Consider the following 56,238-nt stretch of genomic DNA (forward strand, 5'->3'; position numbering starts at 1 on the left):
GGACGGACGATCTGCTGTCCGCCCCGGCGAACCGCGCCGAGACCCGGCGCGGCGTGGCCGGGCTGTTCTTCGCCTACAAGACTGCCGGGGCGGCCGCCGAGCGGGGGGATGACCTCGACACCGTCACCGAGATCGCCCGCCGCACCTGTGAGCGCACCCGCACGATGGGCGTGGGCCTGTCGCCGACGATCCTGCCCGCCGCCGGAGAGCCCACCTTCACCCTCGACGAGGGCGAGATGGAGATCGGCATCGGGATCCACGGCGAGCCCGGACAGCACCGCGGACCGCTGGAGACCGCCGACCAGATCACCGACAGGTTCCTCGCCGAACTGCTCACCGAGCTCCCCGTCACCACCGGCGACAGCGTCGCCGTGCTGGTCAACGGCCTGGGAGCGACACCGCTCGAGGAGCTGTACGTCATCTACCGGCGGATCCACCAGGTGCTCACCGAGCGTGGCGCGGAGATCGCCCACGTGTACATTGGCGAGTACGCCACCAGTCTGGAGATGGCCGGGGCCAGTGTGTCCCTGTGCCACCTGGACGATGAGCTCTCGGAGCTGCTGGCCGCCCCGGCCGACTCACCGTTCTTCGAGCAGGCCGCCGGGGCGCGAGGACCGCGTCCGGAGGTCGGCACCGAAGCAGCCGGCACCGAGCAGGCGGCGACGGATGAACCCGAGCGCGTCGTCCGCACCGTCCAGGACCCCGGCAACCTCCGCTCGATGCTGCTCGCGATCACCGAGAAGCTCCCCGACCACTCCGAGGAGCTGCGTGCGCTGGACGCCGCCCTCGGTGACGGTGACCTCGGGATCACGGTCGGATCCGGCGCCAAGGCCGTCCACCGGGAACTGAAGGAAATGCCGGAGGACGCCGCTGCTGAGGAACTGCTGCGCGCCGCCGGGACCGCCTTCGCCGCCGCCAACCCCTCCACCTTCGCCGCCCTCATCGGGGGAGCGGCGCTCGCGGCGGCCGAGGCCGCCGGTGACCGCGTGGACCGCGATCGACTCGAAGCGCTCCTGGAGGCGTTCACCGGTCGCATCGCCGAACGGGGCGGCGCCCAGAGAGGCGACAAGACCGTGCTTGACGTACTCCACGCCATCGGCGAGTCGCTGGCCCTCGAGGGCGATCCGGGCCATCCCGCCGACCGGGCCCGGATCGCAGTGGAGCAGACCATCGACGCCTTCGCGGCGAAGCCCTCCCGGCGCGGTCGCGCCGCCTGGGTGGGAGAGCGGTCGATCGGCCACCGAGACCCCGGACAGGTCGCCGTGTTGCGCTTCCTGGACGAGTTGTGCGCAGTACTCGATCGGGACGCATGAGCGCCCCGGCCACCACCCCCGATTCGAAGGAGAATCCCATGTCCCACACCACCGCATCCCGTCCCCCTCGCCGCACCGTCCTGTTCAGCGGACTGGGTATCCTCGCCGTCGGCGGGGCCCTCGCAGCCTGCGGCACCACGGAGTCCGGCACGCCCGCTGGAGAGGGCGCAGAAGGCGGCGCCGGTGACGGCGACGCCCAGGGCGCCATGGTCACCGTCCCGAAGCTGACCGGCATCGCCTGGTTCAACCGGATGGAGGAGGGCGTGAAAGAGTACGCCGAGGCCACCGGGGAGAACGCCTACTACCAGGGCTCCTCCGAGGCCGACGCCGCCGCCCAGGTCCGCGTCCTGGAGGACCTGATCGCCTCGAATGTCGCAGCACTGTGCGTGACCCCCTTCCAGCCCGACGCCGTCGAGCAGACCCTCAAGAAGGCGATGGACGCCGGGATCAAGGTCATCACCCACGAGGCCCCCGGGATCCAGAACGCCGACTTCGACATCGAGGCGTTCAAGAACGCCGACTACGGCATCAACCTCATGGACGAGCTGGCCAAGGCCATGGGGGAGAAGGGCGAGTACGCGCTGATGGTGGGCTCGCTGTCCTCCACCACCCACATGGAGTGGGTTGACGCCGCGAAGAAGCACCAGGAGGAGAACTACCCGGAGATGACGCAGGTCGGTGACATCGTCGAGACCAGCGACGACTCCCAGAAGGCCTACGAGGCGATGCAGGAACTGCTCTCGGCCCACCCGGACCTTGCCGGTGTCCAGGGATCAGCCTCCACCGACGTCGTCGGCGTGGGCCAGGCCGTCGAGGAGGCGGGCCTGCAGGACCGTATCGCGGTGGTCGGCACCTCCACCCCCGCCGACACCGCCGACCTGCTCGAGTCCGGTGCCATCGACGTCATCCAGTTCTGGGACCCGGGCTATGCCGCCTACGCCCAGAACGTGGTAGCGAAGCTACTGCTGGATGGGGAGACCGTAGAGGCCGGGGCCGATCTCGGCATCGAGGGCTACTCGAACATCAGCATCGAGGACAAGGTCATCTACGGCGACAAGGCGTGGATCAACGTCACCAAGGACAACGCGGGCGACTATGACTACTGAGCACCCCGACGTCCTCGACCCGGACGGCGAGGTCGTCGTCCGGGTCGAGAACGTCTCCAAGACATTCGGGACGGTGAAGGCCCTGGACGACGTCTCGCTCGTCGTCCGGCGCGGCACCGTCCACGCCCTGGTCGGCGAGAACGGCTCCGGCAAGTCGACTCTGACAAAGGTGATCGCCGGGGCCCACCCTCCGGACTCGGGCCAGGTGCACCTCGAGGGCGAGCTGATGGAGGACCTCACCCCCCGGGCCGCACTGGACCACGGGGTCCGGGTCATCTACCAGGACTTCGCCTTGTTCCCGCACATGACCGTGGCCGACAACATCGGCTTCGACGGTAGCAGCAGCCCCTGGGGTGCTGTTCCCGTCGCCGCCACCCGCGAGCGGGCGAGGAAGGCCCTGGAGTCCCTCGGCCTGTCCATCTCCCCCTCCACGGTGTTGGGGGACCTCTCCACCGCCGAGCGGCAGTTGGTGGCGATCGCGCGCGCGGTCTCGGCAGACGGGCGCATCATCCTGATGGACGAGCCCACCGCCGCTCTCACCCAGGACGAGATCGACAAGTTCTTGGTGACCGTGCGTCACCTTGCCCAGCAGGGCATGAGCTTCGTGTTCATCTCGCACAAGCTGCGCGAGGTGGTGGAGATCGCCGATGACGTGACCGTCATTCGCGACGGGGCCGTCGTCGCCACAGGGCCCGCCGCCGAGTACGACCAGCAGCGCATCTCCGAGTTCATGACCGGAGGCGCCGTGACCAACGTGCGCCGTGAGACCGCATGGGAGCAGACCGAGGAGCCGGTGCTCAGCCTGCGCGGACTGAGCCTGGGCTCGGTGTTCCGCGATGTCGACCTGGACCTCCACGCAGGACGGGTGCTCGGCCTGTCCGGGCTCGTGGGCTGCGGGAAGATCGCGATCGGTCTGGCGCTGGCGGGTCTGGTCGAGCGCGACCGCGGCGACATCCGCTTCGACGGCCAGCGACTGCGGGACCCCCGCACGCGCCCCGAGATCCAGTACGTGCCCGATGACCGCCTCACCGAGGGACTGTTCCTTGAATGGTCCATCGCCGACAACATGGTCGTCAACGCACTGCCACTGGCCCAGGGGAAGGGCGGTCTGCTGTCGAATTCCCGCATCGGATCCCTGGCCGACACCTGGCGCGAACGGCTGCGGATCAAGGCCCCGGACGTCGCAGCACCTGCGGCGACCCTGTCCGGGGGCAACCAGCAGCGGGTTCTGCTGGCCCGCGCCCTCGCCTCCGACCCGCGAGTGGTAGTGCTGAACAACCCGACCGTCGGCGTCGACGTAGGCTCACGAGCCGACATCCACGACCTGGTGCGGCACATCGCCGACGACGGCACCGCCGTGCTGGTCGTCTCTGACGAACCGGCCGAGCTCATGAGTGTCTGCGACGACGTCGCCTTCGTCGTCGAGGGACGCGTCGTGGAGATCCGCCCGGCCGACGAGCTCAGCGAGGAGCAGATCATCGACATCAACGGACAGGGGAGAGCGGCATGAGTACAGCAACAGCAAGCGTAGCCCTGCAGAGCCGACCGTTGCCGTCACGTCTCGCCGACCTCTTCCGCGGTCGACGCGAACTGCTGCTGGCGATCGTGGTTCTGCTCGCCTGCCTGGTGCTGGCGATCGCCAACCCGACGTTTCTTTCGGCAGCGCACCTGTTCGGCCTGGGGCGCTCCTCCGCGGTCATCGGCATCATGGCCCTCGGCGTGCTCCTGGTGCTGCTCACCGGAGGCATCGACGTCTCGGTCTCAGCGATCGCCGTCAGCGCCATGTACCTGACGGTCGTGACGCTCAGGGCCCTCGACTTCCAGGGGACGTTCCTGGTGGCCGTCGGCTTGTCGGTGATGATCGGGGCGCTGCTCGGGCTGGTCAACGGGGTGCTGGTGGCCTGGCTGAAGCTTCCCTCGATGATTGTCACCATCGGCACCCTGACCCTGTACCGCGGTGCCCTGCTGGCATTCGTCGGCACCGAGCGGATCCGGCAGTTGCCGTCCCAGATCGGGGACTTCTCGACCTCGAGCGTCTTCACGACGCAGTCGGCAGGCCGCACGGTGTCCCTGCACACCGCCGTCCTGGTCCTGGTGGCCCTCGCGATCATCCTGGCGCTGATCCTGAGGCGGGTGTGGTGGGGACGGTTCGTCTACGCCATCGGCGACGACGAGGAGGCCGCGTCCCGGATGGGTGTCCCCGTGCACACCATCCGCACCGGCGCCTTCGTCGCCTCCGGGGCGCTGGCCGGCCTGGCCGGGATCCTCTACGCGGGCATGAACCGGGCAGCGGATCCGTCCACGTTTAGCGGAGTCGAGCTCACGGTGCTGGCCGCCGTGGTGCTCGGGGGCGCCGCGGTGGCAGGGGGCCGGGGCTCCGTCCTCGGCACCATGCTTGGCGTCGTGCTGATCACCGTGGTGGGCTCCAGCCTGGTGCTGATCGGCATCCCCGCTGCGTGGCAGAGCCTGTTCATCGGCCTGTTCGTCCTGCTGGGGGTGTGCGCACCCGCGATCCGTGAAAGGCGCGTCGAGCGTCGTCGAGGAATGGTGGTGTCGGAATGAACGAGGCGCGACTCGGGCCCCGGGCCCAGGTGATCCTGATGGTCGCCCTGGTGGTGGTGCTGGCCGTCAGCCTGAGCCTGATGGCGCCGGACACCTTCCCCACCCTCCGCAATGCCCAGTCGATGATGGGACAGATCGCCCCTTTGGGGATCCTGGCCCTGTGCATCGGCCTGACCTTCCTGATCGGTGGCATCGACCTGTCGGTGGTCGCCGTCGCCAACACCGCCGCCATCACCGCCGCCCTGGTGGGAACCGCCCTGGAGCCCTCCCTCGGAGGAGCCGGTGCCTCGGCGGTCGGCGTCCTGGCCGCACTCGTGATCGGTCTGATCGCCGGATCGCTCAACGGGTACCTGGTTTCCACACTGCGGGTACACCCGATCCCGATCACGCTCGGTACCATGAGCGTGTACATGGGGATCAGTACCGGCCTCACCCAGGGAGCGACCGTGTACGGCACCGGTGACCTCGGCGCCCTGTCCGTGATGGCGGTCGCGATGATGCCGCTGTCGTTCGTGATCTTCCTGCTGCTGGTGGTAGTGTTCGCGGTGATCACGATGAAGACCCGCCTGGGCTTCCAGATGTACTCGGTGGGGGAGTCGGCCAAGGTGGCGCGGTTCGCCAGGCTGCCCGTGGACCGGATTACGATGCTGGTCTACTGTTGCTCGGGCACCCTCGCCGCCGTGGCCGGCCTGCTGATGTTCTCCTCCACCAACGCCGCCAACGTGTCCTTCGCCGGCTCGTACCTGATGCAGGCCATCCTCATCGCGGTCGTCGCCGGAATCGACCCGTACGGCGGCGCCGGACGGATGTGGATGATCATCATCGGCGCCCTGGCCATGCAGGAGCTCCAAACCGGCATCAACCTGGCGCTCGGCACCTGGTCCGGCTCCTCCTTCGCCGCGAACTTCGTGTGGGGGGTGCTGCTGATCGCCGTGCTGGGCCTGTCCAAGTGGATGTCCACCCGCAAACGCCGGGTGCGCAAAGAGACGGTCGAGGCAGAGCTCGCTCCTGCCTAGCCGAAGCGACGGCCGGCCGTTCCCCGTCCACGGGCAGCGTCGGCCGTCGACCATCCCCGTGCCCAGGCCCGGGACCCGCCATGGCAACCCGTCGCCCGTGCTTGTGGCCGCCCGATCCCCGTCGCACACTGGTGGAATGAGCCAGACGTCGACGCCGCCGCAGATGCCCTCCATCCAGCCCATCCCCGAGGGCCTCGCCGAGCGCGCCGCGCTGCTGGGCGGCCCCGAGGGCGTGCTCACCGAGCAGCAGATCCGCGAGTTCGTTGCCCAGCAGCTAGCCGGCCAGGACCTCGACGGCAAGAGCGTGTGCCTGATCATCCCCGACGGCACCCGCTCCGTGCCCCTGCCGCGGGTGCTGAAGCCGATCCACGCTGCGCTCGCCGGCCGCGCCGCCTCCGTGACCGTGCTGATCGCCCTGGGCACCCACGCCGCGATGTCCGAGCCCGCGCTGGAGAAGCTGATGGGCGCCGAGGGCCAGGGTCTGGCCGCCGCGTACCCCGGCTGGGAGGTCGTCAACCACGCCTGGGACGATCCGGACCAGATCGCCGACCTCGGTGAGATCCCCGCTGAGCGCATCAGCGAGCTCACCGGCGGCCTGCTCGCCGACACCCCCATGCGCGTGCAGATCAACAGGCTGTGCGTCGAGTCCGACGTGAACCTGATCGTGGGCCCCGTGTTCCCCCACGAGGTGGTGGGCTTCTCCGGCGGCAACAAGTACTTCTTCCCCGGCTGCTCCGTGCACGACGTCATCGACATCTCCCACTGGGTGGGCGCCCTGATCACCGCCAGCCGTATCATCGGCACCCTCGGCATCACCCCCGTGCGGCAGCTGATCGACGCCGCCAGCGAACTGGTGGACACCGCCAAGTACTGCTTCACCATGGACGTGGTCTCCGGCGGGCAGCAGCTGAACGCCATCGCCTTCGGCGACCCCCAGGCGGCGTGGGCCGCGATCGCCAAGATCTCCGCGCTCACCCACATCACCTACGTCGATAAGCCCTTCCAGCGCATCGTCGCCCTGGTGCCGGAGATGTACGACGATATCTGGACCGGCGCCAAGGGCTTCTACAAGTCCGAGCCGGTGTGCGCCGACGGCGGCGAGGTGATCATCTACGCCCCCCACATCACCGAGGTGGCCGCGATGCATCCCGGCCTGCGCGACATCGGCTACCACAACATCGAGTACTTCACGAAGCAGTGGGACCGGTTCAAGGACCACCCCTGGGGCGAGCTCGCCCACTCCACCCACGTCACGGGCCTGGGCACCTACGACCCCGAGACCGGTGTCGAGGAGCAGCGGGTGCGCCGCTCCTTCGCCACCTCCATCCCGAAGGACGTGTGCGAGGCGTACAACGTCACCTACGTGGACCCGGAGAGCCTGGACATCGACGCCCTGCGCGAGGACCCCGACACCCTGGTGATCGACCACGCGGGCGAGGTGCTGTTCCGTCTGGCATCGGAGCGCGACGGGGTCTGAGGTCGGCGGGGCAGGTCAGCGCGGGCAGCGCGGATCAGGTTGCTGTCGGATCCAGCAGTGGGTTGTCCCGGTCCAGCTCCGCACCGGGACGGCGGGGGAAGCCACGCTTCCCGTCGTAGACGGCCTTGAGGATCTGCAGTGCCGGCGAAGCCTCGGCAGGGGAGATCCAGAACGGCTGCCCGCTGCCGTGCCCGGCGTAGAAGTCGGCGATCAGAGCGGCGTGGGAGGCCCCCCAGTAGGAGCGGGCCGACGGCGGGGCGGCCCGCTCGGTCACCACGCGCTGCTCCCCGCCGGCAGGCAGCACCGTGAGCTCCTGTGCGATGCGCAGCGTGCCGTGTTCGCACTGGATGTCGATCTGCACCGGCAGGTTCGTCGGCGCCCCGTTGGTGGCCAGCAGCACGCTGCGGATCCCCGAGGGGTGGGTAAGGGTGACGGTGGCGGTGTCCTCCACCTCGATCACCTCGCCCAGGGAGTCGGTGGAGGCGGTGCCGGTGACTGCCGTGACCCCGCCCAGCAGCCACTGCAGCAGGTCCAGGGTGTGGATCGCCTGGTTGATCAGCAGCCCACCGCCGCTGCCCGCCCAGGTGCCGCGCCACGGCCTGGCCAGGTAGTACTCGGGGGTGCGGTGCCAGGCCACCGTCGCGACGGCACCAGTGGGTGCGCCCAGCTCCCCGTGCTCCAGCACCCGGTGCGCCTCCTGCACGGTGGCGTTGTACCGGTTCTGGAAGCACACCCCGATCCGCGGGGCACCGGACGCGGCGGCGGCCTCGACCATCCGCCGGGCATCGTCGAGGGTGGAGGCCAGCGGCTTCTCGGTGAGCACCTCGACCCCTGCGGCGAGCGCCTCGACGGCCAGATCGGCGTGCTGGTCGTGCGGTGTGCACAGATGCACCACGTCAGGGGAGTACCGCTCGAGGGTCTCGGTGAGGGAGGCGGTGCCTGGCACTCCTGCCTCCGCCGCGGTGCGCTCACGCCGCTCGGCATCCACATCGCACACGGCTACCAGCTCCACGCCCGGCAGCTGAGCGATCGCATCGAGATGGAGCACGGAGATGTCCCCGCAGCCGATCACGGCCGTCCGGATGGTCCGCATCGGGTCTCCTCGCAGAGCGGGTCGGGAGCTGTCGGGCGTCTGCCCGCAGCAGGGTTCCAGGCTACCGATCGGTGCGAGGTTCCGCCGGGCCCCGACCAGAAGCAGGCCGCGGTGAATATTCGCCTCGCTGGGGTCCGCTGATCGAGGGTTCGGGTGCCACGTCGCTGCCGTAGCGGTGGCGTCGTTCGGGACCACCAGTGGTGTCGTTGGGGCCGCTCTGTCTACGCTCCTTCCGCCGTGTGTATAGGGCACGCGGCGGAAGGAGCAATCTGGAATGGTACGGAAGATCAGGGCGAAGCTGGTGCTCCAGCTGCGCGCAGAAGGTCTGTCGGGGCGAGCGATTTCGTCCTCGCAGGGCATGTCCCGCAAGTCCGTGAGGGCGGTGTTCGAGGCCGCTGACGCTGCAGGGATCGGGTGGGGCGATATCGCGGACGTCGCCGATGAGCAGGTGTATGCCCGGTTGTTCCCGGGCCGGGGCGAGCACGAGAGCGTGTTCGCACAGCCGGACTGGGAACAGGTCCATCGAGAGATGGCCAGGGTCGGCGTGACGCTGAAGCTGTTGCACGGCGAGTACTTCGACGCGACCACGGCGGCTGGGGATCCGGCGATGGGGTATGACCGGTTTTGCCGCACCTACCAGCACCACGTCATGGTCACCGGTGCCGCTTCGAGAGTCGGTCACAAGGCCGGCCAGAGCGTGGAGGTCGACTGGTCCGGCCCCACGATGGAGCTGGCCGATCCGGTCACCGGCGAGGTCTCGAAGGTGTTCTTGTTCGTTGCCTGCCTGCCTTTTTCTCGTTACGCGTTCTGCTTCCCGGCGCTGGATATGCGCCAGGAGTCCTGGCTGCGAGCGCACGTAGCGATGTTCGAGGCGCTGGGCGGGACGGTCCCGAGGATCGTTCCGGACAACCTCAAGACCGGTGTGGTGAAGCACCCCCGCGAGGGCGAGATCGTCCTGAACGATGCGTATCGCGAGATGGCAGCGCATTACTCGGCGGCGGTGCTCCCGGGGAGGGTGCGGAAACCGAAAGACAAGGCGAGCGTGGAGAACACCGTCGCGCACGTCGCGACCTGGGTCATCGCCGGGCTGCGGGATCAGCGATTCACGTCCCTGCCCGAACTTGCAGCCGCCATCGGGCAGCGGATGGAGGCCTATAACGCGGAGCCGTTCCAGAAGCGGCCCGGATCCCGCGCCAGCGTGTTCGACGCGGAGGAGCGGCCGCTGCTGACGCCGCTGCCGGCGGTGCCCTACGAGATCTCGACATGGCACTACGGACGACGAGTGGGCAGGAACGGGCACGTCACGTTCGCGCGGAACTTCTACTCCGCGCCGTTCGCGCACATCGGCGCGAAGGTCGATCTGCGCATCACGGCCCGGACGCTGGAGATCTATCAGGGCAGCCAGCGACTGACCAGTCACCTGCTGCTCCCGGAGACCGCGAGCAATGAGTACCGCACCAACGACGCGGACCTACCTGCGGGCGAGCGTTTCCAGGCCTGGGACGCGCAGAGGGTGCGGGCGTGGGCAGATCGGGTCGGGCCGGCCACGGTGATCGTGATCCAGCGGATCTTCGAGTCCGTGCCGATCGTGGAACAGGGCCTGGATCCCGCGTTGGCGGTGCTACGGCTCTCTCGCCGCTTCTCCGTAGATCGGGTCGAGGCGGCCTGCGCACTCGCGCTGACGGGACGGGTCCGTTCACCGCGCTATGCGCATCTGCACCCGATCTTGGCCACCGGGCAGGACAAGGTCGCCGCCCTGCGTCCACCCCGCGAGGAACCCGCGGAAGACGGCGGATACGTCCGTGGCGCCGACTACTACGCCGGAGGTGTCCGGTGAGCGTGATCGATAACGACACGAAGCGGAAGCTGCGCGAGATGGGCGCGACCGCGCTGCTGGACGCGATCGATGCCCAGGATGAGGCTCACGTGCTGGGGATGTCGTTCCAGGAACGGCTCCAGCTGATCGTGGACGAGGCGCATTCCATCTTCAATCATGGAAAGGTCGAGGGTCTGATCCGCCGGGCGGGGCTGCGTTATCCCGGAGCGGACCTGCGGCGGCTGGATCTGGTCGAGGAACGGGGACTGAACCGGAACGTGATCGCGCAACTGGCAACCTGCTCCTTCATCCAGCGGCAACAGAACGTGGTCTTCCAGGGCTTCACCGGCTCAGGGAAGTCCTACCTCGGCTGCGCGCTGGCGAAGCAGGCCTGCCAGCACCGGCTCCGAGCCCACTACATCCGAATGCCCGACCTCGAAGAGGCCTGGGCCCTGGCAAAGGACAAGCCGCAGGGCCAGACGAAGTTCCTGCGGAAGTACTCCACGTTCTCGCTGCTGGTGATCGACGAGTGGCTGCTGGACCATCCTGACGAGGGAATGCGTTCGATGCTGCTGGAACTGCTCGAGCGCCGCTATGACACCGGCTCGACCGTGTTCTGCACCCAGTACCCGAAGAAGGACTGGCACGCCCGGCTCGGTGGAGCAGTCCACGCCGATGCGATCATGGACCGCATCGTGCACAACACAATCTGGATCGACACCGGCGACAGGAACATGCGAGAACACACCGCACTGCCCCAGTGACCCGATGCCGGCGGGAGCCAGTGGTCCCCACCGCGGCGGCTACTGGCCCCCGTCGGCACGATCGGCGGTCCCCAAGAGCAAGATTCGGTGGCTCCCACGACTACGAATACTCACGCGGCAACCGGTGGCCGCCGCAGGGCTCGCCGTGGCCCACCTGAGTAGGCTGAACGACGCCCGCCCGTGCGGGAACCGAGCGAAGGAGGCCCATGACCGCGTCGATGACCGTCGCCGAGCTGACCGGCGAGGACCTGGCCGCCGCCGACCTCGTCGCCGACCTGGTGCACGACAGTGCACCGCTGGGGGTCGCCTACTCCGGCGGCGTCGACTCCGCGACCCTGCTGGCGCTGGCCGTGCGCGCCCTGGGCCCCGAGAACGTGGTCGCTCTGCTGGGCATCTCGCCGTCGCTGGCCGCCGCTGAACGGCGCACCGCCCACGAGACCGCCGCCGTCATCGGCGCTCGGGTGGTCGAGATCGAGACCCACGAGGGGGAGAGGGCCGGCTACATCGCCAACGACGTGGATCGCTGCTACTTCTGCAAGGACGAGCTGTTCTCCCGCATCGACGACGCCCTGGTCGCCGAGCTGGGCCTGAGCGCCGTTGCCTACGGGGAGAACGCCGACGACGCGAAGCGGCCCGACCGCCCCGGCGCCCGCGCCGCCACCGAGCACCGCGTGCTGCGCCCCCTGGCCGAGGCCGGACTGGACAAGGCCCGCGTGCGGTCCGTGGCCCGCGCCCTCGCCCTGCCGGTCGCCGACAAGCCCGCCGCCCCCTGCCTGGCCTCCCGCATCCCCCACGGGCAGCAGGTCACCCCCGAGAAGCTGCGCCAGGTCGAGACCGTCGAGGAGGCGCTGCGCGAGCTCGGCTTCGCCGACTCCCGGGTGCGCCACCACGGGGACGTGGCCCGCATCGAACTGCCCGCCGACGACCTGGCCCGCTCCGTGGAGCCCGAGGTGCGCACCGCGATCCACCGAGCTGCCACCGGTGCAGGGTTCCGCTTCGCGGCCGTTGACCTCAAGGGCATGCAGTCCGGTGCGTTCACCCTCACCCTCCTGGACCAGCGGGGAGTGCCCCGTGCCTGAACGCGCCGACGGCCGGACCGACGGGGTGCTCGACGGGGTGGCCGAACTGGACCTGGGCCGAGCCGCCCGCCGGGGTGCCCCCGAGGCCGTGCTGTGCGATGCCAAGAGCGTTCAGCAGGTCGCCGCGATCGCCGGGGAATACGCGCGGATCGCCCGTGAGCAGCCGGATGTGGCCGCTGACCTGGGCCCGGTGCTGTTCACCCGCGCCGATCAGGCCCGCGCCGAGGTGGTGCTGGAGGCACTGCCGGAGGCGCGCTGGGAGGCAGAGGCCCAGATGGTGATGTGGCCCGCCGGGCCCCCGGAGCCGACCGGCGGGCTGGTGATCGTGGCCTGCGCCGGCACCAGCGACCTGCCCGTGGCCCGCGAGGCCCAGCTCACCGCTCAGTACCTGGGCCGCCCCACCCGCTTGATCGCCGACATCGGCATCGCGGGCCTGCACCGGCTGCAGGCCCGCCTGCCAGAGCTGCGCGAAGCCGCCTGCGTGGTGGTCGCCGCCGGGATGGACGGCGCGTTGCCCACCGTCGTCGCCGGTCAGATCAGCGCCCCCGTGGTGGCCCTGCCCACCTCCGTGGGCTATGGCGTGGCTGCCGGCGGGGTGACCGCGGCGCTGACCATGCTCTCGGCCTGCGCGCCCGGGATCGGCGTGGTCAACATCGACAACGGCTACGGCGCCGGCCACCTCGCCGCCCAGATCGCCCGCTGGGCGCCGGCCCCCCGAGAATCCGGCGAGCCCGGTTCGGACACCTCCCACGTGCCGGTCCGCGACGCTCCCTGCGGGTGAGTGGACGCTGGTGGCTGCCCTCGAGCTCGAGAACAGCCACCACGGTCCACTCACCGCTGGGCACCGCGGGCCAGGCAGCGCTGAGTACAGTTCTGCGGTGACCGACTCCCCTTCCGCGCCGCAGGGTGCACCCGAGCAGCCGTCCACCCCGGCGCCCCCGCCCACCCCGCTGCCCCCGCTCGCGCCTCCCGTGCCTCCCGTGCCACAGGCCGCTTCCGACGCACCCGGCGCCTCGGGAACCGGCCGTGGCGGTTCCACCGCGATCACCTGGCTGCTGCTGGCCGGCGCGATCGTGGTGGAGATGGCCGCGACCCTCTCCCTGAAGGGCGCACTCACCCACCCGTGGCTGTACGTCGTGGTGGTGGCCGGTTATGCGGGGGCCTTCGGGCTGCTGGCCCTGGTGCTGCGTCGGGGCATGGGGCTCGCGGTCGCCTACGGCATCTGGGGCGCGCTCGGGGTGGTGGCCGCGGCGGTGCTGTCCTGGCTGATCTTCGATGAGCGGCTGAACGTGGTGATGGGCGCCGGTATCGCCCTGGTGGTCGCCGGGGTGCTCGCGATCGAGTTCGGTGCCCAGCAGGCCCGGCGAGCTGCTGCTGCGAGCACCGCTACCACCGCCGCTGCATCCCCCGCACCGGCGAGCGCCGGGCCACGGGAGGGGGCGCGATGAGCTGGGCGTTCATGATCGCAGCGGTGCTCAGCGAGGTCACCGCCACGCTCACCCTGAAGTCCGCCGCCACGGGCCGACCGCGCCTGTACCTCGGGGTGCCCCTCGGCTACGTGCTGGCCTTCGCCTTCCTCACCGGTGCGCTGCGTGAATATTCGCCTCGCTGGGGTCCGCTGATCGAGGGTTCGGGTGCCACGTCGCTGCCGTAGCGGTGGCGTCGTTCGGGACCACCAGTGGTGTCGTTGGGGCCGCTCTGTCTACGCTCCTTCCGCCGTGTGTATAGGGCACGCGGCGGAAGGAGCAATCTGGAATGGTACGGAAGATCAGGGCGAAGCTGGTGCTCCAGCTGCGCGCAGAAGGTCTGTCGGGGCGAGCGATTTCGTCCTCGCAGGGCATGTCCCGCAAGTCCGTGAGGGCGGTGTTCGAGGCCGCTGACGCTGCAGGGATCGGGTGGGGCGATATCGCGGACGTCGCCGATGAGCAGGTGTATGCCCGGTTGTTCCCGGGCCGGGGCGAGCACGAGAGCGTGTTCGCACAGCCGGACTGGGAACAGGTCCATCGAGAGATGGCCAGGGTCGGCGTGACGCTGAAGCTGTTGCACGGCGAGTACTTCGACGCGACCACGGCGGCTGGGGATCCGGCGATGGGGTATGACCGGTTTTGCCGCACCTACCAGCACCACGTCATGGTCACCGGTGCCGCTTCGAGAGTCGGTCACAAGGCCGGCCAGAGCGTGGAGGTCGACTGGTCCGGCCCCACGATGGAGCTGGCCGATCCGGTCACCGGCGAGGTCTCGAAGGTGTTCTTGTTCGTTGCCTGCCTGCCTTTTTCTCGTTACGCGTTCTGCTTCCCGGCGCTGGATATGCGCCAGGAGTCCTGGCTGCGAGCGCACGTAGCGATGTTCGAGGCGCTGGGCGGGACGGTCCCGAGGATCGTTCCGGACAACCTCAAGACCGGTGTGGTGAAGCACCCCCGCGAGGGCGAGATCGTCCTGAACGATGCGTATCGCGAGATGGCAGCGCATTACTCGGCGGCGGTGCTCCCGGGGAGGGTGCGGAAACCGAAAGACAAGGCGAGCGTGGAGAACACCGTCGCGCACGTCGCGACCTGGGTCATCGCCGGGCTGCGGGATCAGCGATTCACGTCCCTGCCCGAACTTGCAGCCGCCATCGGGCAGCGGATGGAGGCCTATAACGCGGAGCCGTTCCAGAAGCGGCCCGGATCCCGCGCCAGCGTGTTCGACGCGGAGGAGCGGCCGCTGCTGACGCCGCTGCCGGCGGTGCCCTACGAGATCTCGACATGGCACTACGGACGACGAGTGGGCAGGAACGGGCACGTCACGTTCGCGCGGAACTTCTACTCCGCGCCGTTCGCGCACATCGGCGCGAAGGTCGATCTGCGCATCACGGCCCGGACGCTGGAGATCTATCAGGGCAGCCAGCGACTGACCAGTCACCTGCTGCTCCCGGAGACCGCGAGCAATGAGTACCGCACCAACGACGCGGACCTACCTGCGGGCGAGCGTTTCCAGGCCTGGGACGCGCAGAGGGTGCGGGCGTGGGCAGATCGGGTCGGGCCGGCCACGGTGATCGTGATCCAGCGGATCTTCGAGTCCGTGCCGATCGTGGAACAGGGCCTGGATCCCGCGTTGGCGGTGCTACGGCTCTCTCGCCGCTTCTCCGTAGATCGGGTCGAGGCGGCCTGCGCACTCGCGCTGACGGGACGGGTCCGTTCACCGCGCTATGCGCATCTGCACCCGATCTTGGCCACCGGGCAGGACAAGGTCGCCGCCCTGCGTCCACCCCGCGAGGAACCCGCGGAAGACGGCGGATACGTCCGTGGCGCCGACTACTACGCCGGAGGTGTCCGGTGAGCGTGATCGATAACGACACGAAGCGGAAGCTGCGCGAGATGGGCGCGACCGCGCTGCTGGACGCGATCGATGCCCAGGATGAGGCTCACGTGCTGGGGATGTCGTTCCAGGAACGGCTCCAGCTGATCGTGGACGAGGCGCATTCCATCTTCAATCATGGAAAGGTCGAGGGTCTGATCCGCCGGGCGGGGCTGCGTTATCCCGGAGCGGACCTGCGGCGGCTGGATCTGGTCGAGGAACGGGGACTGAACCGGAACGTGATCGCGCAACTGGCAACCTGCTCCTTCATCCAGCGGCAACAGAACGTGGTCTTCCAGGGCTTCACCGGCTCAGGGAAGTCCTACCTCGGCTGCGCGCTGGCGAAGCAGGCCTGCCAGCACCGGCTCCGAGCCCACTACATCCGAATGCCCGACCTCGAAGAGGCCTGGGCCCTGGCAAAGGACAAGCCGCAGGGCCAGACGAAGTTCCTGCGGAAGTACTCCACGTTCTCGCTGCTGGTGATCGACGAGTGGCTGCTGGACCATCCTGACGAGGGAATGCGTTCGATGCTGCTGGAACTGCTCGAGCGCCGCTATGACACCGGCTCGACCGTGTTCTGCACCCAGTACCCGAAGAAGGACTGGCACGCCCGGCTCGGTGGAGCAGTCCACGCCGATGCGATCATGGACCGCATCGTGCACAACACAATCTGGATCGACACCGGCGACAGGAACATGCGAGAACACACCGCACTGCCCCAGTGACCCGATGCCGGCGGGAGCCAGTGGTCCCCACCGCGGCGGCTACTGGCCCCCGTCGGCACGATCGGCGGTCCCCAAGAGCAAGATTCGGTGGCTCCCACGACTACGAATACTCACTGCGCGCCGGGATGCCGCTGGGGGTGGCCTACGGGGTGTGGACCGCCGCCGGGGTGGCGCTCACCGCGATCTTCTCCCGCGTGATCCACAAGGAGCCGATGACCCCGCTGATGATCGCCGGGATCGTGATGATCGGGGCCGGGGTGCTGCTGATCGAGCTCGGTGCGGGGCACTGAGGCCGGCGATCAGCTCGGCTCGGGCAGCGGAGCGTGCCAACGGGAGAAGTGCTCGGCGATGGTGGTGACTCCTGCATCCCCGGTGGCGACTGCGATCACCAGGTGAGTATTCGTAGTCGTGGGAGCCACCGAATCTTGCTCTTGGGGACCGCCGATCGTGCCGACGGGGGCCAGTAGCCGCCGCGGTGGGGACCACTGGCTCCCGCCGGCATCGGGTCACTGGGGCAGTGCGGTGTGTTCTCGCATGTTCCTGTCGCCGGTGTCGATCCAGATTGTGTTGTGCACGATGCGGTCCATGATCGCATCGGCGTGGACTGCTCCACCGAGCCGGGCGTGCCAGTCCTTCTTCGGGTACTGGGTGCAGAACACGGTCGAGCCGGTGTCATAGCGGCGCTCGAGCAGTTCCAGCAGCATCGAACGCATTCCCTCGTCAGGATGGTCCAGCAGCCACTCGTCGATCACCAGCAGCGAGAACGTGGAGTACTTCCGCAGGAACTTCGTCTGGCCCTGCGGCTTGTCCTTTGCCAGGGCCCAGGCCTCTTCGAGGTCGGGCATTCGGATGTAGTGGGCTCGGAGCCGGTGCTGGCAGGCCTGCTTCGCCAGCGCGCAGCCGAGGTAGGACTTCCCTGAGCCGGTGAAGCCCTGGAAGACCACGTTCTGTTGCCGCTGGATGAAGGAGCAGGTTGCCAGTTGCGCGATCACGTTCCGGTTCAGTCCCCGTTCCTCGACCAGATCCAGCCGCCGCAGGTCCGCTCCGGGATAACGCAGCCCCGCCCGGCGGATCAGACCCTCGACCTTTCCATGATTGAAGATGGAATGCGCCTCGTCCACGATCAGCTGGAGCCGTTCCTGGAACGACATCCCCAGCACGTGAGCCTCATCCTGGGCATCGATCGCGTCCAGCAGCGCGGTCGCGCCCATCTCGCGCAGCTTCCGCTTCGTGTCGTTATCGATCACGCTCACCGGACACCTCCGGCGTAGTAGTCGGCGCCACGGACGTATCCGCCGTCTTCCGCGGGTTCCTCGCGGGGTGGACGCAGGGCGGCGACCTTGTCCTGCCCGGTGGCCAAGATCGGGTGCAGATGCGCATAGCGCGGTGAACGGACCCGTCCCGTCAGCGCGAGTGCGCAGGCCGCCTCGACCCGATCTACGGAGAAGCGGCGAGAGAGCCGTAGCACCGCCAACGCGGGATCCAGGCCCTGTTCCACGATCGGCACGGACTCGAAGATCCGCTGGATCACGATCACCGTGGCCGGCCCGACCCGATCTGCCCACGCCCGCACCCTCTGCGCGTCCCAGGCCTGGAAACGCTCGCCCGCAGGTAGGTCCGCGTCGTTGGTGCGGTACTCATTGCTCGCGGTCTCCGGGAGCAGCAGGTGACTGGTCAGTCGCTGGCTGCCCTGATAGATCTCCAGCGTCCGGGCCGTGATGCGCAGATCGACCTTCGCGCCGATGTGCGCGAACGGCGCGGAGTAGAAGTTCCGCGCGAACGTGACGTGCCCGTTCCTGCCCACTCGTCGTCCGTAGTGCCATGTCGAGATCTCGTAGGGCACCGCCGGCAGCGGCGTCAGCAGCGGCCGCTCCTCCGCGTCGAACACGCTGGCGCGGGATCCGGGCCGCTTCTGGAACGGCTCCGCGTTATAGGCCTCCATCCGCTGCCCGATGGCGGCTGCAAGTTCGGGCAGGGACGTGAATCGCTGATCCCGCAGCCCGGCGATGACCCAGGTCGCGACGTGCGCGACGGTGTTCTCCACGCTCGCCTTGTCTTTCGGTTTCCGCACCCTCCCCGGGAGCACCGCCGCCGAGTAATGCGCTGCCATCTCGCGATACGCATCGTTCAGGACGATCTCGCCCTCGCGGGGGTGCTTCACCACACCGGTCTTGAGGTTGTCCGGAACGATCCTCGGGACCGTCCCGCCCAGCGCCTCGAACATCGCTACGTGCGCTCGCAGCCAGGACTCCTGGCGCATATCCAGCGCCGGGAAGCAGAACGCGTAACGAGAAAAAGGCAGGCAGGCAACGAACAAGAACACCTTCGAGACCTCGCCGGTGACCGGATCGGCCAGCTCCATCGTGGGGCCGGACCAGTCGACCTCCACGCTCTGGCCGGCCTTGTGACCGACTCTCGAAGCGGCACCGGTGACCATGACGTGGTGCTGGTAGGTGCGGCAAAACCGGTCATACCCCATCGCCGGATCCCCAGCCGCCGTGGTCGCGTCGAAGTACTCGCCGTGCAACAGCTTCAGCGTCACGCCGACCCTGGCCATCTCTCGATGGACCTGTTCCCAGTCCGGCTGTGCGAACACGCTCTCGTGCTCGCCCCGGCCCGGGAACAACCGGGCATACACCTGCTCATCGGCGACGTCCGCGATATCGCCCCACCCGATCCCTGCAGCGTCAGCGGCCTCGAACACCGCCCTCACGGACTTGCGGGACATGCCCTGCGAGGACGAAATCGCTCGCCCCGACAGACCTTCTGCGCGCAGCTGGAGCACCAGCTTCGCCCTGATCTTCCGTACCATTCCAGATTGCTCCTTCCGCCGCGTGCCCTATACACACGGCGGAAGGAGCGTAGACAGAGCGGCCCCAACGACACCACTGGTGGTCCCGAACGACGCCACCGCTACGGCAGCGACGTGGCACCCGAACCCTCGATCAGCGGACCCCAGCGAGGCGAATATTCAACCAGGTCGTACGCATCGTCGTCCGGCGCCTCGAGGTCTACCCCGTTCAGTCCGTAGAACACGACGACCGCGAGCCAACCCAAACGCTCGTTCCCGTCCACCAGCGCGTGGTTCCGGACGAGTGACTCCAGCAGTGCGGCCGCTCGGTGGTCCAGATCCGGATACGCAGGCTTCCCCCACAGACGTGTCGAAGGGCGGTGTGCGGCGGAGTCGAGCAGGCCTATGTCTCGGACCGGGCCCACTCGCAGGTCAGCGACCAATGCGAGCAGGTCCTCGAGTGTCAGGAAGACCGTCATCGCCTCAGCGGCCGAGCCTGTCCAGGAGATCCGCATACCGCTGGCGTGCCGATGCAGAGAGTTCGGACACCGCTTGCTGGTGCCCTCGCCGCGCTGCCTGCTCCCGGATCGCGCGCACGGTCGCCTCCTGTCGGCTGATCCCGTCCTGCTCGGCGAGCTGGGCGAGCAGCCGCTCGTCGTCCGGGGTCAATCGCAATGTCATCGCCATGGAATGGATCCTAGCCTGTGATACCACAGTGGTATCAGTCCCTGGTGACATCCAGGTGGCACGTGGCCGGCATCTGTGCGGACGACGGCCCGACGGGTTGCCGCCAGTTGCCAAGTTTTGTCGATATCGTAGGCCATCGGTCGCCCGCCCGGACGGCCCGGGAGAGGAGCCTTGATGTCCGCTGATCGCGACAGCGCCGAACGCGTGACCATCTACGACGTCGCCAAGCACGCCCAGGTGGCACCCTCCACCGTGTCCCGCGCCTTCTCGCGGCCCGGCCGTGTCAGCGCTGCCACCCACGCCAAGGTGATGGCCTCGGCCAAGGCGCTCGGCTACCGCAGCGCACCACCCCCCGCGCAGGAGCGCACCCAGCGCAACAACCGCCTGGGCATCGAGGTCCCCGACCTCACCAATCCCTACTTCGCCGAGCTGATCTCCGGCATGCAGGAGGCCGTCAAGGGCCTGGACCACATGCTGCTGCTCCTGGACAGCGTGGAGGACGAGGAGCGCGAGCGCCACAGCCTGCTCAGCGCGGTGGACGTGGTCGACGGGATCGTGCTGTCCGGCAGCCGACTGTCCGACGCCACCCTCAACCACCTCACCAAGCGCATCCCCGTGGTGGTGATGAACCGTCGAGTCGCCGGCCTGGACTCGGTGACCCCTAACTACGAGCACGGCATGGGCCAGGCCATGGCGCACCTGGCCGAGACCGGCACCCGCACCGTCACCTACGTGGCCGGGCCCGTGAACTCCTGGTCCGACGGGGAGCGGTGGCGCACCGCCCGAGCGGCCGCGAAGAACCACGGGATCCAGATCAACCGCCAGGGCCCCTACGCGCCCACCACCACCGGCGGGGAGCAGGCATTCGAAGACCTCCAGGGCTCCCTCACCCACGCCGTGATCTGCTACAACGACCTGATCGCGCTGGGCTTCATGGTCTCCGCCCTGCGCTCAGGGGTGAAGGTCCCCTCGGAGCTGTCGGTGATCGGGCACGACGACATCCCGCTGGCCCGCTTCGTCGGCGGGGGGCTCACCAGCCTCGCCACCCCGAAGCGCGCGCAGGGCAGGGCCGCGGTGGAGCGGCTGATCCGTCGGATCGAGAACCCCTCTGCCCACCGCACCCCGGTGGAGGGCTCCCTGCCGGTGAGGCTGGTGACCCGCGGTTCGACCGGGCACCGTCGCACGTACTGAACCGGCCATCCGCCCCCGGGAACGGGCGCGTCACCGGGCTGCTGCGTGCCCCGGCCCTGCGGCAACCCGTGACAACCCCGGGCCGGGCCCACGGACGACCGGGATCATGAGGCCATGAGCAACGATGCCTACACCCCGCACGAGGACCGTCTGCTGCCCGCGGACCCCGCCACCCGCGAGATCGCCCGGACCCTCTACCAGCGCATGCGGGATCAGCCCATCATCTCCCCGCACGGCCACGTGGACCCCCGGTTGCTGCTCGACGACGAGCCGTTCCGAGACCCCACCAGCCTGTTCATCACCCCCGACCACTACGTCACCCGTCTGCTGCACGCCCGCGGCGTGGGTCTCGCCGAGCTCGGCGTCGGCCGCGGACCCCTCGAGGAGCAGGACGCCCGCGCCGCCTGGCGCCTGCTGGCCGAGCACTGGCACGCCTACGCCGGCACCCCCTCCAGGTTGTGGATGGAGCACGAGTTCCACCAGGTGTTCGGGCTGGAGACCGTGCTCAGCCCCCGTACCGCCGACGCGATGTACGACGAGATCGCCGAGAAGCTCTCGCGCCCCGAGTTCCGGCCCCGGGCCCTGTTCGACCAGTTCCGCATCCAGGTCCTCGCCACCACCGACGACCCCACCGACGACCTGGCCGCCCACGAGGCCCTCGCTGCGGACGACGCCTTCACCGGCACCGTCATCCCCACCTTCCGGCCCGACAAGTACCTCGAGCCCGCCCGCCCCGACTTCCGCGAGCTCACCGATGCCCTCGGCGAGGCCGCAGCGGAGGACACCGGCACCTACCAGGGCTACGACCGTGCGATGCGGGCGCGCCGCCAGTACTTCCGCGACCACGGCGCGGTCTCCTCGGACCACGCCCATGCCGACCCCGGCACCGCCCGGCTGGAGGAGGCCGAGGCGAGCAGGCTGTACACCGAGGCCCGCGAGGGGCGGATCGACGCCGACGCGGCCGTGGCACTGCGCCGCCACCTGCTGGCCGACCAGGCCCGCATGGCGGCCGACGACTCCCTGGTCATGACGCTGCACCCAGCTGTGCACCGCAACCACCACCAGGGGACGTTCGAGAAGTTCGGGGCCGACGTGGGCGCCGACATCCCCACCTCCGTGGAGTTCGTGACGTCCCTGGCTCCGGTGCTGAACGACGTGGGCCTGGACCCCGCCTTCCGCCTGGTGCTGTTCACGATCGACGAGACGGTGTTCTCCCGCGAGATCGCCCCACTGGCCGGCTTCTACCCCTCCGTGTACGCCGGGGCGCCGTGGTGGTTCATCGACGCCCCCGACGCGATCCTGCGCTACCGCCGTGCCGTGGCCGAGACCATCGGGTACAGCCGCACCAGCGGCTTCATCGACGACACCCGCGCGTTCTGCTCCATCCCGGCCCGCCACGACATGGCCCGGCGCATGGACGCCCACCACCTGGCCGGCCTCGTGACCGAGCACCGCATGCGCCTGGAGGATGCGGCCGACATCGCCGACGCGTCCCCGGCCACCCACCCCCGCGAGGTGTTCCGCCTGGACGGTGGGACCGCTGCCGAGGCCACCCCCGCGACCTCCGCGAAGAAGGAGAACTGATCATGACCACCAGCACCGACACCACGGACGCTCCCCAGAGGGAAGGCCGACTGGTCCACCTGGGCATCGGCAACTTCGCCCGCGCCCACACCCTGGTGGCCACCCAGCAGGCAGGCGGCTGGGACGTGGCAGTGTTCACCGGTCGCAGCGCGGCCATGGCCGATGCCCTCAACGCCCAGGACGACAAGTACGGCCTGGTGGTGCGCGGCCCGGAGCGCGATGAGGTGGAGATCATCGACGTGATCGACGAGGCCTACGCCGCCGATGACATCGAGGCCCTGAACCGCCTGATCGCCGACCCGCACACCGCGGTGGTCACCCTGACCATCACCGAGAAGGGCTACAGCGCCGGGACCGACCCCGCCACCTCCGCCACCGCCCGCCTGGCCGGGGCACTGAGGGCACGCCGCGAGGCCGGGGTCACCGAGCCCATCGCCCTGGTCTCCTGCGACAACCTCTCCGGCAACGGTGCGGTGCTGCGCAAGGCCGTGCTCGAGGCGGCCGACGAGGAGACCCGCGCCTGGTTCGAGGACCACGTCGACGTCATCTCCACCATGGTCGACCGCATCACCCCCTTGGCCTCGGAGGAGGAGAAGGACCTGGTGCTGCGCGAGACGGGCCTGGCCGACCAAGTGCCTGTGGTGACCGAGCCCTTCACCGAGTGGGTGGTGCAGGACGCCTTCCGCGGCCGCCGCCCCGCCTGGGAGAAGGCCGGCGTCCAGTTCACCGACGACGTCGAACTGCATGAGCTGCGCAAGCTCCGCCTGCTCAACGGCTCCCACTCCCTGATGGCCTACGCCGGGCAGCTCGCCGGCTGTGAGCGCGTGGACGAGGCGATCGGCCACCGCGAGGTGCGGGCCCTGGTGGAGACGCTGTGGGACGAGGCCCGCTCCACCCTGCCCCTGCCCGCCGACGAACTGGACGCCTACACCTCGGCCCTCGAGGAGCGCTTCCGCAACCCCCGCCTGGCCGATGCGCTGATCCGCATCGCCGCCGACGGCTCCGAGAAGCTGCAGGTGCGGGCCCTCCCGGTCATCGCCGAGCGCGGCGGGCCCGACAAGGCTCCCGGCGCCGTGGCGGCCGTGGCCGCATGGACCGCGTGGGTCACCGACCGGTCCCGCGGTGGCCATGAGATCGCCGACCCGCGCGCCGAGGGCATCGCCCAGGCCGCAGCGCTCCCGGACGACGGTGAGAGGGTCACCGCACTGGTGGCGCTGCTGGGCCTGGAAGGCGCCGAGGCCCAGCCTCTGGTCGAGGCCGTCGTCGCCGAGGAGCAGCGCCTGCCCCGCGGCTGACCTGTCCCGATCTCGTCCCATCTGGTGCCCGGGGCTCCAGCGCCTTCCCAGACCTCCCGCCTCCCGAACCTGCCTCCCGCCTCCCGCACCACCCTCCACCCGCCACCCTCCGACTCCCGCGACAGTCTTACCCAGGACGCCAGAGCGGTTGTGCGCGCTCGGATTCCGGATCGGGAGCCTGAGCGCGCACAACCGTTAGCGTTGCGTGGGGCGGTGGTCGCGGTGCGTGGGGCTGGACGCGTCGGTGGGAGTCAGCGGAGTCGCGGTGCGCCCAGGTGCTCGAGCCGCCCCAGGAATGCCGAGGGGCTGAGCAGGTCGGAGTCGACGACCCGCACCACACGCCATCCGAGTTCGTGCAGGACGTCGTCCTTGCGTCGGTCTCTCCGGAAGCGGGAGCGATCGGTGCGGTGCCAGTCGCCGTCGTACTCGATCGCGATGCGCTGTGAGGGGTAGGCGAGATCGATGCGGAAGGACTCACCGGTCCCCGGTGCTTGGACGGGCAGGTTCACGATCGGTTCTGCGAAACCCCGGTCGAGCAGGAGGAGGCGAAGCGCGGTCTCCCGCGGCGACTCCACCCGTTCCCGGGCATCTGCAAGTGCCAGACGAGCGCTCTTGATCCCGTGCAGACCTGAGTCGGTCGCGGCACGACGTCTCAGTTCCTCCAGGTTCACCCGGGGCCGTTCCGCGCGGGGACCGACCGCATGATCGCAGCACGCGACCAGCTGTTCATGACTCAGGTCCCCCGCCAGCTCGCACAGAAGAGAGAGGTCCTCGCTCAGTTGCAGCCCCCGCCAGGAGCGCGTTCTCCGTGGTGCCCGCCTGTGCACGCGCACGGTCGGCCCGCACCGTCGACGCGACTGCGGGGGCACGGTGCAGTGGAGGACCCCGGTGGAGGCATACGTCAGCGAGGGAGGGAGGGGGTACCCCAGGAGCTCGGCGGCGGTCACATCGCTGATCACTGCTCCGGGCAGCAGCCGGCGCTGCAGGGTGCGGACGATGACGGCCAGGCTCGCCGGGGCGGCAGAGGGTGTGCAGTATCCCGGGAGCACGTTCAGGAACTCGTCGGAGGCCAGGCGGCGCTGATGCACGCCACGCTCTCGCAGCTCAGCCCGGGAGTGCAGACTATGCGGATTCGGTTTCCAGGACGACGCCATGCCCGGAGGCTATGACCGCGAAGCGTCCGAGCTCATCCGAGAGCATCGGACTGTGGATGACCGCCCCCTGGGGAGGAAACCCAGTAGCTGACGCACCGGACGGTTGTGCGCACTCGAGTTCCAGATCGGGAACCTCAGCGCGCAGAACCGTGCGGGGTGTGCGAGGTTCGAGGTTCGGGGTTCGGGGTTCGGGGTCCGGGGTTCGGGGTCCGGGTTCAGGGCAGCCTTGACCGACGGGGGCTCAGGCCAGGTCGGCCAGCTTCTCGAACCTCTCCAGGCGCTCGCGGTAGTAGTCGGCGTGCTCGGGGCGTGGCTCCACCCGGTTCAGCACGGGGGCCTCGGCCACCTGCACATCCGGGGCGGCCTGCTCGAGCGCCAGCACGGCGGAGCCGCGCATCGTGGAGCGGGAGATCGCCACGTGGTCGATCGGGGCGCCCAAGGCGTCGGCCAGCAGGTGCAGCCAGGCCGGGATCGCCTCGGTCATGCCGCCGGAGAGCACGATCCGCTCCGGGGCCCCGCCCATCTCCTTCAACTGATCGGCGATGCGCAGGAACGACAGCGCCACGCCCTCCATCGAGCCGCGCAGCAGGTCCTCCGCCGTGGTGGAGGCCGAGACGTTCGCGTACAGGGCCCGCGCGCCGTCGCGCCACTTCGTGCCGCGCTCGCCGGAGAGGAACGGCACCACCAGCGGTGTGGAGGACTCCGGTGCCGCGGCGAACAGCTCCTCCGTGTCCCAGGAGGAGATGTCCTTGTCCAGGGAGAACTGGTTGCGAGTCCAGTCCAGCACGCGCCCGCAGTCGCTCATCGCCGAGCCCACCAGGGTGCGGCGCGCATCCACGCGGTAGGCCCACAGGCCCGTCGGCAGCGTGGGGGTCTCCCCCTCGATCAGCTGGCGGATCGCGCCGGAGGTGGCGGTGGAGATGCCCCAGGTGGTGGGGCCCAGTGCGCCGATGCCGATGTTCGCCGCCAGGCCGTCGCCGATCACCGGCACCCAGGCGGCGTCCTTCAGCTGCGGGAACTGCTTCGCCAGCGGGGTGCCCGCCAGGGGCAGGGCATCGGAGGGATCCAGCGGTGTGCCCATCATCGCCGCGTCCACGCCGACCGCCTCGAGCAGCTCGGGCACGTACTGCCCGGTGCGGCGGTCGATCATCCCGGACCAGGCGGCAGAGGCGGTGCCCAGGGCCGGCGTACCGAGCAGCTTGAGGGCCACGTACTCGCCGAGCGCCATGAAGCGGTGGGCGCGGGAGAACACATCGGGGTGCTCCTCTCGCAGCCACGCCAGGCGCGGTGCCGTGTACGAGGAGTGAAGGCGGGCGCCGGTGCGCTCGTGCAGCGCCACCGGGTCCAGGCTCTCGCGCAGCGCGGCCACCTGGGTGCGGCAGCGTGTATCGGCGTAGGTGATGCACGGGGTCAGCGGCTCGCCGGCCTCGTCGACCACCACCAGGGAGGAGGCGAAGGTGTCGAAGCCGATCGCCATCACGGGGCCGGGCAGCGGATCCGACAGGACCTTCCCCAGAGCCGTGCGCAGGCCCTCCACGATCACGTCTGCATCGATGGTGGAGGTGCCGTCATCGCCGACGGTGAAGCCGTGGGGCTGCTTGTGGGTGCGTTTGCCGACCTCCCGGCCGGTGGCGTCGTACACCCCGGCTCGGGCGCCGCCCGAACCGACGTCCAGGCCGATCACGAGGGGGGCCAGTGCATCCTCATCGGGAATGGCGAAACGGGGCATGGCGTGGGTCTCCTGCGACTGGGGTCTGTTCCGGCGCTCCTCGGGCAGCGATGCCGGGAGCGGGGTCCGTCCCGTTCAGGATAGGGGCAGGGGCTGTGGCGGTCCCGGACACGCCGCCTGTTGCCACCGCGGCCGGGCCCCCGCTCAGTCCCCGATCACCGACTGCCCCACGTACTGGCCCTCCTCGCAGCCCGGCGGGATCGCGAACACGGCCGAGCCGATCGGCGTGGTCCACAGGTTCAGCAGGTCCAGGTCCGCCAGCCTCTGCTGGATGGGGAGGAACTGCCCGAGCAGGTCCGCCTGGAACGAGGTGAAGATCTGCCCGGACTCCGAGAGTGCACCGCTGCCGGGTGCAGGAGGCGCCTCGTAGTTGTAGGGCCGGCGGAAGATCTCATCATGCACCCCCTCGTCCACCCCACGGGCCCTGCGCATATGGGCGAACTCGGGGATCACCGGGAAGCCGTGCTCACTGCGCTTCTCGAAATCGGCGTGGTCGAACTCGTCGGTCCCGCTCAGCGGTGCTCCGTTGGACAGCTTCGTGCCGGTGGACTGCTCCCGCGCGGTCGGGTCGGCCTCGTCCCAGCCGTCCAGGTCCATGCGGATGCGCCGGATCACCATCGAGGTGCCGCCGGCGAAGGGCCCCTCGTCGATCCACACCACCGTGTCGAAGTGGTTGCTGTCCAGCTGCGGGTTCGCGGTGCCGTCCACCTGCCCGAAAAGGTTCCGCTGGGTGACGCCGGGGCGCTCGGTGCCGTGAGCCCGACGGAAGCCCTGCTGCACCCAGCGCACCGAGGTGAAGGCGCGGGAGTCCTTCAGCAGCATCCGTGCGGTGTGCGAGACGGTGAGCGGGTCGTCGGCCGCCACCTGCAGTAGCAGGTCCCCATCGCAGAACTCCTCCTGCAGCTCGTCGATCTCGAAGGCCGGCAGCGGTGCCAGCCACGCGGGCACCTCCACGCCGGCCCGCTCCAGCAGGCCCGGGCCGAAGCCGAAGGTCACGGTGAGGCGGGCCGGTGCGGTGGCAAGCTCGGGCTCGGTGTCGGCCAGGGCGGGGCGGCCCTGGGTGAGGCGGGCGGCGTCGTCGGTGAGCAGGCGCAGCATGCGGATGATCCCGTCCCGGTCCACCTCCTCGTGCAGGTCGAGGGCCAGATAGGTGGAAGATGCCTGGGCGGGGGTGCCCACCCCGGACTGGTGCTCGCCGTGGAAGGGGAGGGTGGCCTTCCCGTGCAGGGGCGCCTCGGCCTGATCGGCCATACCAGGGGCAGGGGCGGAGCCGCGCAGGGCCCGGTCGAGGCCGATCGCCGCTGCCCCCACGCCCAGGGCGCTGGCACCGGCGGTGCCGGCCAGCAGCAGGCCGCTGCGGCCCGGACGGGTGTCATGGTCGGCTTCGGGCCGGGGACCGTTGTCGGGGCGGGGATTAGCGTGGCGCCGGGGGCCGGTGTCGGGCAGGGGATCCCGGTCGGGGCGGGGCGTCACTGGTCCTCCTCCATCCCGCCGTAGTTCTCCTGCGCGCCGGCGAAGTCCTTCACGGTGGCGGTCACCGGATGCTCGGTGCCGTCCTCGAACTGCAGCACCACCTCCACCTGGTCGCCGGGCTGCAGGGGTGCGGACAGGCCCATCAGCATGATGTGGTCGCCGCCTGGCTCCAGCACCAGTTCACCGTCGGCCGGGATGGGGAACCCGCCCTCCTTCTGCTCCATGCTCATCCCGCCGGAGCCGTCGGAGGCGGTCTGGTGCAGCTCCACCTCCGACGCGGCCTCCGTGGTCCCGCCCACCAGGGTCAACGCGGCCCCGGAGGAGTTGGTGAGGGTGCCGAACATCGAGGTCATGCCCTCGTCGGCGGCCTTCACCCACGGGTCGGTGACGGTCACCGGGCCGTCGGTTGCGGCGGTGGCATCGGGATCGGCGGGGGCATCGGTTTCCGCGCCGGCATCGGTGCCGGGGTCGGTGGCCGGGGCGGGTTCATCCTCGGCCGCCCCGCCGCAGGCCGCCAGGGGCAGGGCCAGCAGCGGCAGGGCCAGGGCTGAACGCACCGCGGCGCGTCGGCCGATCGCCCTGGTGACCAGGGGGAGGGGCCCGGTCGAGGTGGCCGGGGCGGTGCGGGGCAGGTGTGTGCGGGGCATGAGGGGTCCTTCCGTCAGGGGTGTTCGTGCGGCAGGCGTCACCCGGTGTGCAGGCGCGCGGCCGCAGGCCGTCGCTCGGCGACGGCAAGAACGGGTCTGGTCCGGTCGGCGCAGGGAGCGCCGTGGTCGATCAGGCGGCCAGGACCAGCGGAGGACCCCTCCTGGGCGCAGGCCCCAGCACGACCTGCTGCGTTCGACGCAGATCCCGGTGTCGGTCCACGGGAGCTGTGGGCTCGGTCCCCGTCACGGGCAGGGAGGCGGACGGGACCACGAAGGGCAGCAGCAGCGACTCCACCAGGGTGCGGGCCAGGTCGAGGCCGCCGAGCACCAGGGATTCCCCACGCTGCAGCAGCACTACGGTCAGGAGCGCGGCCAGGAGGTGGCCCAGCAGCATCGGGGCACCCACGTGATCGCCGTGCAGGGCGTGCTGCGCGAGGTCCCCCACCCCGTGGGTGGCGTGGTCGGGGCCCAGAAGCGAACTGTTCACTGCGTCCGATCCGTGCCCCAGGTGCGAGCCGTGGCCCAGATGCTGCCCGGGTGGATCCACCAGGCGCGCCGCCGGATCACCGGGGGTGCCGGCCATGAACAGGCCGTGGAACAGCACCTGGCTGCCCAGCACCGCCGCCGACATCCGGACCGGCGTGAACCGGGCACCGGCCAGCACCGTGCATACCGCCACCGACAACCACCACGGCAGCAGCACCCCGAGCCATCCGGGCACCGCGCCGCCCGCGACCACGTGCCCGGTCAGGGCAACCGCCGTCGCGATGGTGGCGGCGAGCCCACCGCGCAGCAGGCGCAGGGGCTCACGACTTGGAGGACATGCCCACCATTCTGGCCCAGGACCTCCCCGAAGGAAGGCCCTGGGCCAGAGGTCACACGAGGGGCAGGCGTGTTCAGCCCCGGTCGGTGCTCGAGGACCCGTCGCCGCCGAAGCGGGCCGGCGGCAGCGGCGGGGCCACCGCGGCCGGGCGCTCCTCGAGGCGGGCCAGGGCCTCCTGGACACCGCGCGCCAGCTGCGGGTCGGTGTCAGCGTCCCAGGCGTTCGGCGGGTAGGGAACCTCGATGTCCGGGTCCACCCCATAGTTCTCGATGGACCAGTCCACCCCCTCGAACCAGGAGGCGTACTTCGGCTGGGTGATGCCGGTGCCGTCCACCAGGTCATAGCGGCCGTCGATGCCGATCACACCGCCCCAGGTGCGGGTGCCGATCACCGGGCCGATCTTCATCGCCTTGGAGACGGCGTTGACGATGTCGCCGTCGGATCCGGCCTCCTGGTTGGTCACCAGCACCACCGGGCCACGCGGCGCGAACTCGGGGTAGGTGCCGGCGGCCTCGTGCCGCGGGTAGCCCCAGGACAGCACGCGCCGGGCCAGGCGGTCCGTGACCAGCTGCGAGGTGTGGCCGCCAGCGTTGTACCGCACGTCCACCACGATGCCCTCCTTACTGGAGGCCTCCCGCAGGTCGCGGTGCATCTGCGCCCAGCCCGAGGAGACCATGTCCGGGATGTGCAGGTATCCCAGGCGCCCACCGGACAGTTCCGTGACACGCTCCCTCCGGGAGGCCACCCAGGCCTGGTAGCGCAGCTGGGTGTCGTCCTTCAGCGGTGTCACCGCCACCCGGCGATGGGCGCCCTCACGCTCCAGCACCAGCTCGGTGGGTCGTTCCGCGGCACCGATCAGCAGGGCCTCCACACCGTCGGCGGCCACCTCACGGCCGTCGATACGCACGATCGCATCACCGGCCGCCGCAGCGACTCCGGGGGCCAGCAGCGGGGAGCGGGCATCGGGGTCGGAGGAGTCGCCGAGCAGGATCCGGGTGATCACCCAGCGGTCGCCCTGGCGCTCCAGATCGGCCCCGAGGTATCCGGGCTGCATCGGCGGATCGGCGTGGTACGGGGTGCCCTGCACGTAGGCGTGTGAGGTGCCGAGTTCGCCCACGACCTCCCACATCATGTCCTGGAAGTCGTCGTCGGTGACCACCCGTTCCAGCACCGGCTCGTACCAGGAGGTCATGGCGTGCCAGTCCTGGCCGTCCATGTCGGCCCGCCAGAACTGCTGGGCCATGATCCGGTAGTTGTCCCACAGCATGCCGCGGCGCTCGGCCACCGGGTCCACCGTGAAGCGCAGACGGTCGGTGCCGATGGTGATCCGGGCCGGATCCTCGTCCTCCACCTTGCGGGTGGCCGGCACGTGCAGCCAGTCCTTGCCCTGTTTGATCACCAGCGACTCGCCGTCCCCGGAGGCCGCCACCTCGGTGACGCCCTCGGCCAGCACGGTCAGCTTGCGGTCCGCGAGGCTCCAGTGCTCCAGGGTGGGCGTGGGCGCCTCGCCCTCCACCCCGGCCCGGGCCGAGCCCAGGACGCCCAGCTGCGGGTGGCGCAGCCACACGAAACCGCCCTTGACGGCGGACAGGTGCGAGTACTTCCCGGACTCCACCGGGAACGGCACGATGCGCGACTCCACGGCATCGAGGTCCACATGCGTGCGCGGGGGCCGTGCGGCGCCCTCGGCCCCGGCGGGGCTGGTGGCACCGGCCGGACGCTCACCAACAGCGTCCGTCGACCCGGCCGACGCCCCCGCTGAGCTGGCCGACGACGATGCCGATGAGGCGGCCGACGCACCGGCCCCGCCGTGCGCGCCCTCCTTGCCGTGGCCGTCCTTGCCGCCGGCTGCCGGCTCCTCCTCGGCGGCCGCCCAGCCGTCGGGGTGCGGGCCGAAGGGATCCGCGGTGGTGCGGTCCAGGGGGATCAGGAAGGGGCGCTCGGCGTTGACGAAGCCCAGGTCGAACACCATGTCGTCGTAGATGGTCTCGAAGGTGCGCATCGACAGCAGCGCCAGGTGCTTGCCGTCGGCGCTGAACGCCGGGGCGGAGTCCTGGTACTTGCCGGAGGTGAGGGCGCGGCCGGTGGGGTCGGCGTCCTCGGTGTCCGAGATCATCAACCGGCCCAGCAGCCACGAGTTCGGCTCGGACCACACCAGGTAGCGGCCGTCCGGGGAGAAGGCCAGGTCACGGATCTCGCCACCGTTGGAGCGGCCCACCTCCCGCACGCGGTCCAGGCGCGGAGGCTCGGGCTCGGGGGCACTGTCCTGGTCCCAGGGCTCGGGCCCGGCGTTCGCGGTGTCCTTGCGCGACGAGGCGCCGGCGGGGGAGAGGCCCGCCGGATCCACGATGCCGCGCAACGTCACCAGCAGCACCCGGTTGTCGTAGGTGGAGATCGCCACTGCGGAGCCATCGGGGGAGGGCACGGCGTGCAGGATCCTGCCCACCTCACCCACCTCGAGGGTGATCGGCTCCCCGCCGCCGTCCAGACGGGCCAGGGCCAGCACGTCCGAGCCCACCCCACCCTCGGTGCGATCCGCCTGGGCCTTCTCATCGGTCACGAACAGGGCGAAGGGGGAGCGGCCCAGCGGCCGCACCTCACGGATCCGCAGACCGGAGGCGCCGGCCAGCAGGCGCGAGGGGCCACCGCGATGGGTGAGCACATGGGCGCTGCCGCGCCACTCCACCACGCTCGAGCGGGCATCGTGCACCGGCCGCATGGCCAGCAGGTTCTCGGTGGCCTTCACCGGGCGGGGCAGGCGCGCGGCCCCCACACCGGCGGCCTGAACCTCGACCTCGCGGGGCGCGGAGTCCAGGGAGTCCATCGCGAACAGGCGGCCGCGGGAGGTGAACACGACGGTGGTGCCGTCGGTGGCGGGCTCCCGCAGGTAGCCGTCGGCCGAGGTCAGCTGGGTGTGGACCTGCAGGTCGGAGCCGTCGGCCGCCACCGACCACAGGTTCGCGGTGGCGCGGTCCGTCAGCGCGGCCCCGGCGCCGGGGGTGTCGGAGGCGAAGATCAACCGGTCCCCGTACCAGGCCACACGGGTCTTGGAGGCCAGCAGCTCGTCCAGCAGCGGCTCCCAGGAGCGTGCCGCGTGCTGCTCCGCCGAAGCGCCCAGGTCCAGCTGCTCGCGAGAGATCCACAGCTTCGCCGCGGTGCCGCCCTGGTAGTGCTTCCAGGCGGACTGCTCACGACGCCAGGGGGTGACCACGACCGTGGTGCCGTCGGCGTGGATCGCGACCTCGCTGGAACGGCCCAGCGGCAGGGGCTCCGCGGTGCCGTCCAGGTCGACCGCCCACAGCTGCATGTCCCGGGCCAGCGGGGCGCCGTAGCTGGTGGCGGCCAGCACCCTGCCGTCCGGCAGCCAACCGGCCACGCGGGTGGAGGGGCGCCCCCAGGTGGTCAGGCGTCGCGGGGCGGAGGAGCCGTCGGCCGCGATCACCCACACCTCGGGGCCACCGGAGGTGCGGGAGGTGTACGCCACCTGCGTGCCGTCCGGGGAGAAGCGCGGGTAGGCCACCGGCGCGCCCTCGTCGGTGAGCCGCCAGGCCCTTCCGCCCGCGAGCGGGGCCAGCCACACATCGTTGGCGGCGGTGAAGGCGACAGTGTCGCCGTGGACATCGGGGTGGCGGAGGTAAGCAGCGTGCGCAGGCGTCATCGACATGCGCTCCACCCTATGCGCGCACGTGGCGCGGGTCATAGCCGCGCGGGGGGTGGTGATCGTTCCGGGAGATGCCCCGGGTGGGTGGTACAGGGCCGGCCGGGATCAGCTGGTCAGGGCCTGGTCCACCGAGTGGAGGGTCATCGCCAGCACGGCCCTGGTGAGGGGGGCGGCATCAACGGTGCCACCCTTGGTGGTGCCCTCTCCGGTGGTGAGGGCCGCCTCGAGCACGGTGGTCGCATCGATCCCTGCACCCGTCAAGGCAGGCTCGAGCAGGGCCGTGACGATGCCGCGGCCGGCCTCCTGGGTGGCGGGCTCGTCGGGGCGGACCCGCAGCTCCGCATCGCCCCACAGCGCGCCCCGACCGTGCAGCCACAGCACCGCGGCGGCGCGCTCCGGATCCTCGGGGACATCGGCCACGGGGGTGGGCACACCGGCCAGGTTCGGGGTGGGGGCACCGGCGAAGCGATGCAGGGCAAGCGCCAGATCCCCCCGGGTGACCACGGCATCCGGGGCGAAGGAGCCGTCCGGGAGGGCCGGCAGCACGTCACTGTCGTGGGCCCAGGACAGGGCATCCTGCGCTGGGTTCGCCGCGGAGGGCGACAGCGCCGCGTCGGTGTCGAGACCATTCGCGCCGCGGCCGGCTCGGCCGAGCACCAGTGCCGCGCCGGCCACCGGGAGGGCGAGGGCCGCAGCTCCGGCGCCGGCCAGCAGCAGGGTCCGGCGACGCGGCGAGTCGGGCTGGGAATCGCCGGGGAGGGTGGCAGGTGCAGGTGCAGGTGCAGGTGCGGGTGCGGGTGCTGTGGTGGCCGGTGCCTGAGAGGAGCGCACAGCCGCCTGGCCGGTCACACGCGCGCCCGGCCTGCCTGCTCGCAGGCGTGGGGGTGCGGGACGGCGCGGTGTCGTAGGGCAGGGGGAAGTGGTGGTGGAGGCCGGGCCGTTCGGCGCCGGGGAGCCCGGTGCGGCGCCCTTGGGGGCGGGCGGGTTCAGATCCATCGCAGCTCCCGCATCCGCTGTCCGATCGCCCAGCTCACCAGCAGGTTCCCCCAGCCGTTGAGGTGGATGTGGTCCTCCGCCACCAGCAGCGGTGGGGTGACACCCTGCGCGAGTGCGTCATGCGTGGAGCCCTGCTCCATCAGCTGCAGGTGCGCGATGGGGGCGGAGGTGAGCCCCTCCTCGCTGGTCAGCAGGTGCTGCAGGTCCACGAAGTGGTCGCCGTACCGGGACGCCTGCTCGGTGTTCACCTCGGTGAGGGCCTCCCCGGTGGAGGAGCCGGCGGCATCGTTGACGGTGGGCCAGTGCCCCAGCACCAGTGAGTCCTCCGCCGGGTGCGCGGTGGCATCCCACATCCGCTGGGTGTGCTCCAGTACCGCCTCCACCTCGAGGATGTTGTTCTTGCCTAGCCACAGCACCTGCCGGGACGAATCCGCCACCGCGGTGAGCGCAGAGCGGAAGGTGCCCGGCGAGAGCACAGCAGCGGGGTCGTCGGGCATGAAGCGCCAGGTCCCGGAGGTCCCGTCGAGGATCCCGGCAACGCCGTCCACGTCCCCCGGGCAGCGCACCGGCCCCTGCGGGGGCAGGTCAGGCTCCAGGTGCACCGCGGTCACGGCCGCAGCGCCAGTGGCTCCGGCGGCATCGGTGACCGCAGCGGCATCGATGGTCGCGTCGGGGTCGGGGACCAGGCGCGGCCGCTCGAGCCCGCGCATCAGCAGGGCGTGCGCGGACCTCGTCGCGCCCACGCCGAAGGGGTGCACGACGGCGGGCGCAGCTGCCAGCGCCAGGTGCTCGTGGATGCGGATCGGCAGCGGTGTGCCTTCGTCGCCGCCCTCTGAGCTCATCGAGGAGGAGCCCCACAGAGTGATCGGGCGGGTGTCATCGGCCGGGGCCAGCAACCGGCGGGACGCATCGGTGCCTGGCATCCGGTCCTCCCCGTGCTTCGTGCCCCACAGGCACTCCCACCGGTGCCCGCCACGCTTACTGTACGGGAGCCGGGAGGTGCCCGCGAGGTGTCCTAGGTCGCCCCCCGGGCCCGGCTCAAGCGGGCGCAGGGTCAGGCGGTCGAAGGGTCAGGCTGTCGAAGGGTCAGGCGGTCGCAGGGTCGCCGACGACGGGTCCCTCCGTGTTCCGCTTCCACCCCAGGGCCGGCGCGACGTGCTGGGCGAAGCCCTCCAGGATGTGCAGGTTCAGGTCCACGCCCAGCTGCGAGGGAATGGTGAGCATGAGGGTATCCGCGCTCATCACCGCAGCGTCCTCCTTCAGCTGCTCCACCAGCTGGTCCGGCTCGCCCACGTAGGTGCGGCCGAAGGTGGAGCGCATCCCGTCGATGATCCCGATCTGATCGGTCCCGTTGCCGGAGCGCAGGCCGAACATCAGCGCGTCCTGTTCGGTGACCACGGGGAACACGCTGCGCGAGACGGACACTCGCGGCCGGCGCGTGTGGCCGGCCTCGGCGAAGGCCTCCCGGTAGCGGTCGATCTGCTCAGCCTGCAGCTCCCCGAAGGTGGCACCGGTGGCCTCGGTCAGCAGTGTGGAGCTCATCAGGTTCAGGCCCTGGCGGCCGACGGTCTCCGCGCTGTCCCGGGAGCCGGCACCCCACCAGATCCGCTCGATCAGGCCCTCGGAATGCGGCTCCACGCGCAGACGCGTGCCGGGTCCGTACTGCTTCGGATCTGCCGGGGCCAGGCGCTCCCCGCGCACGGCCCGCAGGAACAGCTCGAACTTGTCGCGGGCGATGTCGGCTCCGCGGGGGTCGGTGGAGCCGGTGTACCCGAAGGTCTCCCAGCCGCGGTCGGCCGGCTCCGGGCTGCCGCGGGACACCCCGAGCGCCACCCGCCCATCGGCGATCAGGTCCAGTGCTGCGGCTTCCTCCGCCAGCTGGAGGGGGTTCTCGTAGCGCATGTCGATCACGCCGGTGCCCACCTCGATGCGCTGGGTGCGGGCGGCGGCAGCGGCCAGCAGCGGCATGGGGGAGGCCGACTGGGTGGCGAAGTGGTGCACCCGGAAGTAAGCACCGTTGACACCCAGCTCATCTGCGCCGACGGTGATGTCCAGTGCATCGTGAAGCATCTGGCGGGCGCTGAGGCCCCCGTGGGCGGCGGCGTGGCCGTAGTGGCCGAAACTGAGGAATCCGAAAGCTCGCATGATGGCTCCCACCGTAGCTGGTTGTTGAAACGTCCACCAACAGGGGGGTTCCTCGCCGGGCTCCTCGAAGCCGTCACCGCCTTCTAGCACCAGGTCCCCACCCAGGAATGGGGTGCGGGCCTCCACATCACCGCCTGCTCCCCGGCGACATCCCGAAGATCTCCAACAGCCGCGTGCCCTCCTGCTGCCTGCACCCGGTGGGCAGGTCGCGGCAGTACTGCACCGGATCCACGCCGGTGGACTGTGCCTTCCCTCCACACTGGGGCCGAAGCGTAGGCGCGGTGAACATTCCGTGACCACTCCCGGATTCTCCCGGTCAGATGGCCGTTACCCGTCGGCCGATGAGCGAAAATCGGGGCATGACATCTGCCAAGCCCCTCGTCGTCGGCCATCGTGGCGCAGCCCTGCTGGCCCCGGAGAACACCCTGTCCTCGTTCCGTCGGGCCCTTGCCGACGGCGCTGACCTGCTCGAGTGCGATGTGCACCTCAGCAGCGACGGGACGGTGATGGTCATCCACGACGAGACCATCGACCGCACCGCAGGCCCGGACTCCCCGCTGCGCACCGGCGCGATCGCTGATCTCAGCAGCCGCGAACTGGAGACGGTGCGGCAGGCGCACGACGAGCACATCCCCACCCTCGCCCAGCTGCTGGAGCTCACCACGGTGCCGCTGTTCATCGAGGTCAAGGTGCCGGCCGCTGCCCGCGCGGTAGGCGAGATGCTCGCCGATCTGCCCCAGGGGTCGCCGGAAGCGGCGTCGACCGTGATCTCCTTCCACGCCGAGGCGCTCGCCGAGATCCGCCGCACCAGCCCCGAGACACCCGTCTCCTACCTGGTCGAGGTGATCGACGAGCAGGCGATCGCCACCGCCCGTGAGCTGGGCGCTGTCGCCGTCGGCCCCGCGATCGACGGGCTGTGCCTGGCCGCCGCCCGTGCGGTGCTGGAGGCGGGATTGAGCCTGCACCCGTGGACCGTCAACACCGAGCAGCAGCTCCAGGTGGCCCTGGCCTGCGGCGCCGGCTCGATCACCACCGACGACCCCGGGTGGGTGAAGGAGCAGCTCGCCGAGCGTCAGCCGCGGAGGTGAGGCCGACGAGCGGGTCCGACGCGGCAGGCCCGGCCCGCTCGCGCGGGGAGCCGACGGGTCGCCGCACCGGCCGACGACGGATCGCGCTCGCCCTCGCGGGGATCGTGACGATCGCTCTGGGTCTCGGGATCCGCGCGGGTGTGGACGCCGGCTGGGCAGGGCCGGCGGGCGACCTCCTCTACGCGACGCTCATGTACCTGGCGATCGCCTTCGTGCTGCCGCGAACGGGGAGGTGGCAGGTGGCGGCGGTGGCGCTCAGCGTGTGCTGGGCGATCGAGCTGTTCCAGACCACCGGCATCCCGGCCCAGCTCGCCCAGGTGTTCCCGCCTGTCCGGTTGCTGCTGGGCACCACCTTCGTACCGCTGGACCTGCTGTCCTACGCGATCGGGGTGGGGCTGGCTGTCGTGGCCGATGCAGTGGTGGTCCGCGCGGTCACAGGGGCAGCATTCCCTCGGCGAGGGAGCGCCTGATCCGCCACGCCTCAGGGCTCGTGGGGTGGCCGGGGAACCCGCCGTGGGAGAACACCCGGTTCAGGTAGTCCACGAACGGCATCGCCACCTCGGCGACGAACAGGCCGTCCGCGCAGGCATCCGGGAGTCGGATCCCGTACGGGGAACCACCGCTGATGTTCGCCTTGTGCAGGTGATCCGGGGCCAGCGGCAGCACGAACATGCCGGGGTCCTCCGCGAACTCCGCCTGCTCGCGCCACAGCTCCAGGTCGTCCTCGAAGTAGCTCACCGGCAGGTCCGTCCCGCAGCGCATCGGCGGAACCGGCACGGGAGGGGACCCAGGGATCCACGTCCTCACGGGACTCGTCATTGGTGTGGAAGCGGTAGCCCTGCTCCCGCAGCCGCGCGACCAGCAGCTCCACGTTGTGGCGGGCGCGCCGGCACGGTGAGGGGGCATGCACGGGGAGGGGGCGTGCCCCTCAACCCTCATTGCGGACGGTGAGATCCGCCCCGTCCCGCTTTGCGCTGAGCAGCCGCAGGCCATGGCCGCGTCGGTGATGGTCCCTGATCCCTGTGAACATGGTCTCCCCCGAGTCCGTTCGCGCCGGGCCGCTGATCGGCCGGGCCTTGCCACCATGCTTCTTTGCAGGTCATACGCGGTCAATGCCTCGCGACCAGGGGGTCTCACCAGGTGAGTGCATATGGACAGTCCCGACGCCACCCCCGCCGGACTCCGTACTCTGGGGTCGCTGTGACTGCTTCGCCCCGGGGATCGGGGCCATCCGAAAGGACCGCGATGCTCGATTCGACGCTCCAGGCCACCTACGACCAGGTTCTCCGTCGCAACCCCGGTGAGCCCGAGTTCCACCAGGCAGTGCGCGAGGTGTTCGAGTCCCTCGAGGTCATCCAGGGCAAGTACCCCGTCTACAACGACCACGACATCCTGATGCGGATGTGCGAGCCCGAGCGGCAGATCATCTTCCGGGTCCCGTGGGTGGACGACAAGGGCGCCGTGCAGATCAATCGCGGCTTCCGCGTGGAGTACAACTCGGCGCTGGGCCCCTACAAGGGCGGCCTGCGCTTCCATCGCTCGGTGAACCTCGGCATCGTGAAGTTCCTGGGCTTCGAGCAGATCTTCAAGAACTCCCTGACCGGCCTGCCCATCGGCGGCGGCAAGGGCGGCTCCGACTTCGACCCCCACGGGCGCTCCGACGGCGAGGTCATGCGCTTCTGCCAGTCGTTCATGACCGAGCTGCACCGCCACATGGGTGAGTACACCGACGTCCCCGCCGGTGACATCGGCGTGGGCGCCCGCGAGATCGGCTACCTGTTCGGCCAGTACAAGCGTCTGACCAACCGCTACGAGGCAGGCGTGCTCACCGGCAAGGGCCTGGACTGGGGCGGCTCCCTGGTGCGCAAGGAGGCCACCGGCTACGGCGCGGCCATCTTCGCCGACGAGATGCTGCGCGCCCGCGGCTCCTCCTTCGAGGGCCGTCGCGTGGCCGTCTCCGGCTCCGGCAACGTGGCCCTGTACGCCATCGAGAAGACCCATCAGCTGGGTGGCGTGCCCATCACCGCCTCGGACTCCACTGGCTACGTGGTGGACGAGGACGGCATCGACCTGGAGCTGCTCAAGCAGATCAAGGAGGTCGAGCGCGGCCGCATCCACGAGTACGCCGAGCGTCGCGGCGGCAGCGCCCGCTTCGTCAAGGGCGGCAGCGTGTGGGACGTCCCGGCTGCCATCGCCATCCCCAGCGCCACCCAGAACGAGCTCGACGTGGACGCCGCCCGTACCCTGGTGAGCAACGGCCTGGAGGCCGTCTCCGAGGGCGCGAACATGCCCTGCACCCGCGAGGCCATCGAGGTGTTCCGCGGGGCAGGTGTCTCCTTCGGTCCCGGCAAGGCCGCGAACGCCGGTGGCGTGGCCACCAGTGCGCTGGAGATGCAGCAGAACGCCTCCCGCGACACCTGGAGCTTCGAGCACACCGAGGAGCGCCTCACGCAAATCATGAAGAACATCCACTCCACCTGCCTGGAGACCGCCGAGGAGGCGGGTCGCCCCGGTGACTACGTGGTGGGCGCGAATGTGGCCGGCTTCCGCAAGGTGGCCGACGCGATGATCGCCTTCGGCGTGATCTGATCCCCGAGCCCGCGGGGCTCCCTCCCGCACAACGACCGCTCGACGGCCGGCATCGCTTCCCTGCGGTGCCGGCCGTCGGCCGTCGAGCGACCGGTGCCTGCACCGATGCGCCGCCTGGGACGGACGGCTCATCTTCTCAGATAGGAATGGTTCTCATACGCTGGTAGCCTCCTCGCAAGGCATCTATGCGAACGATTATCACTACCCGTCGGCTTGTGTCCGTGCTCGGTCTTGGCGTGCTGGCTCTGGCCGCCTGCAGCCCCACGCCCGGTGCGGGCGGTTCCGCCGCCAGCGGGGCCTCCGACACCGGCGGCGAGACCGCCGTCAGCTCCGACCGCACCGAGGTCGCCGCCCTCACCCCGCGCATCGTGCTGGCCCACGACGGCGGCGTGACCACCATCGACTCCGCAGATGGTGCCGTACTGGGCAGCGCCGACGTGGAGGGCTACGTGCGGCTGAACCCCGCAGGCGACGGCCGCCACGTGGCCCTCAGCACCGCGGACGGCTTCACCTTCTACGACACCGGGCTGCTGGCCCAGGGGCACGGCGACCATTTCCACTCCTACGTGCAGGACCCGGCCCTCACCGACATCACCGTCCAGGCTCCGCATCCGGGGCACGTGGTACCGCATGCCGGCCGCACCGCTCTGTTCGCCGACGGCACCGGAGCGGTCACCCTGTTCGACCCTGCCTCGCTCACCGACGGCACCCTCGGTAAGGTCCAGGAGACCGCCACCGGCAAGGTCGTCGCCCAGACCGATGACTGCCCCGGCATCCACGGGGGGCCGCCGCGAAGCCCAGCGAGAGCGGCGACGTGATCTCCCTCGGCTGCGAGAACGGCCCGGTCGTGTACCGCGACGGAGCGTTCCACAAGGTGCCCGTGGAGCTCGACTACCAGCGCTCGGGCAACCAGAAGGGCCACCCCTCCTCGCCGATCGTGCTGGCCGATCACAAGGTGGAGAAGGATCCAGCAGCCGACATCGAGCGACCCACCGAAGTCGCCCTGATCGACACCCGCGACCACACCATGAAGACAGTGGACCTGGGCTCCCCCTACTGGTTCCGCTCCCTGGACCGCGGCCCGAACGGCGGAACGGCGAGGCCCTGGTGCTCGCCTACGACGGCGAGCTGAACATCCTGGACCCCGAGAGCGGGAAGGTCCTTCACGAGGTCCCGGTCGCTGCGGAATGGAGCGAGCCCGATGAGTGGCAGCAGCCCGGCCCGATGATGGCCGTGGCCGACGGGACCGCTTTCGTGGTGGACCCCGCCTCCAAGAAGCTGACCATGGTGGACGTGGCCAGCGGCAAGACCTACCGCGAGCTGGAGCTGACCGTGGTGCCGCACGAGATCCAAGTGACCACCGGGACCGCGTCCGGTGAGTACACGGTCGGTCATACCGAGGAGGGCGAGGACCACGAGGCCCACGACCATGACGGTCACGACCACGAGGGCGAGACCAGCGACGCCGGAGGCCACGACGGCCATCACGACCACGAGGGTCACGACCACTGACCCATAGGGATCAGCGCACCTCCCAGTCCTCCACATCCCCCGGGCCCACCTGCAGCAGCGGGTGGGCCCGCGGCGTGACGCCCTCCTCGGACAGACGGGGCAGCCACTCCGGGGCGCGTCCCTCCACCTTGCGACGCAGGTGCTCCAGCTCGTAGGCGAGCTGACCGGTGGTCACCGGGATCGACGGGATGGAACCGATGGCCGTCGGATGCAGGATCCTGGTGACGTCGAAGCGGTAGCCCCGATCGGTGGCTTCCTGCTGCAGAGCACCCAGGTAGGCACCGATCGCCTCGAGCGGAGCCGGTTGGGCGCGGAACCGCCGCAGCTGCGGGTGATGGGTGTAGCCGCGGGTGCCTCCGTCCAGCACCTTCTGTGCCAGCAGGGTCTCTCGCCAGCCGGCCACCAGGGCCGCGCGGTCCAGCAGGGACGGGTGCAGGCTCCACAGACGCATGAACCGCAGTGTGCCAGGCGGCGCGGCCGCGCCTCGGCTGAACCCTGGCTCACCCGCTGCTCGCCCTGCGGATCTCACACTCTCCGGTTCATCCGCGCAGGTGCCGTGCCCGGGTCACCACCGCATCGGCCGTCGAGACCGCCTGCGCCACGTATCCGCTCCCGAACAGGTGCACGTGCGCCAGCAGCCCGAACAGCACATGCGCGCACAGGTCCTCCCGCCAGCCGGTGGGAAGCGGATGCGACTGCTGGTACCCGGCATAGATCTCCTCCAGGTGCGGCGCACCGAACAGCGACAGCATCGCCAGGTCCTCCAGGCGGTGCCCGCCATGCGCGGCCGGGTCGATCAGCACCGCACCACCCGGCGTCCACATCACGTTGCCGGACCACAGGTCCCCGTGCACCCGGCTGGGCTGCTCGGCACCTTCCCCGCTGATCCCGTCGAACACCCCCGCGGCGATCGCATCGACGGCGGCACCCACGCGGGTTGCGCCGTCGGTCCCGAGAGTGGCTGACGAGGCTTCCAGCAGCGGTCGCAGGCGATCGCCCGCCCAGAACTCCGCGAAGGAGCCACGCGAGTCGGTGGGCACCTCGAAGGGATCATCGAGGGGGCCGAACCACGCCGCCCGCCCCGGTGACCAGCCGAAACCGGGTGCTCCGGCATCGTGCAGTGCCGCGAGGCGCTCGCCGAAGGCGCGGGCCGCCTCGGCGGTGGGCGGTGCCGGGTCCAGGCGCTCCAGGTGCAGGGCGTTCTCCTGCACCTCCAGCACTTCCACCACGGGGACCACGCCTGGTTCGGCCAGCCACCGCAGCCCCGCTGCCTCGGTCTCGAAGAAGCCCGCGGGGGCGTCGGCCCTGGACTTCACGAACGAATCCGGCTGGCCCCGTTCACGCATCATCGCGGCCCTCGATCCCAAGGAACGCCGCCAAGGTGGACCTCAGTCGCGGCAGCACCCGCTGATGCGCCACCTGGGTTGAGGCCCGGGAGGCCACGTGCACCAGCATCGCGGTGCGCTCGTACGCCGTCCAGGCGTTCATCCGGCGGCGCAGCGAGGGAACGTCGGCCACCGAGAAGGGCACCTCCCCGTGTTCGGTGCGGGCCCGCAGGTAGTGGTCGACGAATGTCTCCACCTGCGGCTCGTCCATCGGGACGTACCAGGGGCCGCCGTGCACCGGCCCGCCGATGATGGCCAGGTCGCGGGCAGGGTCGTCGGCCTGCGCCCACTCGAAGTCGATGTACCGCACCACCGGCTGGTCGTCTTCGGCCTCCGGGTGGCTCCACAGCACGTTGGTGGAGCACAGGTCACCGTGGGCCAGCACGAAGCCGTCCGTGCCGGCCATCGCAGCGATCTCCGGCTCGATCCCGGCCACGGCCACGAGGGCGGCCTCCAGGAACGGTTCCAGGTGGTGCTCGGCGATCACCGCCGCATGCTGCTGCCTCCACTGCTCCACCAGCTGCTCCACCTCGGTGAGCAGGCCGGGCGGCCCGGCAGGGAGCTGCGCCCAGGGGTCCTCTCCGAGGGAGACAGGGCCGCGCCCGGGGGCGGGCACCGTGTGCAGGTGGGCCAGGTGCTCGGCGTGCGCGGCCAGGTGTGCAGGGGTCCAGGTCTCCGGTGCGGCGGCACGGCCGGGCATGTCGGTGGCCACCACGTACGGGTGGCCGATGGGGCTGGTGGCCGCGTCGTCGTGGAAGGCGATCGGGTCCGGCCCCACCTCGGCGGGGATCAGGGTGAGCGCCGCGATCTCGTGAGCCAGGCTCTGATGCAGCTCGGCCGGGGCCACATGGGGGATCCGCACGATCACCGAGGCGTTCTCCTGCGGGGTGAGCCTCCACGCGGCGAACCGCTCACCCACCCCCACCAGCTCCACCCGTGCCGATCCGGACAGCGACGGCGGCAGCACCGACTTGTGCAGTCCCGGCAGGCGCACGGGGGAGTGGTCGTCCCGCATCGGCAGCACCAGGGTCCCGTTGCTCCACGCCTGCTGCAGGCGCTCACCCATGGCGGGGCTCACGGGATCGGGTGCGGCGGACGGATCGTGGGCAGGGGTGCTCTGCATCGGTGGCCTCCTGCCCCGAGTATTCCACCCGTCCTTGTCCCGCCGCCCTGCCGTGCAGCCCCTGGCGTGCGCCGCCCCTGCTCCTGTCCCGGCCGTTGCCGTTGCGGGGCCGGGAACTACGATGGTCCAGGCGCTGACCGACGCCCCCACCTGTCCTGAACCCCGGAGGCTTCCCTGATGGAGTTGGCACTGCTCGCGATCGCCGTCGGCGTAGGGGTGGGCCTGGTCGTGGGTGCCCTCGGCGCTGGTGGAGGGATCCTCGCGGTGCCCGTGCTGGTGTTCCTGCTGTCCCAGGACCCGCACGCCGCCACCGCCTCCAGCCTGCTGATCGTGCTGATCACGGCCCTGTTCTCGATCCCCCATCACGCCCGCAAGCGCAATGTGGCCTGGCGCGACGGCCTGGTGTTCGCCGGGGTATCCGTGGTGGGGGCCGTGCTCGGTTCCCGCCTGTCGGTGCTGGTGGACCCCACGCTGCTGCTGATCCTGTTCGGCTCCATGCTGACGGTGGTGGCGATCGTGATGCTGCGGCGCGGCATCGCAGGCCGCCGCCAGGAGGACCGAAAGAGCGCCGCCCACGGCACGCACGAGGGCGAGGAACCGCTCGCGTTCCATGACGACCCCGTGCTCGACGCCCCCGGCCCCGACACCGTGATCGCCGCCGACGGCACCCTCACCCACCACGGGAAGACCGACCTCGAGCCTCCGCACGGCCCCACGGCCGCAGTTGACGGCCGCCGGGGTCCTCGCCTGCCCTGGGTCATCGCCGCGGCATCCCTGACCGGGTTCCTCACCGGGTTCTTCGGGGTGGGTGGCGGTTTCATCGTGGTGCCGATGCTGGTGATCGCCCTGGGCCTGGCGATGCGCCGAGCCTCCGGCACCAGTCTGCTGGTCATGATCGTCACCACCGCCGCCAGCCTGCTCGCCCGCATCGGCACCGACGTGAGCGTGGACTGGACCGTCACGCTGCTGTTCGCTGCCGGGTCCGCAGTGGGCGGCATGCTGGGCGGCCCGCTCTCCGCCAAGGCGCGCGCCTCCACCCTCACCCTGATCTTCGCGGCGCTGCTGGGCGGGGTCGCAGCGGTGACGCTGGGGAACACGCTGCTGGGCTAGGTGCTGGCCTCCTCCCCGTCCCAGACCACGTGCCCCTCGGTGTCCAACCGGGCTCCCTCGCTGGGCTCGTGAATGCGCAGGTCACCGCTGGGCATCAGGTGCTCCACGAGTATCCCCTGCTCCAGTGTGATCACGTCGGCGATGATCCGCCGGTGGCAGCGCCACCACACCGACTCCGAGCACATCACCGCGGTGCGGGCGGCGTCGATGTCGACGAGGAGGTCTGCGACCGCTGCCCGGAACTCCGGCTCGCGGGTCCAGGCGGCGTAGGCCCGGAACGCGGCTACCCGCCACCAGACGTCAGGGGAGGCGGAGTCCTGCTCCTTGGTGAGGCGACGCCTCCCTCCCAGGCGCTCCTCCCACCGGTAGTCGATGCCTGCGGCTTCGCAGATCGCCTCCACCTGGCCGCGGGCCGCGGCGTCGTTCGCCCGGCTGCCGGGGAAGCGGCGCACGTCCACCAGGCGCTCGATCCCTGCGCCGCTCAGCAGCGCGGTGAGCTCGTCGCGGTCGAGACGGCCGTGGCCGACGGTGATCAGAGGAGGAGGCATCTGCCCAGCATGGCACGCCGAGTACCGGCGCGGACCGATATCGTCAGGCAGCGGTACCGGTCGCTGTCAGCCGGAGCGAGGGGTCATCCATGCAGAGGCGTACAGAGGATCGGGACTTCTCCGCGTACAACGCGGCCCAGCAGGGCAGACCGGTCAGGCCCCTGGCGGTGCGCGCAGTCGAGACTGCGGCACAGGGCACGGCCGACGCTGCGGTGCCACGCCCGACCGGGCCCGGGGCCGCTGACGGGGATGAGCGCCCCACCGCCGTGGAGCTGGGCAGCGGGATCGGCATCGAGGCGGAGTTCCTGGCCCGGCAGGGCTACGAGGTGTGGACCTACGATGCCGATCCCTCCGTCGAACCCGCCCTGCGCCAGCTGGCCGCGCGGCATCCCGTGCACCACTCCACCACGGTGCTGGAGTCGATCGCCGATCTGCCCTCCGCTGACCTCTTGCTCTCCTGCGCGACCCTGTCCTTCGTGCCGCGAGCGGCGTTCGGCGGCCTGTGGCGCAGCATCGTCGCCGCGGTGCGGCCCGGCGGGGTGCTCGCGATCGACCTGTTCGGGGAGAACGACGACTGGGCAGTGACCGACGGCACGTTCCTCTCCCGCTCGCAGGTCGAGGACCTGCTGCAGGGCTGGGCGAGTGCCGAGGTGGAGGAGAGGGAGTACGACGGCCACTCCTTCGGCGGGCCCAAGCACTGGCACACGTTCACTGTCATCGCCCGCCGCTGACCGCGGCCGCGAGGCCGCACGTACCCTGGCCGCGTGGAACCACCGCTGATCCGTGACTGGCCGGGATCGCTCGACGTCGGAGGCCTCGCTGCCGACTCGGTCGAGCAGGCGCGCCGAGCCGTCGAGCGCGTGGCGGGGCTGAGGGGGATCGATGCCGAGGTGGGGACCTCCGCAGCGCTGATCGTCGGCGCCTTCGATGCGATCGGCCACCTGCGCATCGACGGGCGCCCGGCACCGGGGTGGGCCCCGCTCAGCGGCTTCGTCGAGGCGGCCGACGGGTGGGTGCGACTCCACGGCAACTTCCCCCACCACGCGGAGGCGATCCGGGCATCGCTCCAGGTGGGCGGCCCGGAGGAGCTGGCTGCGGCCGTCTCGCGCCTTCCAGCCGCGCAGGTGGAGGAACGGGTGCAGGCGGCCGGTGGCATCGCCACCGTGGTGCGCTCCCCGGCGCAGTGGGAGCAGCATCCCCACCACCGGGCGACCTGTGACGTCCCCTGGCACCGGGTGCTGCCCGGTGCGGAGCGGCGAGTGCTGGGTGCTGCCCAGGACGTGCCGCTTCAGGGGGTGCGGGTCCTGGACCTCACCCGGGTGATCGCCGGGCCCGTTTGCTCCCAGCTGTTGGGCTGCCTGGGGTCCGAGGTGCTGCGCATCGACCCGCCACACTGCCCGGAGCTGCTGGAGCACCACCTGTCCACCGGCATGGGCAAGCGTTCCGCACAGCTCGACCTGGGCAAGCACCTGGATGTCCTGCACGAGCACCTGCTGCCCGGGGCGGACGTGGTGCTGCTGGGCTACCGACCCGGATCGCTGGACCGGTTCGGTCTCGCCCCGGCAGGCCTCGCACAGCGCTTCCCGCATCTGGTGATCGGCTCACTCAGTGCGTGGGGCGAGCACGGGCCGTGGGGGAGCACGGCGGGGTTCGACTCGATCGTGCAGGCCGCGACCGGTATCGCCAGTGTGTGCGGAGGTGAGGACGGGCGCCCCGGGGCACTGCCGGTGCAGGCCCTGGACCACTCCAGCGGGTACCTGCTCGCTGCTCGGGTGATCGACCTGCTGGCCGATGCCCGCGGCGGGCGGGTGCACGTGAACCTGCTCGGTGCCGCGCGGGAGCTGCTGCGGCGTGCGGTGCCGGAACGGGCCGGCGGGGATGCGCTGCGCGAGGACGACACGGCGCAAGCAGGCAACGCGATCGATGCCGGTGCGGGCGGTGCCGGGCCGGACTCGGGCGGCGCGGGCCCGGCCACGGTCGACCTCGACACCCCGCACGGACGGGTGCGCACCGTCCCGGTTCCGCTCACCCTCGACGGCGCGCCGATCAGCGGGCCGATCGCGGAGTACGGCACCGCCCGGCCTCATTGGGACGGAGGGGCCTCTGGTGCGGTGCCCCCATCGGTGACAGGCTGAGTGCCACTGAGTTGGGAGGTGCCCATGAAGCTCGCACCCGAGGATCCGCGTGCCGATCTGGTCGGCGTGCTGCATGACCTCGCCCGGGGGGTCGGCTCCGAGGGTGACGTCGAGGTGGGCACCATGTTCCGCAGCCCCGGCCTGCGGGTGGGCGGCACGATCCTCGCCTTCCTGGGGTTCGACGGCGAGCTGATCGTGAAGCTCCCGCACGCCCGGGGGCAGGAACTGATCGCGGCAGGCGAAGCCGCCCCGGTCACCATGGGCACCCGCACCATGAAGGAGTGGTTCGAACTGCCCTCCGCCGACACGCCCGATCAGGCCTACCAGGCGTGGCTGCCGCTGGTGCGCGAAGCGCTCGCATTCGTGCGCGGGAGCTGAGGGAGCCGGTCAGCGCACCGTGACGGTCACGTCCGTCGGGTACCCGTCCTCCGATCCCGGATCGCAGTCCTCGGCGAGCTCCTCGCGGAAGCAGTACTGCACGCGGATCGTCGCCGTACCCGGCGCGATCCCTGTGACCTCGAGCGCGGTCGGCCCGTCGCCCCCGGTGGAGGTGTCCTCCCAGTCCTCGAAGCCCAGCACCGAGTCACCGCTGACGAACCCGGCCTCGGCGACACCCTCCGGCTCCACGGAGAGCACGCCCCAGTTGTCGCCGACGCTCGTGCTGCTGCCGCCCCAGTAGATCTGCGCGGTCTCACCCACCTCGATCTCCAGCTGCTGCGTCCCCACGGGCAGCAGCTCCGAGCTCAGCGTGGGAGGTTCGACAGGAGGATCGCTCGACGATGGCGGCTCCGACGGGGAGGGCGTGCCGGGCCCCAGGCCTCCCAGGTCAAGCCCACAACTGGTCAGGAGCAGACACGCGCCGGCCATCGCCGTCCACGACCGCCCTCGCCCAGTTTTCCGGGTGAGCCTCCCGTCATTGGCCTCGACACGGGAGACCATGACTCAGGCCCCCGCCCGCGGTGGCACCGACTCCAGGACCTCCCGCGTGGAGCGCAGCTGCACCTGGGGTGGGAACAGGCCCATCACCTGCAGTGCCGCCTGCCCGTTCTCGGCCGTCGAGGGGGCGACTGCGTCGGTCACCACGGTCACGTGCGCGCCCGCATCGGCCGCGGCGAGCACGGTGGTGATCACGCAGCAGTCGGTCGAGACCCCCGTGACCAGCAGCTGCGGGGCGCGGCCGACGATCGCTTCGAGCTTCGGCCCCCACTTGCCGAAGGTGGGCTCATCCACCGTGGGGTGCGCGGAGAGCGCCTGCGCATCCTCCACCAGTTCGTACAGCGGGTCCTCGGCGGGAACGTCGGCGAAGGGCCAGGCCGCGAAGTAGGCGCCCCAGGCGGTGTCGCGGTCGGCGGTGGGCAGCCAGCGGGTCACCAGGGTGTGCTCGGAGCCGACGTGGGCGGCCAGGGCGCGGATGTTCCCCATCGCCGAGGGGAAGAACGGGGAGGCCCATTCCGAGGTGGGATCGGCGAAGATCCGCTGCGGGTCCACGACCAGCAGCCAGGGGGCGGTGTCAGGAGTGGGAGTACCAGGCGCGACGGTGTCCATACGGGAACTGTAGGCGCAGCAGGATGTGCGCGGGCGGCTCACACCGCTGGCGTATGGAACCCGCCGTTGGAGAACAGCAGCTGGCCGCGGATCCAGCCGCCCTGCTCGGACAGCAGGAAGCGCACCAGATCAGCGACGGTCTCCGGCTCGCCCAGCTGCCCGCCCGGAGTGGCCGCGGCACCGGCGGCGCGGATCTCGTCGGTCATCCAGCCGGTGTCGATCGGTCCGGGGTTGATCACGTTGGTGCGGATGCCGCGATCCGCCAGCTCCGCGGTGCCGGCCAGCACCAGGCGGTCCAGCGCCCCCTTGGTGGCGCCGTAGGGAAGGTTGTGCACGGTGTGATCGCTGGTCAGGGCGATCGCCGCCCCGCCGGGGGTGTCGGTGCCGGGCTCCACCTGCTCGGCGAAGGCCTTCAGCAGCAGCCAGGTGGCGCGCACGTTGACCGCGTAGTGCCGGTCGAAGCTTTCCACCGTGGTGTCCAGTATCGAGGAGTCCACCGACTCACAGTGGCACATCACCAGCGCACCGAGAGGGCCGATCGCCTCCAGGGCCGCCTCCACCAGAGCGGCGGGGACCTCCGGGTCGGAGAGGTCCCCGGGCAACAGCTCCACCCGGGCCCCGGTCTCGCGCAGCTCCTGGGCGAGCAGCTCCACGTCGGAGTGTTCGCGGTTGACCCGTTGGTCGTACTGCGCGGACCAGGACAGGGCCAGATCGAAGCCGTCGGCCGCAAGCCCGCGCGCGATCGCGGATCCGATATTCCGCCCACGGCCGGCACCAGTGATCAGAGCGGTGTCGGGGAGTGGAGAAGTGGAGTGCATGGGTCGACGCTATCCGGGATGCTGGTGCAGCTGGATCGTCGACGGCTGGAACATCTCCACCTTCCCGCAGCCGGAGCAGGAGAGCATGGTGACCTGGGGACTGAACGCGTCGAGGTCGAAGAACGTCGCCGTGCCGCTGCTCATCACCACGTTCCGCGGCCAGAACCAGACACCGCGGCAGTGTGTGCAGGTCACCTGACGTTCGGCCGCGGTCACCGTGACGGGCTTGTGCGCCATCGCTTCCTCTTTCCCGGCGCCGTTGCCCGGCCCCGCGCCTCAGTCCGCGCTCAGCACGGACTCGCCCCGCGCCACGGCACCCTCCTCCTGGCGGCGGATCTTCCCGTGGCGCGCCACGAGGGTGACCAGGAAGCTCAGCACCAGCGCCAGCAGCACGCCCAGGTTGGCGTAGGCCCAGTTGCCGTCCCAGTAGGAGCCGGCCGGGTCCTCCACGAAGGTGCCCAGGCCCAGGGGCTCCAGCAGGTAGCCCTGCCAGTTGTTCCAGGGGGCGTCGTCGGCGAAGGAGTTGACCACCAGGCCCCAGCCCAGGATCGAGGCGACCGCCATGGTGATCAAGGAGGTCCAGTCGAAGGCGCCGTAGCGGCCCTTCGCATCGAACAGGGCGGCCTCGTCGTAGTCGGCGCGGCGGGTGAGCACGTCGGCGATGAGGATGCCGGCCCAGGCTGCGACCGGGACACCGAGGGTGATCAGGAAGCTCTGGAAGGGGCCCACGAAGCTGCTGGCGAAGAACGCCACCCAGATGGTGCCGATCGTGAGGATCACGCCGTCGATCGCGGCGGCCGCGGGGCGGGGGATGTCGATCCCGAGGCTCAGCAGGGTCAGGCCCGAGGAGTAGATGCCCAGCACCGCGCCGGAGACCAGCGTCAGCACCGCCACGATCCAGAACGGGATCAGCGCCCAGAGCGGCAGGATCGAGATCAGCGCACCGATCGGATCGCCCTCGATCGCGGTGAGCAGCTCGGGGTCGGAGCCGGCCAGCAGCAGGCCGAAGATCACCAGCACCATGGGGGCCGCAGCACCGCCGATGGTGTTCCAGGCGACGATCTTCCCGTCGGAGGTGGAGCGCTTCTGGTAGCGCGACCAGTCGGCCGCGATGTTGATCCAGCCCAGCCCGAAGCCGGTCATCACCATCACCAGGCCGCCGATCATCGCCTGGGGCGGGCCGGCCGGGGCGCTCATCACCGCAGTCAGGTCGATGTGCGGGATGGTGAGGATCATGAACAGCATGGTCATCGCGCCGGTGGCCCAGGTCAGGATCGACTGCAGCTTCATGATCGTGTGGTAGCCCAGCACCGAGGCGGTCACGATCAGCAGCGCGATGAGGATCGCCGCGATCACGGTGACCACCCCGCCGGAGGCCACCCCGAGGGTGTCCAGCACAGTGGCGGTGGCCAGGACGGCGGTGATCGCCAGGCTGGTCTCCCAGCCGATCGAGGTGAGCCAGGAGACGATGCCCGGCACCTTCTGGCCGTGCACGCCGAACGCCGCACGGGAGAGCACCATCGTGGGCGCGCTGCCGCGCTTGCCGGCGATGGCGACCAGACCGCACAGCGCGAAGCTGATGGGGATGCCGATCAGCGCCACGATCGTGGCCTGCCAGAAGGAGATGCCGAAGCCCAGCAGGTAGGAGCCGTAGCTCATGCCGAACACGGACACGTTGGCGGCGAACCACGACCAGAACAGGTCCCGCGGCTTCGCGGTGCGCTCGGACTCGCCGATGATCTCGATGCCTGCGGTCTCGATCAGCCCGCCGCCGGCGGTGGCGGTGGTGGCCACGGGGGCGCCGGGCTGGATTGCACCGCCGCTGGGTCCGTCGGGACCGGTGCCGGGATAGCGGGGGGCCTCGCCGGGACGGTCAGAGGAGGGGGGAGTGGACGACACAGTCGCCTCCGGAGGGTGAGGAGGGGGATTACGTGGGTGGGCATATCCTCGCAGACGAGCAACGCGGCCGACGGGGGCACGCCGCGAGCAGCGCCGGGCCGCCGTCCCCGCCCAGCCCGCACCGTCCCTGCACCCCCGGAAGGAACTGTGTGTCCCGCACCCCCTCGGCCCAGACCCCGCCTCACCACCGCCGAGCGTGCCCGCAGGGTGAGCGTGGGCAGGCGGGCGTTACCGTGGGTGGATGGCGTGGACGCGGGCACTGCAGACGTTCCTCGCTGCCGACATGCGCAACCCTCAGCGCGGAGGCGGCCTCACGATCACGCTGCCCGAGCAGGTCCTGGAACCAGACGAAACGGTCTACGAGATCCTGGTGTGCAGGAATGTGGGCGACTCCTGGCCGTTCTTGGTGATCACGGATCGGCGCGTGGTGCACGCCTGGTACGGCATGTTCCGCGGCTGGAGGGTGCGGGATCAGGTGGTCGCCGCCGAAGTCGCCGGCGCATCCTTCGAGAAGAAGTGGATCACCGGCCGCGTGCACGTGCATAGGCGCAACGGGAAGCCCATGACCGTGAAGGTGGACCTCGGCAACAAGGAGTGGTGCGGGCACATCGTGGACCTGCTCGACCACCTCGCCGCCGGGGGAGCGCCGCCCCGCACCTGAGGCGGGGCTCCGCGGCGGGCGCGCCAGCTCAGATGTTCAGGCCCGCCTGGCCCAGCAGGGAGCCGATCACGAAGGTGACCCCCAGGGCCAGCGCGCCACCGAGCACCACGCGCAGCGAGGCCCGCACCGGGTTCGCATCGCCCACCTTCGCCGCGATCCACCCCGTCAGCGCCAGCGCCACCAGCGTGGAGGCGAAGGTGATGGGGATCCGCAGCTCTGGCGGGGGCAGGAGGATCGCTGCCATCGGCAGCAGCGCCCCCAGGAAGAACGCCAGGAACGAGGCGATCGCCGCATGCCACGGGCTGACGATGTCGTCCGGATCGATGTCGCCCTCGATCGACAGGCGTGCCCCCAGCGCGTCTTGCCGCTGCAGCTCGGTGGCCACCTGCTCGGCGGTCTCCGGCGCGAGGCCCTGGTCGCGCCAATGGGCCGCCAGCTCATCGTGAGCGGACCGCGGATCCTGCTCCAGCTCCTGCTTCGCAGCGCTGATCTTCGCCTTCTCCGAGTCCGACTGGCTGGAGACCGACACGTACTCACCCAGCGCCATCGACACCGCCCCGCCCACCACCGCGGCGGTCCCTGCCGCGAGGATCGGGCCGGTCGCGGTGGTCACGCCGGCCACGCCGACCACGGTGGCAGCGACCGAGACGATGCCGTCGTTCGCCCCCAGCACCGCGGCCCGCAGCTGGTTCAGCCGCTGCTGGTACCCGGTCTCCCGGCGAGCCGAGGGAGCCTCGCCGGCAGTGGAGGGATCAGCGGCGGTGGCGGTGTCGAAGGTGGGGTCGGCGGTGCTCATACAACGATAAAACTCCTGTCCAGAGCGTTCCGCAAGCAAGCTTCGCCTAACCTCACCGGTGGTGACAGTTCCTTGCCCGCGCGTGCCGGGTCCCGGTATCCGGGCGGTGCTTCCCCCGCCGCGCCCCACTCCGTAGCGTGCCGACATGTCAGCGACGCCATCGACCACCGGTGCCCACGGCTCCTACACCCACGGCTATGGGGACGCGGTGCTGAACAGCCATCGCCACCGCACCGCCCAGAACTCCGCCGCTCACCTGCTGCCGCACCTGCGTGAGGGCCAGCGACTGCTGGACGTGGGCAGCGGCGCCGGCACCATCACCGCGGATCTGGCCCGCATCGTCGGCCCCGAGAACCTGGTGGCCCTCGAGGTGCGCGAGGAAGCAGCCGCCATCACCCGCGCCGAGCTGCAGGCCCAGGGGCTCGAGCAGACGGAGGTGGTGGTGGGCGATGCCCATGACCTGCCCTTCGAGTCCGGCAGCTTCGACGTGGTCCACGCCCATCAGGTGCTCCAGCACGTGGCCGATCCCGTCACCGTGCTGGCACAGATGCGCCGTGTCACCAGCGAGGGTGGCCTGGTGTCGGTGCGCGACAGCGACTACGAGGCCTTCCGGTGGTACCCGGACGTGCCCGCGCTGGACCGCTGGCGGGAGCTGTACCTGCGGGCGGCCCGCCAGAACGGGGGCACCCCCGACGCCGGCAGGCGCCTGCTGGCGTGGGCGCACCAGGTGGGCTTCACGGAGGTGACGCCGCTGGCCTCGACCCAGCTGTACGCCACCCCGGAAGGCCGCGCCGCCTGGGCGGGTGCGTGGGTCGGTCGCATCACCGGCGCGCCGCTGGGGGAGCAGATCGTGCGCGAGGGCTGGGCCGACGCCGCCGAGCTCGCGTCGATCGCCGAAGCCTGGACCACCTGGGCGAACGACCCCGACGGCTGGTTCACCCTGCTGCACGCGGAGATCCTGGCCCGGCCCTGAGCGCTGCTGTTACAGCGGTTCTCAGTCCCTGAGCCTGCGTTCGATGAACGCGCGGTCGCCGCTGTTGCCGGCCAGCTCCAGGGCCCTTAGCCACGCCGTCTCCGCACCGGCTGCGTCCCCGGTCTCGGTGCGGAACAGCGCGCGCATCAGGCCCGGCAGCGACGACGGGGCGCGGGCCCCTCACCCCACGGTGAGGCTGTCCACGACGGCCTGGACGTCCGCAGCACGCTCCGGGATGTCGGCCGGGCCGGTCACCTTGAGCACGGCCGGGCCGCTGGGGGTCTCCACCACGATCGCCACCATCTCCACCGAGCTGTACTCGGTGATGGTGCCCGGATTCTGCACCTCCACCACTCCGCGCACGATCCACGCCTCGTGGCCATCCACCTGGGTGGACTCGGAGACGTACTGCGTCATCAGCGGCTCCTCGCCGTACATCTCCACGCCCTCGGGGCGGGTGAGGTGGCACTGCACGTACGCCATCGCTGCGCGCTCCGCGCCGGGGTAGCCGCCCTGCTCCTCGGACCACTCCACCTGCCCCACCTGGGCGAGGGCGAAGTAGCCCTGGGACACCTGCCTGTCGGCCGAGGCCACCTCCGTGGCGTAGGGGAGGGAACCGCTCCAGTCCACTCCGCTGCCGCCCCAGCCCTCGGGCACCGTGAAGGACAGGTCACCGCTGGTGCGCACCGAGCCCGTCTGGGGTACAGCGGGCTCCTGGGTGGGGAACTCGCACAGCGCGGTGGGGGCCTGGATGTGCGTGACCTCCTCGGAGGTGGGCTCCGGGGCTTCCTCGCCGCCGGGCACGTACTCCCCGTCGGCGGGCTCGCGCTGCTCGGGCTCGGTGACGGTGGGCGGTGCCGCCGCCGGGGGTTCGTTAGAGGGGCGGAACACGGTCAGGGTCAGCACGATCAGGGTGATTACCAGCAGCAGCGCCATGGCGCCGACGGCCATCATCGCGATCGTGGGACCACTCAGGGGCCGACGCGGGCGTGTGGCCGCCCCGGCCGAGGGGCCGGCTGCGGCAGATGGCGGGACCTCGCCGCCGCGGAAGTCGGGCAGGCGCGGACCGTCGCCGTTCGGCTGGGACATCACGAGCCCACACTAGCGCCGGCGCAGCACCACGAACCCGCCCACCAGGGCGATCACGATGCTCACCAGGGTGGCCAGGCCGTACGCGCCCTGCGCGCCGATGGATGCGGCCAGCGCCCCACCCAGGGACGCTCCGGCCGCCTGGCCCACCGTCACCGAGGACTGCATGGAGGTCATCGCCACCCCGGTGCCGCCCGGCGGGGTGCGCCGCTCGGTCAGGGAGAACGCGGTGACCATCGTCGGCCCGATGAACAGGCCCGCGATCATCAGCGTCACGCCGGTCATCGTCAGGGACCCCGTGAAGGCGGTGAGGGCGATGAACACGGCCATGCCAGCGCCGCCCACCAGCACCCGTGCCGCAAGGGTCACGGAATCCGGCAGCAGCACCACCAGTAGGGCGGTGAGGGCGGAGGTCAGCCCCATGAACGCGTACACGATGCCGGCGGATCCTGCTGCGCCGAGGAGGTCGGCCCGCGCGGTGGTGCCGGCCTGCACGGAGCCGAA

57 protein-coding genes (2 of these 57 cut by a window edge) are annotated in these 56,238 nt (G+C 70.6%); 30 read left to right on the plus strand and 27 right to left on the minus strand.

The window, feature by feature from the left end:
• The 6 genes from JOD52_RS16355 to JOD52_RS16380 all read left to right on the plus strand — a co-directional run.
• Positions 1-1,313 carry the 3' portion of a dihydroxyacetone kinase family protein gene (locus tag JOD52_RS16355; protein ID WP_204411242.1) on the plus strand. The gene continues 400 nt to the left of window position 1, outside the view, so only the last 1,313 of its 1,713 coding nucleotides appear in the window; the start codon falls outside the window, past its left edge; its stop codon occupies positions 1,311-1,313.
• A gap of 38 nt (positions 1,314-1,351) precedes the next feature.
• Entirely contained in the window at positions 1,352-2,419 is a 1,068-nt protein-coding gene (locus tag JOD52_RS16360) for an autoinducer 2 ABC transporter substrate-binding protein (protein ID WP_204411244.1), read from the plus strand.
• The gene (locus tag JOD52_RS16365; RefSeq protein WP_204411246.1) at positions 2,409-3,929 is read left to right on the plus strand and encodes a sugar ABC transporter ATP-binding protein; all 1,521 of its coding nucleotides are present in this window, start codon (positions 2,409-2,411) and stop codon (positions 3,927-3,929) included. The genes JOD52_RS16360 and JOD52_RS16365 overlap by 11 nt, the downstream gene beginning before the upstream one ends.
• A gap of 38 nt (positions 3,930-3,967) precedes the next feature.
• Positions 3,968-4,981: an ABC transporter permease gene (locus tag JOD52_RS16370; protein ID WP_204411249.1), complete on the plus strand. Its 1,014-nt coding sequence runs from the start codon at positions 3,968-3,970 to the stop codon at positions 4,979-4,981.
• The gene (locus JOD52_RS16375; protein WP_204411251.1) at positions 4,978-5,997 is read left to right on the plus strand and encodes an ABC transporter permease; all 1,020 of its coding nucleotides are present in this window, start codon (positions 4,978-4,980) and stop codon (positions 5,995-5,997) included. The genes JOD52_RS16370 and JOD52_RS16375 overlap by 4 nt, the downstream gene beginning before the upstream one ends.
• 136 nt (positions 5,998-6,133) lie before the next feature.
• Positions 6,134-7,474, plus strand: coding sequence for a lactate racemase domain-containing protein (locus JOD52_RS16380; RefSeq protein ID WP_204411253.1), 1,341 nt, complete (start codon positions 6,134-6,136; stop codon positions 7,472-7,474).
• A gap of 34 nt (positions 7,475-7,508) precedes the next feature.
• Here the strand turns inward: JOD52_RS16380 and JOD52_RS16385 are convergent, their stop codons facing one another.
• Positions 7,509-8,567 (minus strand): Gfo/Idh/MocA family protein, encoded by a 1,059-nt coding sequence (locus JOD52_RS16385; RefSeq protein WP_204411255.1) that lies wholly within the window; start codon positions 8,565-8,567, stop codon positions 7,509-7,511.
• A gap of 274 nt (positions 8,568-8,841) precedes the next feature.
• Here JOD52_RS16385 and istA (JOD52_RS16390) point away from each other — a divergent pair, with 274 nt between their 5' ends.
• The 9 genes from istA (JOD52_RS16390) (at position 8,842) to JOD52_RS16430 (ending at position 16,577) form a co-directional block, all read left to right on the plus strand.
• On the plus strand, positions 8,842-10,404 hold the full coding sequence (gene istA / locus JOD52_RS16390) for an IS21 family transposase (RefSeq protein ID WP_204408388.1): 1,563 nt from the start codon (positions 8,842-8,844) through the stop codon (positions 10,402-10,404).
• Complete coding sequence (locus JOD52_RS16395; RefSeq protein WP_338124028.1) at positions 10,401-11,147, plus strand: ATP-binding protein; 747 nt, start codon at positions 10,401-10,403, stop codon at positions 11,145-11,147. Before istA (JOD52_RS16390) ends, JOD52_RS16395 begins: the two co-directional genes overlap by 4 nt.
• A gap of 206 nt (positions 11,148-11,353) precedes the next feature.
• Positions 11,354-12,226: an ATP-dependent sacrificial sulfur transferase LarE gene (gene larE / locus JOD52_RS16400; protein ID WP_204411257.1), complete on the plus strand. Its 873-nt coding sequence runs from the start codon at positions 11,354-11,356 to the stop codon at positions 12,224-12,226.
• Positions 12,219-13,007 (plus strand): nickel pincer cofactor biosynthesis protein LarB, encoded by a 789-nt coding sequence (gene larB / locus JOD52_RS16405; protein ID WP_204411260.1) that lies wholly within the window; start codon positions 12,219-12,221, stop codon positions 13,005-13,007. The genes larE and larB overlap by 8 nt, the downstream gene beginning before the upstream one ends.
• A 97-nt stretch (positions 13,008-13,104) precedes the next feature.
• Positions 13,105-13,674, plus strand: coding sequence for a DMT family transporter (locus JOD52_RS16410; RefSeq protein WP_338124123.1), 570 nt, complete (start codon positions 13,105-13,107; stop codon positions 13,672-13,674).
• On the plus strand, positions 13,671-13,880 hold the full coding sequence (locus JOD52_RS16415; RefSeq protein WP_204411261.1) for an SMR family transporter: 210 nt from the start codon (positions 13,671-13,673) through the stop codon (positions 13,878-13,880). The genes JOD52_RS16410 and JOD52_RS16415 overlap by 4 nt, the downstream gene beginning before the upstream one ends.
• A gap of 101 nt (positions 13,881-13,981) precedes the next feature.
• Positions 13,982-15,544: an IS21 family transposase gene (gene istA, locus JOD52_RS16420; RefSeq protein ID WP_204408388.1), complete on the plus strand. Its 1,563-nt coding sequence runs from the start codon at positions 13,982-13,984 to the stop codon at positions 15,542-15,544.
• Positions 15,541-16,287 (plus strand): ATP-binding protein, encoded by a 747-nt coding sequence (locus JOD52_RS16425; protein WP_338124028.1) that lies wholly within the window; start codon positions 15,541-15,543, stop codon positions 16,285-16,287. The genes istA (JOD52_RS16420) and JOD52_RS16425 overlap by 4 nt, the downstream gene beginning before the upstream one ends.
• A gap of 20 nt (positions 16,288-16,307) precedes the next feature.
• Positions 16,308-16,577, plus strand: a complete 270-nt coding sequence (locus JOD52_RS16430; protein WP_338124124.1) for a DMT family transporter — start codon at positions 16,308-16,310, stop codon at positions 16,575-16,577.
• Between the two features lie 216 nt (positions 16,578-16,793).
• On the opposite strand, the gene JOD52_RS16440 is transcribed toward JOD52_RS16430, so the two are convergent.
• From JOD52_RS16440 to JOD52_RS16455, 4 genes are all read right to left on the minus strand, one after another.
• A complete protein-coding gene (locus JOD52_RS16440; RefSeq protein ID WP_338124028.1) occupies positions 16,794-17,540 on the minus strand; it encodes an ATP-binding protein in 747 nt (248 codons plus the stop codon).
• Positions 17,537-19,099: an IS21 family transposase gene (gene istA / locus JOD52_RS16445; RefSeq protein WP_204408388.1), complete on the minus strand. Its 1,563-nt coding sequence runs from the start codon at positions 19,097-19,099 to the stop codon at positions 17,537-17,539. The genes JOD52_RS16440 and istA (JOD52_RS16445) overlap by 4 nt, the downstream gene beginning before the upstream one ends.
• 101 nt (positions 19,100-19,200) lie before the next feature.
• The gene (locus JOD52_RS16450) at positions 19,201-19,557 is read right to left on the minus strand and encodes a type II toxin-antitoxin system death-on-curing family toxin (protein WP_204411815.1); all 357 of its coding nucleotides are present in this window, start codon (positions 19,555-19,557) and stop codon (positions 19,201-19,203) included.
• A gap of 4 nt (positions 19,558-19,561) precedes the next feature.
• Positions 19,562-19,765: a hypothetical protein gene (locus JOD52_RS16455; RefSeq protein ID WP_017823575.1), complete on the minus strand. Its 204-nt coding sequence runs from the start codon at positions 19,763-19,765 to the stop codon at positions 19,562-19,564.
• Positions 19,766-19,939: 174 nt separating this feature from the next.
• Here JOD52_RS16455 and JOD52_RS16460 point away from each other — a divergent pair, with 174 nt between their 5' ends.
• The 3 genes from JOD52_RS16460 to JOD52_RS16470 all read left to right on the plus strand — a co-directional run bounded on the left by JOD52_RS16460 (position 19,940) and on the right by JOD52_RS16470 (position 23,835).
• Positions 19,940-20,956, plus strand: a complete 1,017-nt coding sequence (locus tag JOD52_RS16460; RefSeq protein WP_204411263.1) for a LacI family DNA-binding transcriptional regulator — start codon at positions 19,940-19,942, stop codon at positions 20,954-20,956.
• 114 nt (positions 20,957-21,070) lie between these two features.
• Positions 21,071-22,540: a glucuronate isomerase gene (uxaC, locus tag JOD52_RS16465; RefSeq protein ID WP_204411265.1), complete on the plus strand. Its 1,470-nt coding sequence runs from the start codon at positions 21,071-21,073 to the stop codon at positions 22,538-22,540.
• 2 nt (positions 22,541-22,542) lie between these two features.
• Entirely contained in the window at positions 22,543-23,835 is a 1,293-nt protein-coding gene (locus JOD52_RS16470) for a mannitol dehydrogenase family protein (protein WP_204411267.1), read from the plus strand.
• A 251-nt stretch (positions 23,836-24,086) separates the two neighbouring features.
• On the opposite strand, the gene JOD52_RS17340 is transcribed toward JOD52_RS16470, so the two are convergent.
• The 9 genes from JOD52_RS17340 to JOD52_RS16515 form a co-directional block, all read right to left on the minus strand.
• A complete protein-coding gene (locus JOD52_RS17340) occupies positions 24,087-24,344 on the minus strand; it encodes a DUF559 domain-containing protein (protein WP_239551946.1) in 258 nt (85 codons plus the stop codon).
• Between the two features lie 886 nt (positions 24,345-25,230).
• Positions 25,231-26,718, minus strand: coding sequence for a gluconokinase (locus tag JOD52_RS16480; protein WP_204411272.1), 1,488 nt, complete (start codon positions 26,716-26,718; stop codon positions 25,231-25,233).
• Between the two features lie 144 nt (positions 26,719-26,862).
• Positions 26,863-28,191, minus strand: a complete 1,329-nt coding sequence (locus JOD52_RS16485; RefSeq protein ID WP_204411274.1) for a Dyp-type peroxidase — start codon at positions 28,189-28,191, stop codon at positions 26,863-26,865.
• The gene (locus JOD52_RS16490) at positions 28,188-28,838 is read right to left on the minus strand and encodes a copper chaperone PCu(A)C (RefSeq protein ID WP_204411276.1); all 651 of its coding nucleotides are present in this window, start codon (positions 28,836-28,838) and stop codon (positions 28,188-28,190) included. The genes JOD52_RS16485 and JOD52_RS16490 overlap by 4 nt, the downstream gene beginning before the upstream one ends.
• Before the next feature lie 130 nt (positions 28,839-28,968).
• The gene (locus JOD52_RS16495) at positions 28,969-29,577 is read right to left on the minus strand and encodes a hypothetical protein (RefSeq protein ID WP_259849085.1); all 609 of its coding nucleotides are present in this window, start codon (positions 29,575-29,577) and stop codon (positions 28,969-28,971) included.
• Between the two features lie 157 nt (positions 29,578-29,734).
• Positions 29,735-33,325: a S41 family peptidase gene (locus JOD52_RS16500; RefSeq protein ID WP_204411278.1), complete on the minus strand. Its 3,591-nt coding sequence runs from the start codon at positions 33,323-33,325 to the stop codon at positions 29,735-29,737.
• A 102-nt stretch (positions 33,326-33,427) separates the two neighbouring features.
• Entirely contained in the window at positions 33,428-34,153 is a 726-nt protein-coding gene (locus tag JOD52_RS16505) for an S-layer homology domain-containing protein (RefSeq protein ID WP_204411279.1), read from the minus strand.
• A gap of 155 nt (positions 34,154-34,308) precedes the next feature.
• Positions 34,309-35,241, minus strand: coding sequence for a hypothetical protein (locus JOD52_RS16510; RefSeq protein WP_204411281.1), 933 nt, complete (start codon positions 35,239-35,241; stop codon positions 34,309-34,311).
• A 163-nt stretch (positions 35,242-35,404) separates the two neighbouring features.
• Complete coding sequence (locus JOD52_RS16515) at positions 35,405-36,463, minus strand: LLM class flavin-dependent oxidoreductase (protein ID WP_204411283.1); 1,059 nt, start codon at positions 36,461-36,463, stop codon at positions 35,405-35,407.
• Positions 36,464-36,822: 359 nt separating this feature from the next.
• Here JOD52_RS16515 and JOD52_RS16520 point away from each other — a divergent pair, with 359 nt between their 5' ends.
• Together JOD52_RS16520 and JOD52_RS17345 are read left to right on the plus strand one after the other, a co-directional pair.
• The gene (locus JOD52_RS16520) at positions 36,823-37,551 is read left to right on the plus strand and encodes a glycerophosphodiester phosphodiesterase (RefSeq protein WP_017823432.1); all 729 of its coding nucleotides are present in this window, start codon (positions 36,823-36,825) and stop codon (positions 37,549-37,551) included.
• Positions 37,552-37,655: 104 nt separating this feature from the next.
• On the plus strand, positions 37,656-38,021 hold the full coding sequence (locus tag JOD52_RS17345) for a DUF2809 domain-containing protein (RefSeq protein ID WP_259841005.1): 366 nt from the start codon (positions 37,656-37,658) through the stop codon (positions 38,019-38,021).
• Here JOD52_RS17345 and JOD52_RS16530 read toward each other — a convergent pair.
• Positions 37,984-38,289, minus strand: coding sequence for a hypothetical protein (locus JOD52_RS16530; RefSeq protein WP_150108376.1), 306 nt, complete (start codon positions 38,287-38,289; stop codon positions 37,984-37,986). The two genes, JOD52_RS17345 and JOD52_RS16530, sit on opposite strands and share 38 nt — an antisense overlap.
• A 507-nt stretch (positions 38,290-38,796) precedes the next feature.
• Here JOD52_RS16530 and gdhA point away from each other — a divergent pair.
• The 4 genes from gdhA (at position 38,797) to JOD52_RS17360 (ending at position 41,652) form a co-directional block, all read left to right on the plus strand.
• Positions 38,797-40,140 carry an NADP-specific glutamate dehydrogenase gene (gene gdhA, locus JOD52_RS16535; protein ID WP_204411286.1) on the plus strand — a complete coding sequence of 448 codons (1,344 nt, stop codon included), beginning with the start codon at positions 38,797-38,799 and terminating at the stop codon, positions 40,138-40,140.
• Positions 40,141-40,355: 215 nt separating this feature from the next.
• Positions 40,356-40,958 (plus strand): hypothetical protein, encoded by a 603-nt coding sequence (locus JOD52_RS17350; protein WP_239551948.1) that lies wholly within the window; start codon positions 40,356-40,358, stop codon positions 40,956-40,958.
• Positions 40,955-41,272: a hypothetical protein gene (locus tag JOD52_RS17355; RefSeq protein ID WP_239551949.1), complete on the plus strand. Its 318-nt coding sequence runs from the start codon at positions 40,955-40,957 to the stop codon at positions 41,270-41,272. The genes JOD52_RS17350 and JOD52_RS17355 overlap by 4 nt, the downstream gene beginning before the upstream one ends.
• On the plus strand, positions 41,248-41,652 hold the full coding sequence (locus tag JOD52_RS17360) for a YncE family protein (RefSeq protein WP_239551950.1): 405 nt from the start codon (positions 41,248-41,250) through the stop codon (positions 41,650-41,652). The genes JOD52_RS17355 and JOD52_RS17360 overlap by 25 nt, the downstream gene beginning before the upstream one ends.
• Positions 41,653-41,662: 10 nt before the next feature.
• Here JOD52_RS17360 and JOD52_RS16545 read toward each other — a convergent pair whose 3' ends face one another.
• The 3 genes from JOD52_RS16545 to JOD52_RS16555 all read right to left on the minus strand — a co-directional run bounded on the left by JOD52_RS16545 (position 41,663) and on the right by JOD52_RS16555 (position 44,160).
• The gene (locus tag JOD52_RS16545; RefSeq protein ID WP_204411288.1) at positions 41,663-42,103 is read right to left on the minus strand and encodes a pyrimidine dimer DNA glycosylase/endonuclease V; all 441 of its coding nucleotides are present in this window, start codon (positions 42,101-42,103) and stop codon (positions 41,663-41,665) included.
• 88 nt (positions 42,104-42,191) lie between these two features.
• Positions 42,192-43,001, minus strand: coding sequence for a fructosamine kinase family protein (locus JOD52_RS16550; protein WP_204411290.1), 810 nt, complete (start codon positions 42,999-43,001; stop codon positions 42,192-42,194).
• On the minus strand, positions 42,991-44,160 hold the full coding sequence (locus tag JOD52_RS16555; RefSeq protein ID WP_204411291.1) for a phosphotransferase family protein: 1,170 nt from the start codon (positions 44,158-44,160) through the stop codon (positions 42,991-42,993). Before JOD52_RS16555 ends, JOD52_RS16550 begins: the two co-directional genes overlap by 11 nt.
• A 177-nt stretch (positions 44,161-44,337) precedes the next feature.
• Between JOD52_RS16555 and JOD52_RS16560 the strand changes: the two genes are divergently transcribed.
• The gene (locus JOD52_RS16560; protein ID WP_204411293.1) at positions 44,338-45,270 is read left to right on the plus strand and encodes a sulfite exporter TauE/SafE family protein; all 933 of its coding nucleotides are present in this window, start codon (positions 44,338-44,340) and stop codon (positions 45,268-45,270) included.
• Here the strand turns inward: JOD52_RS16560 and JOD52_RS16565 are convergent.
• Positions 45,267-45,818, minus strand: a complete 552-nt coding sequence (locus tag JOD52_RS16565; protein WP_204411295.1) for a DUF488 domain-containing protein — start codon at positions 45,816-45,818, stop codon at positions 45,267-45,269. The genes JOD52_RS16560 and JOD52_RS16565 overlap by 4 nt on opposite strands.
• An 89-nt stretch (positions 45,819-45,907) precedes the next feature.
• Between JOD52_RS16565 and JOD52_RS16570 the strand changes: the two genes are divergently transcribed.
• Genes JOD52_RS16570 through JOD52_RS16580 form a run of 3 tightly spaced genes read left to right on the plus strand, consistent with a single transcriptional unit; the run spans position 45,908 to position 48,331 of the window.
• A complete protein-coding gene (locus JOD52_RS16570; RefSeq protein WP_204411296.1) occupies positions 45,908-46,549 on the plus strand; it encodes a class I SAM-dependent methyltransferase in 642 nt (213 codons plus the stop codon).
• Between the two features lie 33 nt (positions 46,550-46,582).
• On the plus strand, positions 46,583-47,953 hold the full coding sequence (locus JOD52_RS16575; RefSeq protein WP_204411298.1) for a CoA transferase: 1,371 nt from the start codon (positions 46,583-46,585) through the stop codon (positions 47,951-47,953).
• A gap of 24 nt (positions 47,954-47,977) precedes the next feature.
• Positions 47,978-48,331, plus strand: a complete 354-nt coding sequence (locus JOD52_RS16580; protein WP_193865067.1) for a hypothetical protein — start codon at positions 47,978-47,980, stop codon at positions 48,329-48,331.
• Positions 48,332-48,340: 9 nt separating this feature from the next.
• On the opposite strand, the gene JOD52_RS16585 is transcribed toward JOD52_RS16580, so the two are convergent.
• The 5 genes from JOD52_RS16585 to JOD52_RS16605 all read right to left on the minus strand — a co-directional run bounded on the left by JOD52_RS16585 (position 48,341) and on the right by JOD52_RS16605 (position 52,128).
• Entirely contained in the window at positions 48,341-48,679 is a 339-nt protein-coding gene (locus JOD52_RS16585) for a hypothetical protein (RefSeq protein ID WP_204411300.1), read from the minus strand.
• A gap of 216 nt (positions 48,680-48,895) precedes the next feature.
• The gene (locus tag JOD52_RS16590; RefSeq protein ID WP_204411302.1) at positions 48,896-49,498 is read right to left on the minus strand and encodes a cysteine hydrolase family protein; all 603 of its coding nucleotides are present in this window, start codon (positions 49,496-49,498) and stop codon (positions 48,896-48,898) included.
• Between the two features lie 38 nt (positions 49,499-49,536).
• On the minus strand, positions 49,537-50,316 hold the full coding sequence (locus tag JOD52_RS16595) for an SDR family oxidoreductase (RefSeq protein ID WP_204411304.1): 780 nt from the start codon (positions 50,314-50,316) through the stop codon (positions 49,537-49,539).
• Between the two features lie 9 nt (positions 50,317-50,325).
• Positions 50,326-50,553 carry a hypothetical protein gene (locus JOD52_RS16600; protein WP_204411306.1) on the minus strand — a complete coding sequence of 76 codons (228 nt, stop codon included), beginning with the start codon at positions 50,551-50,553 and terminating at the stop codon, positions 50,326-50,328.
• A gap of 39 nt (positions 50,554-50,592) precedes the next feature.
• A complete protein-coding gene (locus JOD52_RS16605; RefSeq protein ID WP_204411819.1) occupies positions 50,593-52,128 on the minus strand; it encodes a purine-cytosine permease family protein in 1,536 nt (511 codons plus the stop codon).
• A 328-nt stretch (positions 52,129-52,456) separates the two neighbouring features.
• Between JOD52_RS16605 and JOD52_RS16610 the strand changes: the two genes are divergently transcribed.
• A complete protein-coding gene (locus JOD52_RS16610; protein WP_204411307.1) occupies positions 52,457-52,876 on the plus strand; it encodes a hypothetical protein in 420 nt (139 codons plus the stop codon).
• A 28-nt stretch (positions 52,877-52,904) separates the two neighbouring features.
• Here JOD52_RS16610 and JOD52_RS16615 read toward each other — a convergent pair whose 3' ends face one another.
• A complete protein-coding gene (locus JOD52_RS16615) occupies positions 52,905-53,672 on the minus strand; it encodes a VIT1/CCC1 transporter family protein (protein ID WP_204411309.1) in 768 nt (255 codons plus the stop codon).
• A 145-nt stretch (positions 53,673-53,817) separates the two neighbouring features.
• On the opposite strand from JOD52_RS16615, the gene JOD52_RS16620 reads away from it, so the two are divergent.
• Positions 53,818-54,645 (plus strand): methyltransferase domain-containing protein, encoded by an 828-nt coding sequence (locus JOD52_RS16620; protein ID WP_204411311.1) that lies wholly within the window; start codon positions 53,818-53,820, stop codon positions 54,643-54,645.
• A gap of 180 nt (positions 54,646-54,825) precedes the next feature.
• On the opposite strand, the gene JOD52_RS16625 is transcribed toward JOD52_RS16620, so the two are convergent.
• Together JOD52_RS16625 and JOD52_RS16630 are read right to left on the minus strand one after the other, a co-directional pair.
• Complete coding sequence (locus tag JOD52_RS16625) at positions 54,826-55,734, minus strand: hypothetical protein (protein WP_204411313.1); 909 nt, start codon at positions 55,732-55,734, stop codon at positions 54,826-54,828.
• Positions 55,735-55,746: 12 nt separating this feature from the next.
• Positions 55,747-56,238, minus strand: partial view of an MFS transporter gene (locus JOD52_RS16630; protein WP_204411315.1) — the final stretch only. Its footprint extends 873 nt past the window's final position; 492 of the gene's 1,365 nt are visible here — the last part of the coding sequence; the start codon falls outside the window, past its right edge — the gene reads right to left on this strand; it ends in the stop codon at positions 55,747-55,749.

It is taken from the genome of Brachybacterium muris (genome assembly GCF_016907455.1).
Lineage (GTDB): Bacteria > Actinomycetota > Actinomycetes > Actinomycetales > Dermabacteraceae > Brachybacterium > Brachybacterium muris.

Bases quoted from the DNA above. Each gene is read 5' to 3' on its own strand.
- JOD52_RS16610 (WP_204411307.1), top strand. From the start codon at position 52,457: ATGGCGTGGACGCGGGCACTGCAGACGTTCCTCGCTGCCGACATGCGC.
- JOD52_RS16570 (WP_204411296.1), top strand. From the start codon at position 45,908: ATGCAGAGGCGTACAGAGGATCGGGACTTCTCCGCGTACAACGCGGCC.
- JOD52_RS16470 (WP_204411267.1), top strand. From the start codon at position 22,543: ATGACCACCAGCACCGACACCACGGACGCTCCCCAGAGGGAAGGCCGA.
- JOD52_RS16460 (WP_204411263.1), top strand. From the start codon at position 19,940: ATGTCCGCTGATCGCGACAGCGCCGAACGCGTGACCATCTACGACGTC.
- JOD52_RS16380 (WP_204411253.1), top strand. From the start codon at position 6,134: ATGAGCCAGACGTCGACGCCGCCGCAGATGCCCTCCATCCAGCCCATC.
- JOD52_RS16415 (WP_204411261.1), top strand. From the start codon at position 13,671: ATGAGCTGGGCGTTCATGATCGCAGCGGTGCTCAGCGAGGTCACCGCC.
- uxaC (WP_204411265.1), top strand. From the start codon at position 21,071: ATGAGCAACGATGCCTACACCCCGCACGAGGACCGTCTGCTGCCCGCG.
- istA (WP_204408388.1), top strand. From the start codon at position 13,982: ATGGTACGGAAGATCAGGGCGAAGCTGGTGCTCCAGCTGCGCGCAGAA.
- JOD52_RS16615 (WP_204411309.1), bottom strand. From the start codon at position 53,672: ATGAGCACCGCCGACCCCACCTTCGACACCGCCACCGCCGCTGATCCC.
- istA (WP_204408388.1), bottom strand. From the start codon at position 19,099: ATGGTACGGAAGATCAGGGCGAAGCTGGTGCTCCAGCTGCGCGCAGAA.
- JOD52_RS16625 (WP_204411313.1), bottom strand. From the start codon at position 55,734: ATGTCCCAGCCGAACGGCGACGGTCCGCGCCTGCCCGACTTCCGCGGC.
- JOD52_RS16455 (WP_017823575.1), bottom strand. From the start codon at position 19,765: ATGGCGATGACATTGCGATTGACCCCGGACGACGAGCGGCTGCTCGCC.
- JOD52_RS16375 (WP_204411251.1), top strand. From the start codon at position 4,978: ATGAACGAGGCGCGACTCGGGCCCCGGGCCCAGGTGATCCTGATGGTC.
- JOD52_RS16565 (WP_204411295.1), bottom strand. From the start codon at position 45,818: ATGCCTCCTCCTCTGATCACCGTCGGCCACGGCCGTCTCGACCGCGAC.
- JOD52_RS16360 (WP_204411244.1), top strand. From the start codon at position 1,352: ATGTCCCACACCACCGCATCCCGTCCCCCTCGCCGCACCGTCCTGTTC.
- JOD52_RS16580 (WP_193865067.1), top strand. From the start codon at position 47,978: ATGAAGCTCGCACCCGAGGATCCGCGTGCCGATCTGGTCGGCGTGCTG.
- JOD52_RS16545 (WP_204411288.1), bottom strand. From the start codon at position 42,103: ATGCGTCTGTGGAGCCTGCACCCGTCCCTGCTGGACCGCGCGGCCCTG.
- JOD52_RS16560 (WP_204411293.1), top strand. From the start codon at position 44,338: ATGGAGTTGGCACTGCTCGCGATCGCCGTCGGCGTAGGGGTGGGCCTG.
- JOD52_RS16555 (WP_204411291.1), bottom strand. From the start codon at position 44,160: ATGCAGAGCACCCCTGCCCACGATCCGTCCGCCGCACCCGATCCCGTG.
- JOD52_RS16385 (WP_204411255.1), bottom strand. From the start codon at position 8,567: ATGCGGACCATCCGGACGGCCGTGATCGGCTGCGGGGACATCTCCGTG.
- larE (WP_204411257.1), top strand. From the start codon at position 11,354: ATGACCGCGTCGATGACCGTCGCCGAGCTGACCGGCGAGGACCTGGCC.
- gdhA (WP_204411286.1), top strand. From the start codon at position 38,797: ATGCTCGATTCGACGCTCCAGGCCACCTACGACCAGGTTCTCCGTCGC.
- JOD52_RS16365 (WP_204411246.1), top strand. From the start codon at position 2,409: ATGACTACTGAGCACCCCGACGTCCTCGACCCGGACGGCGAGGTCGTC.
- JOD52_RS16480 (WP_204411272.1), bottom strand. From the start codon at position 26,718: ATGCCCCGTTTCGCCATTCCCGATGAGGATGCACTGGCCCCCCTCGTG.
- JOD52_RS16595 (WP_204411304.1), bottom strand. From the start codon at position 50,316: ATGCACTCCACTTCTCCACTCCCCGACACCGCTCTGATCACTGGTGCC.
- JOD52_RS16490 (WP_204411276.1), bottom strand. From the start codon at position 28,838: ATGCCCCGCACACACCTGCCCCGCACCGCCCCGGCCACCTCGACCGGG.
- JOD52_RS16500 (WP_204411278.1), bottom strand. From the start codon at position 33,325: ATGTCGATGACGCCTGCGCACGCTGCTTACCTCCGCCACCCCGATGTC.
- JOD52_RS16600 (WP_204411306.1), bottom strand. From the start codon at position 50,553: ATGGCGCACAAGCCCGTCACGGTGACCGCGGCCGAACGTCAGGTGACC.
- JOD52_RS16450 (WP_204411815.1), bottom strand. From the start codon at position 19,557: ATGACGGTCTTCCTGACACTCGAGGACCTGCTCGCATTGGTCGCTGAC.
- JOD52_RS16520 (WP_017823432.1), top strand. From the start codon at position 36,823: ATGACATCTGCCAAGCCCCTCGTCGTCGGCCATCGTGGCGCAGCCCTG.
- istA (WP_204408388.1), top strand. From the start codon at position 8,842: ATGGTACGGAAGATCAGGGCGAAGCTGGTGCTCCAGCTGCGCGCAGAA.
- JOD52_RS16590 (WP_204411302.1), bottom strand. From the start codon at position 49,498: ATGGACACCGTCGCGCCTGGTACTCCCACTCCTGACACCGCCCCCTGG.
- JOD52_RS16515 (WP_204411283.1), bottom strand. From the start codon at position 36,463: ATGCGAGCTTTCGGATTCCTCAGTTTCGGCCACTACGGCCACGCCGCC.
- JOD52_RS16620 (WP_204411311.1), top strand. From the start codon at position 53,818: ATGTCAGCGACGCCATCGACCACCGGTGCCCACGGCTCCTACACCCAC.
- JOD52_RS16510 (WP_204411281.1), bottom strand. From the start codon at position 35,241: ATGCCAGGCACCGATGCGTCCCGCCGGTTGCTGGCCCCGGCCGATGAC.
- JOD52_RS16550 (WP_204411290.1), bottom strand. From the start codon at position 43,001: ATGATGCGTGAACGGGGCCAGCCGGATTCGTTCGTGAAGTCCAGGGCC.